Origin of the sequence: Paenibacillus agaridevorans (assembly GCF_003112455.1) — a bacterium.
In the GTDB taxonomy this organism is placed as follows: Bacteria; Bacillota; Bacilli; order Paenibacillales; family Paenibacillaceae; genus Pristimantibacillus; species Pristimantibacillus agaridevorans.
The window spans coordinates 34,335-88,490 of sequence record NZ_BDQX01000356.1 but is presented as its reverse complement, the minus strand read 5'-3'; the positions used below and the strand labels follow the sequence as shown (position 1 = coordinate 88,490).

General features: G+C 53.0%; 44 protein-coding genes and 1 pseudogene. 12 read left to right on the top strand and 33 right to left on the bottom strand.

What is annotated here, in order from left to right; translation table 11 throughout:
• The 5 genes from PAT3040_RS37495 to PAT3040_RS27700 all read right to left on the bottom strand — a co-directional run.
• On the bottom strand, positions 1-554 hold a 554-nt coding region (locus PAT3040_RS37495), incomplete at its 3' end, for a hypothetical protein (protein WP_219930328.1).
• Positions 555-728: 174 nt separating this feature from the next.
• Positions 729-1,775 carry a glycoside hydrolase family 130 protein gene (locus tag PAT3040_RS27715; protein WP_108995230.1) on the bottom strand — a complete coding sequence of 349 codons (1,047 nt, stop codon included), beginning with the start codon at positions 1,773-1,775 and terminating at the stop codon, positions 729-731.
• A 26-nt stretch (positions 1,776-1,801) separates the two neighbouring features.
• The gene (locus tag PAT3040_RS27710) at positions 1,802-3,334 is read right to left on the bottom strand and encodes an extracellular solute-binding protein (RefSeq protein ID WP_108995229.1); all 1,533 of its coding nucleotides are present in this window, start codon (positions 3,332-3,334) and stop codon (positions 1,802-1,804) included.
• A gap of 78 nt (positions 3,335-3,412) precedes the next feature.
• Positions 3,413-4,297, bottom strand: a complete 885-nt coding sequence (locus tag PAT3040_RS27705) for a carbohydrate ABC transporter permease (protein ID WP_108995228.1) — start codon at positions 4,295-4,297, stop codon at positions 3,413-3,415.
• Between the two features lie 12 nt (positions 4,298-4,309).
• Positions 4,310-5,248, bottom strand: a complete 939-nt coding sequence (locus tag PAT3040_RS27700; RefSeq protein WP_108995227.1) for an ABC transporter permease — start codon at positions 5,246-5,248, stop codon at positions 4,310-4,312.
• Positions 5,249-5,504: 256 nt separating this feature from the next.
• Here PAT3040_RS27700 and PAT3040_RS27695 point away from each other — a divergent pair, with 256 nt between their 5' ends.
• Positions 5,505-7,814, top strand: a complete 2,310-nt coding sequence (locus PAT3040_RS27695; RefSeq protein WP_108995226.1) for a helix-turn-helix transcriptional regulator — start codon at positions 5,505-5,507, stop codon at positions 7,812-7,814.
• Between the two features lie 594 nt (positions 7,815-8,408).
• On the opposite strand, the gene PAT3040_RS27685 is transcribed toward PAT3040_RS27695, so the two are convergent.
• Both PAT3040_RS27685 and PAT3040_RS27680 read right to left on the bottom strand, forming a co-directional pair.
• Entirely contained in the window at positions 8,409-9,275 is an 867-nt protein-coding gene (locus tag PAT3040_RS27685; RefSeq protein ID WP_181376877.1) for a metallophosphoesterase, read from the bottom strand.
• Positions 9,276-9,291: 16 nt separating this feature from the next.
• Entirely contained in the window at positions 9,292-10,827 is a 1,536-nt protein-coding gene (locus PAT3040_RS27680; protein WP_108995223.1) for a DUF4153 domain-containing protein, read from the bottom strand.
• 118 nt (positions 10,828-10,945) lie between these two features.
• Between PAT3040_RS27680 and PAT3040_RS27675 the strand changes: the two genes are divergently transcribed.
• From PAT3040_RS27675 to PAT3040_RS27665, 3 genes and pseudogenes are all read left to right on the top strand, one after another.
• Positions 10,946-12,784 (top strand): ABC transporter substrate-binding protein, encoded by a 1,839-nt coding sequence (locus tag PAT3040_RS27675; protein ID WP_108995222.1) that lies wholly within the window; start codon positions 10,946-10,948, stop codon positions 12,782-12,784.
• Between the two features lie 130 nt (positions 12,785-12,914).
• On the top strand, positions 12,915-13,319 hold the full coding sequence (locus PAT3040_RS27670; RefSeq protein WP_087569725.1) for a DUF2500 domain-containing protein: 405 nt from the start codon (positions 12,915-12,917) through the stop codon (positions 13,317-13,319).
• Between the two features lie 823 nt (positions 13,320-14,142).
• Positions 14,143-14,397, top strand: a pseudogene (locus tag PAT3040_RS27665) (HAD hydrolase-like protein); the annotation flags it as partial.
• 15 nt (positions 14,398-14,412) lie between these two features.
• On the opposite strand, the gene PAT3040_RS27660 reads toward PAT3040_RS27665, so the two are convergent.
• Complete coding sequence (locus tag PAT3040_RS27660) at positions 14,413-15,048, bottom strand: Ltp family lipoprotein (protein ID WP_219930327.1); 636 nt, start codon at positions 15,046-15,048, stop codon at positions 14,413-14,415.
• Positions 15,049-15,375: 327 nt separating this feature from the next.
• Here PAT3040_RS27660 and PAT3040_RS27655 point away from each other — a divergent pair, with 327 nt between their 5' ends.
• Positions 15,376-16,086 (top strand): M24 family metallopeptidase, encoded by a 711-nt coding sequence (locus PAT3040_RS27655; protein WP_181376876.1) that lies wholly within the window; start codon positions 15,376-15,378, stop codon positions 16,084-16,086.
• 119 nt (positions 16,087-16,205) lie between these two features.
• Here the strand turns inward: PAT3040_RS27655 and PAT3040_RS39070 are convergent, their stop codons facing one another.
• Positions 16,206-17,003: a GNAT family N-acetyltransferase gene (locus PAT3040_RS39070; RefSeq protein ID WP_258235191.1), complete on the bottom strand. Its 798-nt coding sequence runs from the start codon at positions 17,001-17,003 to the stop codon at positions 16,206-16,208.
• Positions 16,996-17,817 carry a histidinol-phosphatase HisJ gene (hisJ, locus tag PAT3040_RS27645; protein WP_108995221.1) on the bottom strand — a complete coding sequence of 274 codons (822 nt, stop codon included), beginning with the start codon at positions 17,815-17,817 and terminating at the stop codon, positions 16,996-16,998. Before hisJ ends, PAT3040_RS39070 begins: the two co-directional genes overlap by 8 nt.
• A 222-nt stretch (positions 17,818-18,039) precedes the next feature.
• On the opposite strand from hisJ, the gene PAT3040_RS27640 reads away from it, so the two are divergent.
• Positions 18,040-19,029 carry a M23 family metallopeptidase gene (locus PAT3040_RS27640; RefSeq protein ID WP_108995220.1) on the top strand — a complete coding sequence of 330 codons (990 nt, stop codon included), beginning with the start codon at positions 18,040-18,042 and terminating at the stop codon, positions 19,027-19,029.
• A gap of 2 nt (positions 19,030-19,031) precedes the next feature.
• Positions 19,032-19,427, top strand: coding sequence for a bactofilin family protein (locus PAT3040_RS27635; RefSeq protein ID WP_108995219.1), 396 nt, complete (start codon positions 19,032-19,034; stop codon positions 19,425-19,427).
• Between the two features lie 144 nt (positions 19,428-19,571).
• Here the strand turns inward: PAT3040_RS27635 and PAT3040_RS27630 are convergent, their stop codons facing one another.
• Positions 19,572-20,138, bottom strand: coding sequence for a hypothetical protein (locus PAT3040_RS27630; RefSeq protein ID WP_108995218.1), 567 nt, complete (start codon positions 20,136-20,138; stop codon positions 19,572-19,574).
• Entirely contained in the window at positions 20,135-20,617 is a 483-nt protein-coding gene (locus tag PAT3040_RS27625) for an RNA polymerase sigma factor (RefSeq protein WP_108995217.1), read from the bottom strand. Before PAT3040_RS27625 ends, PAT3040_RS27630 begins: the two co-directional genes overlap by 4 nt.
• A 226-nt stretch (positions 20,618-20,843) precedes the next feature.
• Here PAT3040_RS27625 and PAT3040_RS27620 point away from each other — a divergent pair, with 226 nt between their 5' ends.
• On the top strand, positions 20,844-21,308 hold the full coding sequence (locus tag PAT3040_RS27620; RefSeq protein WP_108995216.1) for a hypothetical protein: 465 nt from the start codon (positions 20,844-20,846) through the stop codon (positions 21,306-21,308).
• A gap of 190 nt (positions 21,309-21,498) precedes the next feature.
• Here PAT3040_RS27620 and PAT3040_RS27615 read toward each other — a convergent pair whose 3' ends face one another.
• The 6 genes from PAT3040_RS27615 to PAT3040_RS27590 all read right to left on the bottom strand — a co-directional run bounded on the left by PAT3040_RS27615 (position 21,499) and on the right by PAT3040_RS27590 (position 27,702).
• Positions 21,499-22,548, bottom strand: coding sequence for a glycoside hydrolase family 76 protein (locus tag PAT3040_RS27615; protein ID WP_108995215.1), 1,050 nt, complete (start codon positions 22,546-22,548; stop codon positions 21,499-21,501).
• A 77-nt stretch (positions 22,549-22,625) separates the two neighbouring features.
• Positions 22,626-22,850, bottom strand: a complete 225-nt coding sequence (locus tag PAT3040_RS27610; protein ID WP_181376875.1) for a hypothetical protein — start codon at positions 22,848-22,850, stop codon at positions 22,626-22,628.
• An 8-nt stretch (positions 22,851-22,858) separates the two neighbouring features.
• Positions 22,859-24,397: a glycoside hydrolase family 76 protein gene (locus PAT3040_RS27605; protein ID WP_108995214.1), complete on the bottom strand. Its 1,539-nt coding sequence runs from the start codon at positions 24,395-24,397 to the stop codon at positions 22,859-22,861.
• Between the two features lie 80 nt (positions 24,398-24,477).
• Entirely contained in the window at positions 24,478-25,332 is an 855-nt protein-coding gene (locus tag PAT3040_RS27600) for a carbohydrate ABC transporter permease (protein ID WP_087569788.1), read from the bottom strand.
• Between the two features lie 86 nt (positions 25,333-25,418).
• Complete coding sequence (locus tag PAT3040_RS27595; protein ID WP_087569735.1) at positions 25,419-26,306, bottom strand: carbohydrate ABC transporter permease; 888 nt, start codon at positions 26,304-26,306, stop codon at positions 25,419-25,421.
• A 91-nt stretch (positions 26,307-26,397) separates the two neighbouring features.
• A complete protein-coding gene (locus PAT3040_RS27590) occupies positions 26,398-27,702 on the bottom strand; it encodes an ABC transporter substrate-binding protein (protein ID WP_108995213.1) in 1,305 nt (434 codons plus the stop codon).
• Between the two features lie 322 nt (positions 27,703-28,024).
• Between PAT3040_RS27590 and PAT3040_RS27585 the strand changes: the two genes are divergently transcribed.
• Positions 28,025-29,596 (top strand): DUF5050 domain-containing protein, encoded by a 1,572-nt coding sequence (locus tag PAT3040_RS27585; RefSeq protein ID WP_108995212.1) that lies wholly within the window; start codon positions 28,025-28,027, stop codon positions 29,594-29,596.
• A 116-nt stretch (positions 29,597-29,712) separates the two neighbouring features.
• Here the strand turns inward: PAT3040_RS27585 and PAT3040_RS27580 are convergent, their stop codons facing one another.
• Entirely contained in the window at positions 29,713-30,885 is a 1,173-nt protein-coding gene (locus PAT3040_RS27580) for a GntR family transcriptional regulator (protein ID WP_108995211.1), read from the bottom strand.
• A gap of 217 nt (positions 30,886-31,102) precedes the next feature.
• On the opposite strand from PAT3040_RS27580, the gene PAT3040_RS27575 reads away from it, so the two are divergent.
• Both PAT3040_RS27575 and PAT3040_RS27570 read left to right on the top strand, forming a co-directional pair.
• Positions 31,103-31,477: a BlaI/MecI/CopY family transcriptional regulator gene (locus PAT3040_RS27575; RefSeq protein ID WP_087569739.1), complete on the top strand. Its 375-nt coding sequence runs from the start codon at positions 31,103-31,105 to the stop codon at positions 31,475-31,477.
• A gap of 3 nt (positions 31,478-31,480) precedes the next feature.
• Positions 31,481-33,040 carry a M23/M56 family metallopeptidase gene (locus PAT3040_RS27570; RefSeq protein ID WP_146200576.1) on the top strand — a complete coding sequence of 520 codons (1,560 nt, stop codon included), beginning with the start codon at positions 31,481-31,483 and terminating at the stop codon, positions 33,038-33,040.
• Positions 33,041-33,198: 158 nt separating this feature from the next.
• Here PAT3040_RS27570 and PAT3040_RS27565 read toward each other — a convergent pair whose 3' ends face one another.
• The 6 genes from PAT3040_RS27565 to PAT3040_RS27540 form a co-directional block, all read right to left on the bottom strand.
• A complete protein-coding gene (locus PAT3040_RS27565) occupies positions 33,199-34,632 on the bottom strand; it encodes an MBOAT family O-acyltransferase (RefSeq protein WP_108995209.1) in 1,434 nt (477 codons plus the stop codon).
• A 3-nt stretch (positions 34,633-34,635) separates the two neighbouring features.
• The gene (locus tag PAT3040_RS27560; RefSeq protein ID WP_108995208.1) at positions 34,636-35,739 is read right to left on the bottom strand and encodes a PIN domain-containing protein; all 1,104 of its coding nucleotides are present in this window, start codon (positions 35,737-35,739) and stop codon (positions 34,636-34,638) included.
• Positions 35,740-35,799: 60 nt separating this feature from the next.
• Positions 35,800-37,683, bottom strand: a complete 1,884-nt coding sequence (locus PAT3040_RS27555) for an LTA synthase family protein (protein WP_258235190.1) — start codon at positions 37,681-37,683, stop codon at positions 35,800-35,802.
• Positions 37,684-37,887: 204 nt separating this feature from the next.
• The gene (locus PAT3040_RS27550) at positions 37,888-39,771 is read right to left on the bottom strand and encodes an LTA synthase family protein (protein ID WP_108995207.1); all 1,884 of its coding nucleotides are present in this window, start codon (positions 39,769-39,771) and stop codon (positions 37,888-37,890) included.
• A 219-nt stretch (positions 39,772-39,990) separates the two neighbouring features.
• A complete protein-coding gene (gene chrA, locus PAT3040_RS27545; protein ID WP_108995206.1) occupies positions 39,991-41,265 on the bottom strand; it encodes a chromate efflux transporter in 1,275 nt (424 codons plus the stop codon).
• A gap of 430 nt (positions 41,266-41,695) precedes the next feature.
• The gene (locus tag PAT3040_RS27540; RefSeq protein ID WP_373863979.1) at positions 41,696-42,577 is read right to left on the bottom strand and encodes a hypothetical protein; all 882 of its coding nucleotides are present in this window, start codon (positions 42,575-42,577) and stop codon (positions 41,696-41,698) included.
• Between the two features lie 226 nt (positions 42,578-42,803).
• On the opposite strand from PAT3040_RS27540, the gene PAT3040_RS27535 reads away from it, so the two are divergent.
• The gene (locus tag PAT3040_RS27535) at positions 42,804-43,451 is read left to right on the top strand and encodes an SIMPL domain-containing protein (protein WP_108995204.1); all 648 of its coding nucleotides are present in this window, start codon (positions 42,804-42,806) and stop codon (positions 43,449-43,451) included.
• 48 nt (positions 43,452-43,499) lie between these two features.
• Here PAT3040_RS27535 and PAT3040_RS27530 read toward each other — a convergent pair whose 3' ends face one another.
• The 8 genes from PAT3040_RS27530 to PAT3040_RS27495 all read right to left on the bottom strand — a co-directional run bounded on the left by PAT3040_RS27530 (position 43,500) and on the right by PAT3040_RS27495 (position 53,869).
• On the bottom strand, positions 43,500-44,465 hold the full coding sequence (locus PAT3040_RS27530; protein WP_108995203.1) for a DUF1861 family protein: 966 nt from the start codon (positions 44,463-44,465) through the stop codon (positions 43,500-43,502).
• A gap of 28 nt (positions 44,466-44,493) precedes the next feature.
• Complete coding sequence (locus PAT3040_RS27525; protein ID WP_108995202.1) at positions 44,494-46,125, bottom strand: hypothetical protein; 1,632 nt, start codon at positions 46,123-46,125, stop codon at positions 44,494-44,496.
• Between the two features lie 77 nt (positions 46,126-46,202).
• Complete coding sequence (locus PAT3040_RS27520) at positions 46,203-47,921, bottom strand: extracellular solute-binding protein (RefSeq protein WP_108995201.1); 1,719 nt, start codon at positions 47,919-47,921, stop codon at positions 46,203-46,205.
• Between the two features lie 59 nt (positions 47,922-47,980).
• Positions 47,981-48,862 carry a carbohydrate ABC transporter permease gene (locus tag PAT3040_RS27515; protein ID WP_108995200.1) on the bottom strand — a complete coding sequence of 294 codons (882 nt, stop codon included), beginning with the start codon at positions 48,860-48,862 and terminating at the stop codon, positions 47,981-47,983.
• A 13-nt stretch (positions 48,863-48,875) separates the two neighbouring features.
• On the bottom strand, positions 48,876-49,805 hold the full coding sequence (locus tag PAT3040_RS27510) for an ABC transporter permease (RefSeq protein ID WP_108995199.1): 930 nt from the start codon (positions 49,803-49,805) through the stop codon (positions 48,876-48,878).
• Positions 49,802-50,860 carry a glycoside hydrolase family 130 protein gene (locus tag PAT3040_RS27505; protein WP_108995198.1) on the bottom strand — a complete coding sequence of 353 codons (1,059 nt, stop codon included), beginning with the start codon at positions 50,858-50,860 and terminating at the stop codon, positions 49,802-49,804. The genes PAT3040_RS27510 and PAT3040_RS27505 overlap by 4 nt, the downstream gene beginning before the upstream one ends.
• Positions 50,861-51,084: 224 nt before the next feature.
• On the bottom strand, positions 51,085-52,125 hold the full coding sequence (locus tag PAT3040_RS27500; RefSeq protein WP_108995197.1) for a response regulator: 1,041 nt from the start codon (positions 52,123-52,125) through the stop codon (positions 51,085-51,087).
• Positions 52,100-53,869 carry a sensor histidine kinase gene (locus tag PAT3040_RS27495; RefSeq protein WP_181376874.1) on the bottom strand — a complete coding sequence of 590 codons (1,770 nt, stop codon included), beginning with the start codon at positions 53,867-53,869 and terminating at the stop codon, positions 52,100-52,102. The genes PAT3040_RS27500 and PAT3040_RS27495 overlap by 26 nt, the downstream gene beginning before the upstream one ends.
• Between the last annotated feature and the right edge of the window lie 287 nt (positions 53,870-54,156).

The following is a 54,156-nucleotide window of genomic DNA, read 5'->3' as shown; positions in this document are numbered from 1 at the left end:
CCCGCCGTCCGGATGACGTCGGCCAGAAACTCGATGACCTTCTCCTTGCCGGCTTTTTTGATGGCATCTCCCGCCCAGAGATTGAAGCTCATGACCGAGAGCTCCATGTCCGGATCGGGCCCCGGGACGACTTCGTCCACTATGGTGAAAGCGAAGCGGTCGGCATGCTCCGTATACCCGTCATTCAGCAAAAAGGCGATGTAATACTGGCCCGTCGCCAAATCCGACAGTTTGGGGTACTCCTTGCGTCCCTCGCTGTCATCCGTCAGCGTGACCGTGCCGGAGGGCATGTCGGCGACATATTCCCACTTCCACGCGTTTGTCCCTTTTTTCGGCGTTTCGCCAACGCGATAAATGCCGATCCAATCCTTGCTGCCTTGGGCACCTGTATAGTGAATGGTGAGCGGCTGCCCCCGCTCTACAACCGTCTGATCCATGCTCAACGTGCCGCGTTCCGCAGCTTGAATCGAACCCAGAGGCATACCGCCCCACGTTCCTGCTAACAGAATCAATGCCAACAACGATTTCAACAGTCTACTCCAGCGTTTACTCATGCGCATTCCCTCCTTGAACAGCAAGACATACCCGCCTTGCCTTCCTTTGCCTCTGACGTGCCATATGAATCCGCTCCTTTGTCCATCCGTCCTCGAAAACCGCTGGTAGCGCTTACTTTTCTCCCGAACGGGAGAAGGCAGCTAGAACTGCCTTCAACCTTGCGCAAGAAATCATCACGAAAACGTATTGAATATCGTCTCCAGCGGGATGTCCGCTACGGCCATCACTTCGTCCGCCGCGCCGTAATACATGCGTACCGTCCCATCCAGCAGCAAGGCCCCGCAGGAGAAGACGACCTTGCCGAAAAATCCGTTCACCTCGTACGCCGCTTCCGGCTCCAATACCGGAATGCGGGATCTAGCGATGACCTTCCCGGGATCCTCCAGGTCAAGCAACGCGGCGCCCATACAATAACGATGGTTGGCGTCCGCTCCGTGGTACAGGGCGAGCCAGCCGTGCTCGGTTCGAATCGGGACCGCGCCGCCGCCCATGCGGGCCGAATCCCAGCCTTGCGCGCTTAACCCCATCAGGAAACGATGGTTCCCCCAATGATCGAGATCGGGCGACTCGGCAATCCACATCTCGGGAGCGCCGAACGCTTTCGGTACCGGACGATGCAAGGCGTAGTATTTGCCGTTTATTTTTTCCGGGAATAACATGACATCCTTATTTTCGGGAGCCAGCATCATCCCGCGGCGTTTGAACGCTCGAAAGTCCCGAGTCTCCACCAAGCCGACGCCGACGCCATGCGCTGACGCGGCGCTATACGTGATGTAGTAGACGTCCCCGATTTGCGTCACGCGCGGATCTTCGATCCCCCAAGCCTCCAGAGCATGCTCCGGAAACAAAGCGGGCTGCGGTTCAACTTCGAATCGAATGCCGTCCTTGCTGCGCGCCACCCGGAGATGGGACAAGGAAGTCAGCATGATCGTGCGTCCGTATTGCGAGATGAAGCGCGAGTCGGAGAAATCATAGCGCGAATCGGCCTTGTCGTAACGTTCTATAAGTACGGAGGTGCCGGCATCGTTCAACCGTGGGACGAGCACCTCGTCTGCATTGTCCGTTACCGGCGCCTCCGCTACGCGCAGCAGCAGGATCGTTTCGTCCCCCAGCTGCGCGACGCCCGCATTAAACGCGCCTAACACTTTAAAGTCGGGGCGGGAAGGCGCTACGTCCTCCACCCGTATGACGGGATTTTGCGCGCTGCGTATTATGTTCATAACCAAAACCTCTTTCATGGGTGCCGTTATTTACCTGCTACAACCGCGTCGATTTGCGCCTGAATTTCATCGATCACTTTTTGTCCGCCGAGGCTGGCCATCTTCTCTCCCAGCGTCTTCTTGCCTTCTTCGGCAGCCAACAAACCTTGGTTCAGCGGCAGGAATATTGAATCGTGAAGCGGCGTAATTTTGGCGTATTCCGTCTTCACCTTTTCCGCATTGAAGTTAAAGCCGGCCGTTGGACTTAGCGTGAAGTTGGCAGGGTTGGTCGAGAAGTCGAACCATTTCTTGTCATCTGCCGACATCGTGTCCGGCGTGCGGTTAAGCGTCGGACGCCAGGTCAGCACGTAGCCTGGGAATGTGTAGCTCGACAGCACCTTGTAGCTTGTTTCTCCGACAGGCTCCCAGTCCTTGCCTTGAATCCCGTATTCCATCAAATCGTGATTTTCCTTAATCGACAGCCAGTTGGCTACGTCCATGGCCAGCTCGGGATTTTTGGAGGAAGCCGGAATGCAAAGGAAATTCCATTGCTGGAAAGCGGTATACGGCTTGGCCTGATCGCCGTTCGGAATGAACACTTCCAGCTTATCGCTGCCGTCTTGCAGCATTTCCGAATACTTCAGTCCTTCCACCCCATCGGCTGCGTAATAGGTAGCTGCATACTTGCCTTGCTTGAACAGCGTTTCCGCATTTTGCTCCTGGGCAATATTTTTGGAGAGGATCCCGTCCTGGTAATACCGGGTGACGCGCTCGTAAGCGTCGGCGATCATCGGGCTTTCCCATTGACCGACGACTTTCTTGTCCTTGGTGGAATAGGCGAACATGTTGACGCCGATTTCAAGCACCTCATCAAGTGCCAGATTGGCGGAATCGCTCAGTATGAATGGCAGTTTGTCGGCTTTGATGCCGTTGATGACAAAGGGCTTGACGTCTTGTTCCTTTTCTTTGACCGTATACAAGAAGGTTTCCAGATCGTCGAGCGTTTTCAGCTCCGGAAGACCGTATTTCTCGCGCAAATCTTTGCGGATCAGCAGGCCGTACAGCTGCCCCTGAGTCGTGCCGAGCGGAACGCCCATAATTTTGCCGTCGAATTTGTTGTACTCCCACATCTCTTCGGGAATGGATGCTTGCAGCTCCGGACGCTTGGCCACCATCTCATCCAGCTGCACCAAAGAATTGCTGGCGATCATCTGGTTCATGGACAACCACGGGGCATCCAAATACATGTCGAAATCTTCCCCGGCGGACATCTTCACGGATACGGCATTGCCGTAGTCGGTCCATGGCAGGAAATTGACATTCAGGGCCGCCCCGACGTTGTCCGCCTTCAATTTGTCATTGACCGCCTGCAGCACCTCGTCGAAACCCGCCGGTTTATCCCCCGGGAAATACGCCTTCAAGGTCACCGTTTCTTTCGGCGCTGGCGCCGCGCTCCCCGTATTCGCCGGAGCCTTCCCTTCATTGCCGCCAGTCTCCGCATTGCTTGCGCAACCCGCCATCACAAGCGACGAAACCAATACCGCCGTCGTCGCCGCGCCGAACATTTTCTTTACTCTCATCTCGTTACCCTCCCCTGTATACTTGAAAAGCCTATTTATGATTAACCGGTTAATCCGGTTAATGCCGGAATATCGCGCCTACCCTTTGACGGCGCCTACGGTCAAACCTTTGACGAAATACTTCTGCAGCATCGGATACAACAGCACGATCGGGCCGATCGTCAGTACGGTCGTCGCCATCCGCACGCCATAAGTCGGCGGCGTCACGGCAATGGCCACGCCGGAAGGAATGAGATTTTTGGCGGCCTCCATATTGGATACCATCCGGCGCAGGATCAATTGCAGCGGGAACAATTTCTCATTGTCCACGAACATCAACCCCATAAACCAATCATTCCAGTAATTCAGCGCATAGAACAGCCCGACGGAGGCCAGAATCGGCTTCGAGATGGGAATCATGATTTGAAAGAAAATCCTCATTTCATTCGCGCCGTCTATTCTTGCGGCTTCCTCCAGCTCCTCGGGAATCGTTCGGAAGAAACTGACCAGCAGGAAGACGAGGAACGGCTGGCATAACATCGTCAGGATGAGCACCCAGACGGTATTTTGCAAGTCCAGCCATTGGCTGACGACAATATAGAACGGAATGATGCCTCCGGAAAAAAGCATGGGCAAATAACAAAACAGGAGAAAAGGCGTCTTCAGGACATTCCGTTTGTTGGCAAGCGAATAACCAAGCATGGCGGAAATGCACAATGCGCTTAATGCGCCCACGACCGTGATAAAAATCGTAACCGCGTAGCCGTTAAACAGGACGTCGGACTGCAAAACCGCCTTATACGCGGCGAGCGATAATTTCTGCGGGAACAGGGTATAGCCGTTCGCGATCAATTCTCCTTCGTCGGTAAAAGAGCCGATGATCATCAGCAGAAAAGGAAACAAACAAAAGATGGTGAACAACAAAATAAACGTATAAGCAAACACCGTTAGCGACCGATCCGCGGCGCTCTGTTTCTGTCTCATCGTTTTACTCCCCTAGAATAAAGCAGATTCTTTGGACACTCTTCGGGTGATCCAGTTGGCGGCAATGACGAAAATCAGCCCCATGACCGATTGGAACAAACCAACGGCCGAAGACATGCCGAAGTCTCGCAGCTGTCTCATGGACCGGAAGACAAACGTATCAATGACGTCGGTCGTCGGATACAGCATGGAATTGTCCCCGATGATGGCATAAATCATGGCGAAATCCCCGTTGAAAATTTTGCCCACGGCCAGCAAGGTCATGATCATGATCGTCGGAACGAGCAGCGGCAGCGTGATGCGCAGCACGATCTGCGGCTTGGATGCTCCGTCGATTCGGGCGGCCTCGTACAAATCCTCGGATATGCCGGTAATGGCGGCCAAGAAAATGATGGAGAGATATCCCGCTCCCTGCCACACGCGAATGACCGTCAAAATGTACGGCCAAACCTTCGACTCGAACATCCAGTTAATCGGCTCGAAGCCCATGCTTTGCAGCCATGTGTTCACCATCGGTTCTTCTCCGCCGAATAAGGATTGGACGATCATGCCTACCACAATCCAGGACATAAAATAAGGAAGAAAAATAAGAGACTGCGAGATTCGTTTGAAATACTTGTTGCGGATTTCGTTAAACATCAGCGCGATCAATACCGCCGCCACCGTAGTGAACACAATGAACAGCATGTTCAACGTCAGCGTGTTGCGCAGAATGACCCAGAAGTCATCCGAAGTAAAGAAGTACTCGAAGTTTCTAAAACCAACCCATTCGCTACCCGTAATGCCTTTGGCGTAATTGTAATCCTTGAAGGCGATCATGACCCCGTATATGGGAAAATAACTGAATACGAGAAAGAACAGCAGCCCCGGCACGGCCATCCCGTAAAGAAAAGGATTTTGGGCGATGTGCTTCAGTTTGGACGGCTTCCTTGCGCTAAGCGGATACGACATCGTTTTACTCCCCTCCTTTCATTGGATACGGGCAATGGCATCGTTGTCCCGTTATCTATACCGTTACCTTACTCGGCGTTCGACGCCGCGGCAATTCCGGCAAGCACCAATTTATCCTGAAAACGCGGATTTACGACCTTCCCAAAAATAACACAATTACCGAAATTACCGATTTCGCGGGCGGGAAGACTCGTTATGCTATAATGAGTCTGCAAATTTATAGACTCGACAGTTACAATAACGGGGGTTTTAGAGCATGAAGCTTTCACTTCCGCTTCTCGCTTCGCTGAAGCGGCATCCTACTTATATGAAGCTTATTTTTTATTTTGTCAGCGCCAACGTTCTCGTTCTGGCCGTATCCTTTGCCTTGCTTAATTGGCAGTCCTCCAAGACGCTTCTCGAAGAGATCGGCGATCATTCCGAATCCCTGCTGGCGAATGGCGCGCGGAATACGGCGCGGCTGATGGAGTGGTCGCTCGAGTTCAGCTTTTCTTCCAGCAATGATAGCATTCTCAAGGTATATGCCCTTTCGGATCGTTACAGCGATTTGGAAACGTACGAGGTATGGAGCCGTCTTACGGACATCAAGAACGCTAACCCTTCTATCCATTCCGTCTATCTGATCAACGATTACACGAATACCATAGTGGATTCCAGGCTTGGACTCAACGACGCCGAGTCTTTTTACGATCAGGATATTATCGAGCGTTTGCGAGATCCGAATACGGCGGACCACAGCGTGCTCATTCCAAGAACCTTGTCCTCTCCTCTTGCAGGGCAAGAGGCCAAAGAAGTCATGACCATCGTCCGATTTTACGAAAAAGGAAGCTCCATCTCGGCATTTGTTCTGAACGTGGACACGCATGACTTGATGACCTTGCTTCAAAACAATTCGAATTACGCGAACAGGTCGATCACGGTTCTGAATGATAGGGACGAGACGGTGTATAGCAGCATTCCTTTGAATCGGGAACAAGTGGCGGAGCTCAGGAGCCACGGAAGTAAAGGGGCCAGCGGCTGGAAGCTGTTTCAGCCCCGCAAGCAGGAAGAGCAGCTGATGGTTTACGCGAGCTCCTCCATTAAAGGCATTCAGGACTGGAGCTTTATCGAGACGATACCGAAGTCGGCCATCTTGGGGAAAATCGCGGTTCTTCGCAACACAAGCCTTATCTTGTTTCTCGTTCTGTTCCTGGCATCGTTGACCGTTATCGTTCTGATTTCCAAACGGGTGTATTCCCCTATTCAAGAACTGATTAGCAGAGTTATGCGGCAGCACCAGGCCGAGAAGCCGGGCGAAGGATATAGCGCGAATGAGCTTGACTACTTATCCAATGTATTCACGGCTCAACACCAACGGATTCATGTCCTGACCGAGCAATCCCGGCATCATAAAACTTTGGGCAGGGAGCGGTTTTTGCGTGATTTTCTAGGGGATATCTACCATTCGCTAGAGGAAATACGCTCGCAATTCCAAGAATGGGGAATTGATCTGCCGGAAGACCAGCTGTCGGTGGCCATCTACCGGATCGACCGCTTCTCGGAATTTTCGGATACCTATCCGGAGAAGGACCGGCGTCTGCTTCGGTTTGCCATGTCCAATATTATTCAAGAGTCGCTGCAATCGTCCAGGCACAAGCCGCAAACGGTGGACATGGGGAACGATCACGTGGCGGTTGTCTTATCGGCTCCATTGTCCGATGAATTCGCGGGGAAGCTGCAAGTCTCCCAGCAGTTGATCCGGCAATATTTGTCCATCGGCACGACGGTCGCCTGGGGCAGGATGCTGCCTAGCTTGACCGACATGCATGAGATCTATATGGAAACGTATGAACTGACGCAGGAACGATTCCAATTCGGCCATGGTACGATCATAGTGAAAGAATGGCTAGCCGACGCTCCGGGAGAATTGTATCACCTGCCCGTGGACAAAGAGCGGCAAATGGCCCAGGCCCTTTCCAAGGGAAACGCGGATACCGTTTTGGAGACCATACGCTCCGCGGTAGCCAGGATGCGGGAATTGCCCTACTTTGAAAGTAAAATGTCGTTGATTATCTTGTTCATGGACATCCGCCGGCTTATGCAGGAACACGCTGGTCAGCCGCTCTCCAGCTCATGGGGGCTGACTTCGATTGAAACCCAAATCACGCAGCTGGAAACGATGGAGAACGTGGCGTCTTGGATTGAATCGCTCACAAGCAGGACCCTGGAGGACATCGCGGCTGCCCGCGGCCTTTCCAAAAACGTCGCCCTGATCGAGCAGGCCCACCGGTTTATTGACGAGCGATTAACCGACCCGAACTTGTCCGCCACCATGTTGGCCGATCATCTGGGTTTATCCGTAAACTATTTTCGCGGTTTATATAAAATGGAAACGAACCAATCGATTACGGATACAATATCGGAGAAACGCCTCGATTGCATTTGCCGGGAATTGATTGCCTCTGACGCAGCAATCGAGCAGATCATCCATAACTTCGGCTTTTCGTCGCTTAACACGTTCTATTCGATCTTCAAAAAGGTGTACGGAATGACGCCGGCTCAATACCGGAGAATGAATAGGCAATGAACTAACCTGTCTATCGACGCCATCGTTTCGACGAAACGTATAGAGAAAGGACTAACAAACTCCATACGTCAAAAAAGACCCGAATTCTCGAGTCCCGTAACAACCGATATGTATGCGCCCTCAGTTTAATGGGCTATTGCAAGGCAAAATTAGCCTGCGGAGATCCAATTCTGTTAAATCATTTTTCGAAATCCATCGATCCATCAGCGGAGTCCGCTCCGAGATGCACGGGGAAGGTGCGATCACGGCCAATCAGGCAATTACCGCTTTCGCTTCTTGCATCCCCGTGCTTTACGGTGGCGCCGGCGCCTGACGGAGCTGCTTTCAGCGCTTGCCAGCTCCTCTTCCTCCACCGTGCTCTCGCCGGGGCCCGTAATTGTTTTGGAACTCGAGCTCGGGGAATTCTCCCATATATGTCCGAAAATAATCGTGCCTTCGTTTCTGACTATGACAACTTTCCCGTGGTAGCAGGGCATGGTCTCTCATCCTTCGATTTCGTCATGATCCATACCCTATTGTACGCGATCGGGCCGAGCAGCGCATTGGCTCATCCATTAGGAACAATCGCCTTTTTGTAAGCTTGCAAGACATGTTCTACGATGTTCCTCCACCACGAACCAGATCCACCGAAATCATCTCGGGCCGGTTAAATAACCGTTGAGGGATGACGCTGTTGCCAAGGCCCCTGCTGATAATGAGCGATGAGCCGTTTTTGTCGTGTTTTCCCTCCGACAGCTTCGGCCAGAAGCCCTGCTCGGGGGAATAGACGCCCCCCACGAACGGAATACGGAATTGACCGCCATGCGCATGTCCGGCGAAGGTCAAATCCAGTCCTTGCTCGGCATATACGTCGAACAGCTCAGGCCGGTGAGAGAGAAGAATCGTATACGATTCCGGATGTTCGATGTCTTCCATCGCTTCCGCCAGATGCATATTCAGCTTGTCCGCGCTCCCGTCGCCTTCCCGGTTAAACAGCGGATCATCGACGCCGACCAGTCGCAAAAAGCCGTCTCCAAGCGGGATAATATCATGTTCATTGCGCAGCACGCGCACGCCCAGCTTGATCAGACGCTCCTCGAGCTTCGGATACTCGGCCGCCGAATATTCGTGATTGCCTACCACCATGTAGACCGGCGCAATACGTACGATTCCTTCCATCATTGCGTAACTCGCTTCCCCGTCATAATGATGCGCGTCAACGAGATCTCCGGTGACCACGATCAGATCCGGCTTCAGCTTCTCCACTTTTTTGAGAAGAGGACGCTGGTCCCTTCCGAACATTTTGCTCTGCAGATCGGAGAGCTGGACGATTCGATAACTGTCGAACCCTTGCGGCAGCTTCTCCGATGCGATTCGGTGCGTCGATATTTCGATCGCGTTGTTCTCAAAATGCAAGAAGAGATAAATCGCCAAAATGAAAGCCGGAATGTAGAGCAACAGCCATCGTTTTCTCCTGCTCAAGCTTTCACCTCCCGTCCTATCCATGACTTTCTAATTTCTCAGCCCTTCTATGCGACAGGTTCCAGGACTGCCATCCCTTCCTGTCCTTCGCTTCCAGCCTTAATTCCGCTAGAATATCTCGAACTTCCTTAAGTTCCGGATGCCGCTCCTGCAATTTCAGGAGAGCCGGCGCCGCATCCGCCGACAAGGTGGACATATACGCCCAGTCCATGCGCCCGTTCCGCTCATAGCGCTCCGCGTTGTTCTCCGCAATCCGCGCGTCAAGATTAGCATAATTCATAATGACGTATGCTACAACCGCAAGCGCAATATTGACTTTGGCCAGCGAATATCTGCCATACCAGATTCGGACGATAGCGGCCATCATCATAATCCCGAGCAGAATCATGAAGCCATGCACGAGCAGCCGCTGCTGTGTAAAACCATATGCCTCCTCGTATAAAGATAACCTGCTGTACGCGGATATTAACATGACGAGCGTACAACTCATGAGCACGGTCAGCAGCACTTGCCTGAATCGGTCTAGCAGCCCGCTCTCCTTCTTGACGAAATGCAGCCCTAACAACAAGATCCCCATGTTGATCATGGCAATGGCGACGAGCTCCGCGAAACCTCGACGAGCGTATTCCGCATATGCCGTCCCTGCAGGCAGCAATCCCTCGGCCGCGCCGAACAGATAAGAGAATTGGATCGCTACGAAAAAAACATAAACGAAGTTCACGCAGACCAGAACGGTGGCAGCGATCGTCGAATCGACATGGGCTCCCGTACCTGATTTTTCCGCCGTGCTGCCATGGGGCTCCCTGGGAAACGCTGCCTCGAGCCCTTCATCGTCGCTTTTCGTCTTTCGGAACAACAGTCCCCAAACAAAACAGAACAGATAGAAGGAGATGCATCCGCCGATGAATATTCTCACTAACCAGTCACCGACCGATTCGACTTCGAAAAGATTGGGAACGTTCTCGATCCAGGATCGGAAGATGCCGTCTGCAGAAGCAAGAAGCGCCACGACGACAATCAACAGCGGAGCCGCGATCACAAGGCCCAGTAAGATCTTGCCGAGCTTCCCGCTTAAGCGGCCGCTCCCCTTCTCGATGCGAAACCAACCGGCAAGGATGCCGAAAGGCACCCCTATATGGGTTAACGGAATGAGCAGCCACTGCTTCAACAAGTCGCCGTAAAATCCGAAACGATGCCATGGCTGCGAGCCGCCTCGCGTTAACAGCATGCTTTGAGCAACCATTAGCAGCATTAGCCCCAAAAAATTCAGCGAACGGAACAGTTCATTTGCAAACAAGGCATAGCTGACCGCAAGCGCCGCGATCGGTCCGAACAGCAGCCACCCCGTCTTCGACTGCCCCTTCCATCTATCAAAACCGCCGAGCCTGCCTTTCACCGAATAGAAGAACAAGCCGTAACACAAGGCGACGAATATGGGTACCGACAAACCGAACGTTTGCCTCACGAATAAGTATTGTCCTATGAAACCGAGCAGCAGGGCGATCATCCACATCCGGCTATATCTTTTCAGCCAAGGCGCTGGATCTCTCATCACGCGTGCCTCCCTTTTCTTTGCTTTTTCCTAATTTTATTGTAACCTATAAAATAAGAACAAAAAGTGCAATTTGCGAAGTCGTAATTTCATGTTTTAGAGGAAGGGGCTGGCGGATATGAAGATCCGGAGGCATTATATCGCGCTCCGACGCGCCTATTCGTCGATTGCCGACGGAGAGGCCGCGCTGACGACCACCTTTGAGCTGGCGGAGCGGCTGGCATGCACGACGCGCAATATGGTCATGATCTTGAAGAGGATGGAAAGCGACGGCTGGATCAGATGGGAGTCGCGCCGCGGCAGAGGCAATCGGTCGGAGCTTGTGTTCCTCGTGCCTCTTGAACATATGTTGCTGGAAGAAGCCAAAGAGCATGTAGGGCGCGGCGATCTGCAGGCCGGACTGGACACGCTTCAGGGGGCGGACGGGCTCGCTGCAAGAGAAACGTTCCAGGATTGGCTGACGAGCCAGTTCGGATTTCGGTCCCAAGTGGACGGCAAACGCAGGACCGATACGCTGCGCTTTCCGCTTCCCGGCAAGATTGCCAGCCTCGATCCTGCCAATATTCATTATTTTGGAGAATCGCATCTCGTCCACCAGCTTTTCGACGGCCTCGTGCGAATGGACAGCCGCGGCAACGAAGTGCTTCCGCATCTGGCGCATGCATGGGAGTCGGACAACAGCCGGACCGAATGGACATTTTATCTGAGGAAAGGCGTCATGTTCCATCATGGACGGGAGATGACTGCCGCCGATGCAGCCTACTCCATCGAACGTTTGCGCCGGCAAGCTCCGGACGGCTTGTACAGCTGGGTTTACCGCGGGATACAGTCCATCGAGACGCCTGACGACACGACTATCCGTTTCCAGCTGATGAAACGGTGCGAGCTGTTTCTTCCGTTCCTCGCCACGAACCGCGCTTCCGTCGTGCCGCAGGATGTGTGCGAAGCGGAGGGCGAGCGGTTCGGAGTTGGCAGCCTTGGAGGATCGACCGTAGGCACCGGTCCTTTTCGCCTTCTTTCCAGCGACCAGAGAATTTTGACGTTGGAGGCGAATCCGGTTTATTTTCAGGGACGGCCCTTTCTGGACCGGGTTGAATTGTGGACGATGCCGATTCCGGACGGCCAGCCTCATCAGGACAGCAGCGAGCTGCGGCAATATCAAGTGATGCACAACGTAAGGATGTTGGAGAACGAGGGTTCCAAGTGGCAGCAAGTCCGGCAGTCCGGCACGACCTGCAAGTTCCTGTCCATGAACGAATTAAAGGACGGCGCTTTGGCTAACCCAAGGCTCAGAAGGCTGCTGAATCGCGCGATCAACCGCGGCGAGCTGCTTCGACTGCTGTCTGGCGACGTTATCGAGGAAGCCACCAGCTTCTGGCTGCGAGCCAGCGGCGGGGACAAGGAAGGCAGACAGGCTCCATTCGTTCCAGAAGCGCTTTTGGAGGGAGAGCTTGAGGAGCTCATCGCCGGTTTGAACAGCTATTACGAACGCTCTGGCAACAACGCGTTAACGCTGTTGACCATTCCGCAATATGCGGCGGATGCTTCTCTGGTCGCGGAACTGTTGGCAGCGCAAGGCATCCGTCTCGACATCAGGCTTCTGCCGGCGGAGCAGTTCAAGGGCGGCGAACGGATGGAAGCCGACTTGCTGCTGTTCGCGATTATGCTTGACGAATACCGGGAGCTCCGGCTCGTCGACCTGTATACGAGCATGCTGCAGCACATGCCGGATCGCGACGCCTCGGTCATGAACGATAGATTGCGGGCCGTTATGGCGGAGGCCGATCCCGCTGCGCGTGCCAAGCTGTTCATCCGAATCGAGCAGGAGCTCACCGGCCGCGACAGCTTATGCTTCCTTTATCGCAAACATCTAAAGACAGCGTTCCACCCCTCCGTTCAAGGCATAACGCTTGAATCGTTAAGCTGGGTGCGGTTCAAGGATTTATGGTTTCGATAAGGAATCTTTTTAACACGCACACGCACTTAAAGGGAGATTGCGATGAAGTCTGTTGGATTCTGCAACATTTTCCCGGGAAATGACGTAAAATGAAAATCGATAAAATTTCAAGATAACAGGAGGTATTACTATGGGAGATCCTTTCGGCGCTCCGGCCGGCTTTGACTTCATGATTACAGTTGTTCCAATAATAATCGTCATCGGCTTCGCGGTCGTTATCGGCGGTATCATCTTCTCAGGGGTCAAACACGCGAAAAACGCAAGTTCGCCCCAAGAAAGCACCTTCGCCAAAATCGTAGCCAAACGGATGGACGTGCGACATCATACGAACCACCATAATCACGGCAACGATGGCATCGGTCATATGTCGTCCTCTTCGCGCACTTATTACTACATCACGCTGGAGTTCGAGAATGGCACGCGCCGCGAATTCCTCGACGTCAAAAATATTTACGGCCTGGTTGCCGAAGGCGACTCCGGCTACGCAGCGACGAAGGGTGAATGGATCGTGGCCTTCGAGCGCAGTATCGGGTAGCGGAGTGTGGCTGGCAGCTTGAAATGCCGCCGAGCGGCGAGATTTAGAGCGATGACGCCGACTTAAATCTTGAAAAGCAGTTGGTCGGCGAGCTTTAGATCGATGCCGCCGACTTAAAGCTTGAAAAGCAGCCGGACGGCGAGATTTAGATCGACGCCGCCGACTTAAAGCTTGAAAAGCAGCCGGGCGGCGAGATTTAGATCGATGCCGCCGACTTAAATCCTGAAAAGCAGCCGGACGGCGGGATTTAGAGCGATGACGCCGACTTAATGCTTTAAAAGTTGTCGGTCGGCGAGCTCTAGATCGATGACGCCGACTTAAAGCTTGAAAAGCAGTTGGTCGGCGAGTTTTAGATCGACGCCGCCGACCTAAAGCTTGAAAAGCAGTTGGTCGGCGAGTTTTAGATCGACGCCGCCGACTTAAATCTTGAAAAGCAGCCAGTCGGCGAGATTTAGATCGACGCCGCCGACTTAGTCTCCACCCGCAGCGGCCGCTCCCACCATGCTGAGTATCAAAATTACCCTGACGGGCGATTTTGATTGCTCCGTTGTGCAAGGTTGTCCTTCTAACGGACAGGAGCGCCGCTATTCTTCGATTAGCTGATGTTTCTAAAATCTAACGGACACACGCGCCTCTATTTGCACCATCAGAGCAGCTTTTTGCTATATTTCGGCCATATAACGGCGCTCCTGTCCGTTAGAATTTGATCCTTGCGTAAAACGGGCTAATAGTGTCTCGTGAGTCTGTTAGATTCTCGGCCGGGTCCGTATGTCCAAAGAAAATAAAGTTGTAGACTGAGAAAATAAAGTATTAGACTGCCTCCAGTATTCAACAAATTGAATCTTTGAACAAGTCAGACTTAGTAAGAAGTATTATTGTAAAATATGGGATTACTAATGCAGCAGTAGTAGGGGACCGCCTATCAGATATAAATGCAGCAAAAGACAACGGTTTGGTTGCCATAGGATGTAATTTTGATTTCGCACAAAGCGATGAACTTACTCAGGCTGATATCGTTATAAACGACTTGATTGAACTGAAGACACTATTACCAGTAAACAAAAAGGACGACCATTAGTCGCCCTCAAATATGTTATTCATATGCAATACTTACCCCATGTTTAGCCTGTGCATTCGTGAATCCCTCAAACTCTAATTGTTCTATTAAACCCTGCTCTGAGAATGACGAGTATTCAAGATAATCTTTTGCCTTTAGAGCGGCTTGCTCATTCCAATCTGCGTTTACCCGATCAACTGCATATTCGGCATCAGTATTATCGTAACCTTCAAACACTAACTGCTCTATCAAACCTTTCCTTGAAAATGCCGTGTACTCTAGGTAATTCTTTGCTGTACGTACTGCATTGCGTTGGCTTGCTGTTTCTTTGACTGTTGGCTCAGGTGTTGGTTTGACTGTTGGTTCAGGTGTCGCAACAGCTACTTCTACTTTATCTTCAACAACTGCTTCTTTCTTATCTGTCTCACTTGTAGGTTCAGATTTTGTTTCCGACTCCGTTTCGACAACTGATTTGTCAACATCGGCAGTCATATTCGTATCGTCAGAATCTACGCTAAAAGCTACAACCAAGACAATGAATGCAATAAGACCAAATAACATACTTTTCTTGAGGGTGAAGCTTGGAGAAATCTTTCGCCTAAGTGGTGGGATAATCGCCATCACTATGAAGAAAAGTACTGCAAAGAATGAAAATAGACCGATAACTGCCATGACATAATACACTCCCTTTTCATTTGTATGTAGGACTATTGTATTACACTATACCATAGCAGTTACCAATAAATATACTATTTTCTAGTAAATTGGACGTGCATTCATTGTCGATAAGTGTTTCAAAGCTCCACGCGCAGATCGATGGACTCACCGAAAGGACTCCTTCGCTTGGAAGCTCAAGTACTCGTTACCTGAAGGACTGAAATCTGAATAGAGCTGTACTCCTCAATCTGCAACAATTCAATAGCGCGGCCAACCATTATGCTCATTTATTTAAATTAGGGAAAAATAAAAAAGACTCTTTACGTTAAAGGTGGGTTATTTGTGGAGCAATTGTCAAATTATCTACACGTTCAATCCATCGCTAAATCCACAATAAGCGAGTTAAAGAATGTAATTAAAGAAGGCATTTCAGAACGTGAAATTGTTTGTATAACCGAAGACATTATGAGAGCCAATGGCGTAAATAGTTTTTGGTATCATGGTATAGGGGCATTTGTTCACGTTGGAAAGAGAACAACCATTTCCGAATCAGGCAAGGGTTATAAGCCTTCAGAAACATTAGTCGGCAGGAATGATATTGTAACAGTAGACCTTAGTCCGGAGTTTAATACCTATTGGGGCGACTATGCCCGAACGTTTATTATCATTGATGGGAAGGCTGTCGGTGTAGATGCATTAGAATGTAGAAATAATGAATTTGAGCTTATGGATGGGGTTAAAGTTGAAGAGAACCTGCATAACATATTTATGAACTATATCAAACCTGACATGACTTTTGAAGATGTCTACCTGCATATGAATGAGGTAATAAACCAACTCGGTTATATTAACCTTGATTTTGCCGGAAATTTGGGCCATACAATTGAGTTTAATAAGGACAACAGGAGATATTTTGTGTCTGGAAATAAGACTAAGCTGAGTGAAGTAACCCTCTTTACATTTGAACCACATATTAAGCATAGGAGCTTAGAATACGGATTTAAGAGAGAGGATATTTATTATTTTCGCGATGGCAAATTGTTTGTATTATAAAGATAAAGACTGAACAACTATAGTGGTAACTCGGTGCGCGATCCTCATTCGAGATTGTTGCATCATTTCCTAATCGACAAAAAACAGCCTATAGAGGCGGGAACCATTCTTCCCGCTTCTCATAGGCTGATTATTTTCTCCATGCAGTAGCTGGACTCGCATTCCGCATATTCTCCGAACCTATCGATCTCGTAGAAACCTTGCTTTCGGTAGAAACCGATGGACTCGAATTGAGGCTCGCCCGTTTCCAGCCGAAGTCTCGAATGCCCCCGCTCAACGGCACGCTTCTCCAGAAACCGATACACCTTCCCCGCGATCCCCGCCCTGCGAACATCCGGCACTACGTAGAAGCGCTTCAACTCTGCAGTGTCGCCGTCCAGGCTCCGAATTCCGCCGCAGCCCACGGGTCGGCCCTCCAGGTACGCCACAGCGAAAACCATGCTCGATGTAGAAGGCTCCGAGAAGTTCACGCCGAATATTTCGCCTGGCGGATACAAGCCCGCCAGGTAATCGTCTAGCTGTGCGATCAACATGGACAAACACTCGTCATTCGTGGACACTTCCCTCACGACAACACGCGCACTGTTCTGTGCACCTTCCTTACAGGCGGCACCAGGCGCATCTGGATGGACGAATTCCTTTACTGCCGCGCCAGGCGCATCTGAATGGCCGGATTCATTCATTTCGACAGGCGAATCCGGCTGACTGGATTCCTTCGTTGCGATAGGCACATCCGGCTCGCCGGATTCCCTTACGGCGGCACCAGGCACATCTGCCTCGCCGGATTCCCTCACGGCCGTACCATGCACATCTGCCCGTCTAAATACATGCCCGGTCGCAGGCGCATCTGCCTGTCCATCTTCATTCCCGGTCGTAGACGCAGCTTGCTGCTCCGCGTCCCTCCCCAGCTCATCCACGCGTCATTGTCTCCTCGAACCATTCGTAGCCAAATCCGACTTGCTCCGGCTTATGCGAGTCGGAGCCGTACACGCAAGCAATGCCGCGTTTCGCGCACTCCGCAAGGAACCATGCCGGCACATAAGGTTTCCCGCAAGTAGCCACGCGCATCCCCGCCATGTTGACGTCAACGCCTACGCCGGACGACTCCAGCAATGGCAGCAGGCCCTCCAACCGGCGGCGAATCAATTCTTCGCTAATCTCCGGCAGCTCCGTCCGGAACTTCTCGATCAGGTTGATATGTCCGATCCGCTTGCGCATCGGCAGCTTGGCGGCTGCACGAATCGCCGCTTCTGCATGATTGTAATATTCGTTCGCTACCTCATCCATCGTGCCATAATGGGCGAGCAGATGCCGACGGAAGTCCGCCGCAGTGAAATCGATACAGCGCATGCCGCCGACGCCGGGCAAATAATGCACGGAGTAGACAACATCCTCGAGCTCGTTCCCCCATTTCTCCAGCAGCTCCTCCGTGAACGAAGACGCCCCCGGCAAATAATCGATTTCCAGACCGATAGTCACTTCGATTTTCCCTTCGTACTTCGCTTTCATTTCTTTAACGTAAGCCAGATAGTCCGGCATCTCGTCCATCGACATCGCAAGCTCGTCCATCAGCTTAGGATCGTCGATCCAGCCTGCCGGAAGCGGCGGATGTTCGCTAATGGTGTAACGCTGGAATCCCAGCTCGATCGCCCTGTCCAAATACAATTCCTGCTTCGCATCGCTTCCGTGATAACAGAACCGTGTATGCGTATGTCCATCCCATTTCAACATAACCCATGCACTCCTTCCATCCTGCTTGCCCGTTTTTTCAGTTATCTTTGCACTCCATTACACTCGTACCATAGCGTACCATGAGTCCGCGCTAAGGTACAATCCGACTTTCCATCAAGATGCGGCAACGTTTTTTCCTCCCATGCAGGAATTAAGGCCTATTCTGTCGAATAAACAGGGTTGTGCAAGAGTAGGATTGAAGTAGGAGGTCCAGGAGCCTAAATGAAACGGTTATCCAAGCTATTTACTTTCGTCATTATTCCCGAAGCGAACCAATCCGTAAAACGTTTTACCGTAAGCGGATACATATTAGTAATCGTACCGTCGGCCATCGCCTTGCTGGCAATATGCGCGGCTATATTCATCTCCTTGTTCAGCGGCAGCGCTGCGAAGCTCGCACATCTGCAGGCTCGGCTTGATCTATCGCAGTCTGGTTACGAAAAGTCGCTGCAGTTCAAGAACGACCGTATTGCGGCTCTGGAAGCCGATCTAACGACTCTGTCGGCACAAGCCGATCAGATCGAAAACAAGATAAGCGAAATTGCGGAGTTAGAGAGCCAATTGAAAGAAATCGTCGGCATCCAATCGACGGACGTACATATCTCCTCAGCAAATAACATACCCCTGAGCGAAGGAGGACAAGGCGGCGAAGAATTTAGCCTGATGCAATCGGCTGAAGCATCTTCCCTTGCGAATCGCACCGGGCAGGAGTTCGACCTGCTCGCAAGCCTCATGGACGAGCTAAAACCCAGCTTGGAAGCAACCAAGTCCGCTATACTGAAGCACCAGCAATTGCTGGACATTACCCCGACGATCTGGCCTTCGGACAATCGAAAAATCACCTCAACCTTCGGCGTTAGACGAGATCCTATATCCGGCCGTTCCGCCGTTCATAACGGATTGGACATCGGCGGCAATCGCGGCGATCCCATCTACGCTGCGGCAGACGGCGTTGTCACCTTGTCGGAGAGAACCTATCCGCAGGGCAACAATATTTTGATCGATCATGGGAGAGGCATCGAGACTCGTTATCTCCATCTTAACGCCAGACATGTAGAGGTAGGCGACAAGGTGCACAAAGGCCAGTTGATCGGCGAGCTCGGCAACACGGGGCGCAGCACGGGCCCCCACTTGCATTATGAGGTTATCGTAAACGGCACGCATGTCGACCCTACTCCCTATATCCAAGAGGACAGAGAGGAACGTGAGTAAACATGTTCAAAAGCAAATCCGGATCGGGCAAAATTAACCCGGATATGACAGATACGCTCATCGGGGAAGGTACGATCTTCGAGGGCAAGCTTCGTTCCGAAGCAAGCATTCGCATCGAAGGCAGCATTATCGGGGATATTTCCTCTAACGGAGATGTCATTATCGGGGAGAATGGCGTAGCCAACTCCAATTTAAGCGCCCGCGACCTCGTGCTTGCAGGACAGCTAAACGGCGATGCCGAGATACGCGGCAAGCTGACCATCAGCTCCACGGGCGTGCTTAACGGCAATATTACGGCAGCCTCGCTCATCATCGAGTCGGGCGGCGTCTTTAACGGCAGCAGCAAGATGACAAGCACAAAGCCCGAGGCCGTCCAGCCGGTCAAAGCAACATCCTGATCGGTTAGGTCCAGACGCAAGAAGAAAGGTATAAAGAAAGTATGAGCAAATTCTTATACTTCCCTATAAGTCAAGAAAACCTCTTCCTTGGTTGAAGGGCCTGCGAGCAGATGTCCTTCACCCTAGGAAGAGGTTTTTTATAGCTTAGAAATTGTTGTAGATCCGCTGCGCGGTGACTTTGCCGCTTGCCACGTCATCCGAAGTGAAGCCGGATACCGCGTTGCCAACTTTGAACTCTTTGCTGACGAGCTGTTCGGAAGCTTCGGGCGCATTAGGGCCCGGGATGCCGTATTCCGTCTCATCCGTTACCGATACCCACAGATCGCCCACGCGGAAGCTCTTGCCGTCCGCTGCTACTTCTTCGATTACCCCGTCGATGTTAACGACGGCTTTGCCGGAGCTAGGAGGAGCCGGCTGCTGCGAATCCACTACGCCGTTATTCGTGCCCGGCGCAGGCACGTTGCCGCCGTCGTTGCCGCCCCAAGCTACAATGCCTGCCGCCAGCACCGCGCAAGCCGCCACGCCTACCGACCATGCTGCCCATTTGTTCTTTTTCGTCGTGTTCACTGTATTCATTCTAATCTCTCCTTTGAGTGTTCCATCGGCTTCCATCTTGTGTTGTTCTCTTTCCAGCATCGCTATGGTACGTTCCCGAAAGTCCTCGCTCATCTTCAGCTTGGATAATGCCTCCTTGTACCCTGGTTTTTTCATGCCTGTCCTCCTCCTATTACGCTTCTCAGCATCTTGCGTCCGCGCGCGAGCCATGTTCCGACGGTAGCGGGTTTGGAATGCAGCATATCCGCGATCTCTTCCAGCGAATATCCTTCGTAATAATGAAGGTGGATCGGGACCCGGTACTTTACGTCCAAGGACATCACTTCCTGCAAAACCGTATGTTCGTCCCGCGTAAGCTCGCCCAGATTGTCCGGCATTGCCGCGCGTCTCCGGAACCATCCCGACTTCAACCTGTTCTTGCACTTATTGATCGTCGTCCGGATCAGCCAAGCCTTCTCGTGTTCGCCGCTCGCGAAGACCGGAGCCGACTGCAAATAGGCCAGAAACACATCTTGCGCGACTTCTTCCGCATCCGACATGTTCTTTAGATAGGAGAAAGCTACCTTGACCAGATTGTCCGAATAGTTGATGACGGCGTTGCGAGCCGCTTCCCCTCGCTCAGATAAATCCTGCACCTGTTGTCCCTCCTTCACTACTAACACAATCCAACATGTCTTTATTTTTCACAGTGTCCAATAAAGTTTATTAGTATCTATGGACAATGGGCGAAAAGGGATGAAGTTCGATCTTAAACAAAACTTTATATTCCTTTTACATTGCCAGCACATTTCAGGGGTAGACTAGGAGCAATAGATGGCATTAAGCACATTCATTCAACGCTCATACCCGGGAGGTATCCTTATGAATCTCGTAATTCGCAATGCCTCGGTCTTACTGATTGCAACCGCCACTTTGCTGGGAGGGCTGTTTAACCCTCCATACGTGGAACCAGCAGCGGAATCGGCGGTCATTCCCAGCGTCGAGATCCTTCGCGCCGGAGACGGCGCTGTTCCGATCGAGCATGCGCAGCTCAGGGCACTTGATTTCTCCCAAAAAACATCTGTCGAGAGAAACGGCCAGGTTTATGTGCCGATCCGCGAATACGTGGAGAAACATAGCGGACAGCTCTTTTATAATCGAGAGACTGCATCTGCCGATATTACGATAGGCGCGCTCTCCTTCTCGCTGCTGTTTGAGGAAGGCAGCATCATGTATAACGGGCATGTTTTGAAAGGCGGATATTTCGTCCAAGACGGCCTTGCCTATATAAATGCAGAACAGCTTGCCGTTATGATGAACGGCCAACTCGCTTTTTCTCCAGCTTAACTGCAGAACCTTTCCAGCCACTCTACGCCATAATCCCACCTGCTCCGCCATATCCGATAATTTGCGTCAGCATCACCAGCGCTAAACAAGTACACAAAAAAACCACAGCATTACGCCCGAGATGAGCGTACCTGTGGCTTGAATATACTTTCTGATTAACGCGGCGGTTATATACATTTATCTATTTCCGCTAGGCCGTCTGCGACACTCCGCCAGCTTCCAAGGCCGCAACCCGTTCCAGCAGCATGATTCCGCTAAGCTGGGTGCTCAGCGTGACCCGCTCCGACGGCAGGGAAGACCAATCCGTGTGGAAGACGTTGCGTTCCATATCGCGCGCCCGGCTCCACAGGCTGTTCGCATTGGAGAGGAGCAGCTCCTCGGCTTCCGACCTCCCCGGCGCTTCCAAAGCGAGCTCCGCCAAATAACGGACCAGTATGCCTTTAAACAAACCGCCGTCGCCGTCGCCTTCGTCCGGAAACAGGCCCGTAGCGGTATTGGTCAGTATTCTTTTCGTCTCGCCCGCCGTTCGGATGGCATCAAGAATATACGCCTCGTCTTTCGTCAGTTTGTACAACTCCACTCCCGCTCCGACAAAGACGCCCTGACAATAGGTGAACTTCCAATCCTTGTCGATGGAGCCGTCACCCGTCCGGTTCATGCCGTCCCAGACGAAGCCGCTGTCCGGATCGACGAGCTTCTCCTTCTGCCAAGCGTAGATGCGAAGCGCCCACTGAAGATCCTCTTCCTTCTGAAAAAGTCGATACAATCTGGCCGCAAGGATGACGGCAGGGGCGTTAGCAGGTGTATTTTTGTAATCGAGCTGACTCTTCTGCCATGCGATGCCCCCTCCCATATGATTGTTCCAGCCTGTCTGGATATCCTCCCATAATAGAAGCGCCGCTTCCTTAAATCGTTCTACGCCCGTCGCTTCGAATGCGCGCAGCCAAGAAATCGCCATCCACTCCATGTCGTCGTACAGCTCGTTCGGGAAGGCCCCGCCGTTGCGCTTCAGCAAGCCGTCGTACAAGGACTCCAGCCTTTGCACATAAGCAGCATTCCTTGTCCGAATATAGCCATCCGCCAGCGCATCGACGGCATGGGCCATCCACCAATAGTGAAAAATCGTATTGCATTCTCCGTTCGGACAAGGCGTCTCAATATTGTACAAACCGATATGTTCATTCCAGAATTGTTCTTCCAGCGCTGCCTGGGCCAGATCGGCCCGTGTGCTCCATACCATGCTGTCTCCACTCCCTTACTCTCGCTCTAGTCGCTATGCCATTCTGACTTAGTCATTCTTCTATCAATTGTTAATCGTTATGGAAGCTTGCCTTCCCGCTCCAGAAGAGCAAGCTGCTCCAGCAACATCATGCCGCTAAGCTGCGTGCCGAGCTGGACGACTTCGTCCGGCGTCTGCGCCCATGAATTGCTGAACAACGCCGCGTCCGTTCCCTTGCCGTATTCCCAAAGGCCGCCGCCGATACAAGGATGATCGCCACGGCAAACGCGGTCGCCAATCTGATGTTTCTCCGCTTCATGCACCCTCCATGCTACAGTCCGTAGATTTTGTCCAGATTCAAATAATTGTTATTCCCCTTCGAGCTGTCGTAGCCGATCACGATCGTATTATGGCCTGCGTTCAGGTTGACGCTGAGCGTAACCGTATTCCAGCTTCCCCAGCCTCCCGTATTGCCGAACGACAAGTTGTTTGCCACAACGGTTCCGTTAACGGCAACATATCGTCCCGCATTACCCGCTCCGGCGGCGTATCTGATCGTCACCGTTCGCGTGCTCGCCGAGTTCTGATTGACATGGAACGTAACGAAAGAGCCGTTGCTGTTCCATCCCGCCAGATAGCCGCGCGCGCTATAACCCGCATGCGTGCTTTCGGAAATGATCGCGCCCGTCTTGCGCGCGTTCTCCGCTTCGTAAGTTCCGTTGCCTGCGATGTTGCCGGTGTAATTGTCCGGCGGCGTGAACTGCAGAATCGAAGCTCCTGCGGCAGCAGCGAGACTCTGCACGTAACCCGATCCCATCGGCGCCGTCCAGTCGCTGCCGATGATATTGTCCGACGTCCTCCGATGATTAAATGCCTGCGTGGCGTTCTGCTGCAGGAAGTTTAAGTAGGAGGCGTTGCCCGTCGCGATGCGGAGCTTGTTCAGGTTCCGCGCGAAAATCATTTTAAACCCGGCTGCGTCGTTCTCCCCTTCGTACAACAAGGAATAGGACAACGTCATATTGTTGATGACGTAATTCGCCGCGTTGTTCGCGTCCGTCAGATAACTTGCCGTTCCCGTCGCCTGGTGCAGGGCCAAAGCCGCGCCGAGGAACGTACCGTAGTTGTAGGTGAAATCCCAGTCCACGACCGTCCCGCTGCCGCTTCCCTCCACATGGTCGTTCACTTTGCTGCCGGAGATCAGCCGGCTCTTGATCCATGAATAGATGTTTTGAGCCTTCGTCAGATACGTCGTGTCGCCGGTCGCGTTTAATAGCTTGATTGCCGTCATGACCATCGGCGCGTTGGTGGCGATGTTCTTTTGCGGAGACGTGCCGTCGCGCTTCCACCAGATTCCGCCTCCGTACGTGCTGTCGTAGTCGCTGTAAATTTCGTTGAACAAGAACCACGCCCGGTTCCTGTATTCGTCGGTCCCTGTCAGCTCGTAAGCACGCATGCAAGCCAGCGCCCACCAGCCCAGATCGTCGTTGAAATGGTTGACGAGCATATCTGGCACCTTCGCATTAAATCCGTCGTACACATCGTCGATCATGGTCCGGTACGCGCTGCTTCCTGTCCGCTCATAAGCGTCCATAACCGTTTCCCATAGCTGGGCTTCCCACCAGAAGTCGGTATACAACCCGCCGTTTGGACCGTGAGCATGCTCGGGATGGATCAGATGGTCGCTGTTCGTGTAGAAATACTTTGCGACTGGATCGTAGAACGTGCTGACGAATCCGTTCATAGCCGTGTCGGCGTTGGCCGCCGTAAAAGCCTCGGCCTTCTTGGCTCCCGTTGCGAAGACGGGCAAGGCAAGCGCGGCAGCCAGCAAGACCGCCATCCATCTTTTTCCCGATATCCATTGCTTATTCATCACATGCACTCCTTCGCCATATTAGAATGGTTTAGCACATTATGCCGTCCGCGATGATTGAAGTTGCCTGCGCTTGCCCGTCACCCCTTGACGCCAGTAAAAGCGATGCCCTGCACAAAATATTTCTGAAGCAGCAAAAACAGCACCAGAATAGGCAAAATCGCGATCAGCGCGCCGGCCATCATGGGGCCGTAATCCGTCTGATAGTTGTAAGAGAACGCCTGCAATCCCATCTGAATGGTCGCCTTGTCGGGATCGTTTAAGATGATCATCGGCCACAGAAAGCTGTTCCAGCCCGCCTGGAACGTAAAGATGCCAAGCGTCGCGAGCGCGGGTTTCGTCAACGGCAGATAGATGTTCCAGAAGATGCGGAACTCCTTGCAGCCTTCGATCCGGGCCATCTCCATCATGTCCGAGGGCAGCGTCAGGAAAAACTGGCGCATAAAGAACACCGCGAACGACCCCGAAGCGCCGGGCAAAATAATGCCCCAAAACGAGTTCAGAAATCCGTTGCCGCCGCCGCCGAGCAAGTCGTTGCCGCCCACCAGCGGGAAGTGCTTGAGCACATAGAAGCTCGGAATCATCGTAACGATGCCGGGAATCATCATAGCGGCCAGCAGGACGCGGAACATCGCCTTGTTGCCCCGGAAATTCAACTTCGCGAAGGCGTAGCCGCTAAGCGAACCAAAGAACAAATTCGCCAGCACGCCCGACACGGCGAGCACTAGCGAGTTCCAGAAGTAAAGTCCGAACGGCACGGTCGTGAACGCCTTGCGGTAATGCTCCAGCGTCACTTCCGACGGCAGCCATTGGATCGGAATCGAAAAAATTTCGTTGCTGGGTTTCAGCGACGTCATCAAGCTCCAGAAGAAAGGCAGGAACATGACGACCGCTATGGCAATGCTGACTGCGTAGAACAACATCTTGCCGATCATGACCCGAGCCGGGTAGGACAAGGCCGGGGACGAGGTCAGAGCATTTGCCGGTCGGTTCGCAGGTAACGTCTTCATCCCATCCCCTCCTATACAATCGGCTCTTCGGATTTGTTAATGCGCATATTGATGAATGAGAAAATAAGAATAGCAATGGCCAGAATGAACGCTTGCGCGGACGCATACCCCATCTGCAGCTGATTGAAACCTTGCTGGTAGATCAGGTACACCGGCGTCTTCGTCACGTTGCCGGGTCCGCCTTGCGTCAGGACAAACGCCTGGTCGAACAGCTGGAGCGCGCCGATGATCGACATCGTGCTGACAAGAAACGTCGTCGGACGAAGCTGCGGCCATGTGATATAACGGAAGCGGTCGAAGGCGGTCGCCCCGTCCAGCTTCGCGGATTCGTACAAATATTCGGGAATCCCTTGCAGTCCGGCAATGTAAATAATCATATTGGAGCCTACGGATTGCCACAGCGTAACGAGAATGATCGACAGCATGGCCGTCTCCGTCTGCGCCAGCCACGCCGGCCCGATGATGCCGAAGTAACCCAGAATGCCGTTAACGAGACCGAACTCCGGGTGCAGCAGCCAAATCCATACGGTGGCTGCGGCGACGGCGGACGTCAGCGTCGGCAGATAGTTCATCGTGCGGAAAAGTTTGATGCCCATTCGTTTGAAGTTCATAAGCATGCCGAGCATGAGCGAGATCACGATGTTAAGCGGTACGAAAATAATGGAGTAATAAAACACGTTCTTGAACGTCTGCCAGAACAAGGCGTCTCCCGCCAGCCTCTTGTAATTGTCCACGCCGACGAAGTCCATCCGGCTGACGACGTCGTAATTGGTGAAGCTGAGAAACATCGCCATAACGACGGGCACGATCGTAAACGCCGCAAATAGCAGCATCGTCGGAGTAATAAAGAGGAACGCCATCTTTTCTTGATGGCGGCCTAATTTGCTGATGGATGCCATGTCGCTCTCCCCCTTGCGGTTGCCGGGAACACGGGCGGGAGAGGTTAGCCTCTCCCGTTCGCTCCCGATCCTGTTTGGTGCTTGGCGCGAATCACTTCACGTCCGCATTATCCGCGAGCAATTTGTCTCCTTGCGTCTGGGACTTGTTCAGCGTATCCTCCAGCCCTTGCTCTCCTTGCTGGAACAGCTGGAGATTCGGGATAAGTCCGTCGTTCTCCATGACGGAGTAACCCGGATGCGCCGGACGGATCTTGGCGAATTCCAGCGTCTCCATAAACGGCTGCCAAAATGGATCGTCCTTGAAGAACGGATCTTCGAGCGCTTCCTTCAGACCCGGCATGTTGAGACTTGTTTTGGCCCAGAGCAGCGCGTTGTCCTTATTTGCAGTCCACCATTTGACGAACTCCCAAGCTTCTTCCTTATGCTTCGCTCCCTCCGGAATGACGAGACCGAAGCCGCCCATGACGCTGCCCTTGTCGCCGTTCGGACCTGCCGGAGGCGGCACGATGCCGAAGTCGAGATCCTTGCCGTACTTTTTGTACGTGCTTAACATCCAGGGACCCGTGTATTGCATGGCCAGCTTGCCGGTGACAAACGCGTCCGTGCCTTCGCCAAGTCCTTGCTCGAATCCGACCTTATACACTTTGTCCTCGTTCAGAAGCTTATCCCAGAATTGCAGCACCGACCTGCCCTGTTCGCTGTTGAAGCCCGTCTTCAGTCCGTCCTCCGACAGCATCGAGCCGCCCGCTTGCTGCAGGTACATATTAAATAGACCATTGTCGCCGAGGGAGAAACCCGCTACTTCCAGCTTGCTGCCGTTCCATTTGGTCGTCTTGACTGCCGCTTCCTCCAGCTCCGCCCAAGTCGTAGGTGGTTTTACACCCGCTTCGTCCAGAATCTTTTTATTATAAAAGAGTGCTCTTGCATCAACCGTAAGCGGCAGTCCGTACAGCTTGTCGTTGTAGGATAATTCCTTGATGGACTCCCCGTAGAACGCATCCTTCGAGAGACCGTCCTTCTCCAAATATTCGTCAATGGGATGCAGCACGTTTTTCGGCGCGTACAGCGACGTGCGCCATCTGTCCCAGAACAGAATGTCCGGCGACCCGCCGGAAGTTGCCGCCGTCAGGAATTTCGTTATCATATCCTGCTGCAGCACGTATTTGACGCGGATGCGGTCCTGCGATTTGTTGAACGCGTCCACCATCGTCTCGAACTGTTTCTGCCCTTCTCCGCCCCAGTCTCCCCAGAACGTCAGCTCAACGGGTTTGCCTCCGCCTCCTCCGTCGCCGCCGGATCCGCCTTTATCGCCGCCTCCATCGTTGTTGCCGCTGCAGCCGATAACGGATGAGAATAATACCGCCGATAAAGCAGTAACCGATAACCATCTTTTCATGTCAAATGCCTCCCTTTTCTTTTTCGATTCTGACCTCATCATTCCGCCTCATTGGTTATCTCAATAAACCGCTTACATTTTTGATTATATGATTGATCATATAGTATGTCAATATAAATTGATTATTAGTTATCATGCTGATATACCTTATTATAATATCGATATAATATTATATGACAATTTTCGACCCATCAACTTCCGGAATGTCTTCACGCAACTTTTCCCTTAATAATCCGTCTATACAATATAAAATTTGGAAACCAAGGCGATTACTTGGTACAGATGATTCGTGCTCCAGTAAAAAGAAAGGGATGACATAATAATGAGAAGAAATCGGTCAAGATATGCGCTAGCTTTTTTATTTTGTTTGATCCTTATGATGCCTGCGGTACAAATCAGCGCTTCGGAAGCTAGCGTAAAGGTTACCCTGCCAACTTTTAAGGTGAACCTGAATGGTCATGTGGTAGAAAATCAGTACAGGGAATATCCTCTGCTTGTCTATCGCGGTATAACCTACTTTCCGATGACTTGGAACGATACCAGAATGCTGGGTCTGGAAACAACTTGGTCACAAACAGCTGGCTTACATATAAAGCAAAGCCAGGTGACCTCCGCTTATGCGTCTTATAAGTCCGGGAGTCGCAATGCTTCTTCGTACTCCGCAAAGATTTCCGCATCGGCCATTACGGTCAATGGCAAAGCAATTAACAACTCGAAAGAACAATATCCCTTATTAAACTTTCGAAACATTACCTACTTCCCGCTAACCTGGCGTTTTGCGTATGAGGAGTTCGGATGGGATTATAAGTGGAATGCCGTCAGCGGACTCAGCATTACTTCCCATAACCCGCAATTGCAATCGACTGGCCTTCCAGCATTTGCTGCCGATAATGATGTTGCCTTATTTAAGGGATATTATTATTTTACGCAAACAACGGGCAGTACCAATCAGGTCTACCGGGCTCCCATACAGCAACCATCTGCTAAAGAAGAGATCTATTCCTATAGTTTCGGAGGTCCGGATTCCGAATGGCATCCGACTAATGTCAGCTTCATGATCCGGGACAATGCGCTATGGTTTACTTATCATCTTGGGGGAGGGGTTATGGGGAGCGACCAGTTTGTAAAAGTCGGCGACAACGGTAAAGCGGAATTGTTGCATGAGGGATATTTGGACTTCCGCGCTACGTCTCACGGCACCCTGATCGTCCAATTAGGAGCTTGGGGATTTGAAGGCGGCAATTTGTATTTATCGTCGGCAGGGGAAAAGAAAAAAGTCGGAGATCCCGGTCTGATGTATGCTGTTACGCTTAGCGGTACTCAGTGGTCATTGGGCGGCGGCAATGCCTCCTACATGGCTGTCAACGGAGACCATGTGTACGTGCTGGCTTCCCGCGACGAATCCGACGCCAATAAGATCTATGAAATTAATCTAAAGACCAACAAAACCAAAAAGATCGTTGACGCAAACGTGGGCTGGTTCCAGGTTATCGATCAAAAGCTATATTACGTTAAAGACAAGGATAAATCGTTATATTCTTCCGATATAGACGGGAAAAACGAAGTTAAATTGTCCGAACACGCCGTCACATGGTTTGAAAGCATCGATGGTAACCTTTTTTATACAACAAAAAAGAGTTCAACCCAATACGATTTGTACAAGGTCAATTCAAACGGGGACGACACGCTTGCATGGGGAGCGTCGATTGCCGGCGTTCAGGTTGTAAATAATCAGCTCGTTTGCCTGCTTGGCGGCAATAATGGCGTTGCGCTGCTAGACGGTTCAGGCCGTCTGCTGCTAAAAGTTTCTGAACCTATTGGGCGTGTCTTCACTTCCGATAATGGGCTTCTATTTCAAAAATCAAACGATTCTTCGTTAGCCATTATTCGTTAAACGAATCAAGGCGCAACCTCTTTCGAGGCTATTCAAGGATGAGCGATAACAAGGCAGCCATTCGGCTGCCTTGTTTGTTTCTTGCGAAGCAGGATAGCCGACTGATCGATTCGCAGCTAAGTCGTCCGGATCTTAGCCTTACCGGTCGACTCTCCGATGACAAGCTCCGCATCAAGCAGGACACGGCTCGGAAGCGGCTCTCCATCCAGAAGTCTCGTCACGTGCTCGAAGGCCAGTCGTCCAATCTCCTCTTGGTTCTGGCGCAGATGCGTTAATGGTTGCAGCCCGCTCCGATAAGGACTGTCAAAGCAGATGAGCGACAAGTCCTCCGGAATGGCCAGCCCAAGCTCCTGGGCCGCCTTCTCCGCAAGCAGAGCAACGTTATATTCCGTCGCGAACAGCGCCGTAATATGCGGATGTTTGGTCAAATGGGCCTTGATCTTATCGATATCCTTGCGTCGATTGACTTCGATATGAGCGCTCGGCAGCGTGGACATAATATCCTGAATCCAGGTGTCGCGGTCCGCGACGATGCCTCTCTCCGTATGCGCCTTGACGAAACCCTCGATGCGATCCTCGATCGCCGTCGTATCCCGGGGCGGCGGAGTGAGAAACGCAATGTGGCGGTGGCCAAGATCGAACAGATGGTTCGTTCCTTTGGCAGCGCCCGTCATGTTGTCCGTGCAGATGGAGGCCGCCGGCAATCCTTTCAGATGGCGATCGACCAGCACGAACGGAAATTGGCCGATGACCAGCTTTAGTATCTCCGCATTGAAGTATTCGCCTTGCGCCGGCAATATGATCATGCCGTCCACGCCAAGCTCCAGCATGCCCTTGATCTCCTCTTCTTCATTCGCCGCTATGCCGAACGACCTGCGAAGAATGAGATACGAACCCTGCTCGCGCGATGCCTGCTCCATGCCGTAGACGAGCCCCGATCCATAAGCATCGCCGAAATCCGTCATCACGAGTCCGATGAGCCGCTTGCCCGTGTTACGTCCCGATCTGGCTTGTCCCATCTGTGCAATCGAGGCATGTCCAGCCGCCGTTTGGACAGTTCCTTGCTCCGCCACGAAAGAACCTCTGCCCGGCTGACGAACGATATAACCATCCAACGCGAGCATCTCCAGCGCTTTCTTGCTTGTAATGCGGCTGACGCCAAACTCATCGCCAAGCTCCTTCTCCGAAGGAACACGATCTCCTACCGCATATTGCCCTTCCTTGATCCGTTCCCGCAGAGCTTCGAATATTTGTTCATACATGGGCTTGGACGCCGACTCGTTAGCCATCCGGTATTCCCCCTCTTTCAATAGCCATATCCATTTATATAATAATATATCATGATATATTTAAGTTGTGAACTACCCCGTCTCTCAAATAATGAAAAGAAGGACAACTTGACAATCATTGATTACATCTGTAATCTAAATTCGTAGACTACATAGGTAATCCATGGAACACGTTTGCCAATTAAGATTACAATTGTAATCATCGGGAGGGAATACGATGCGGGAACTGCCGCACATTTCGGACGCGGAATGGGATGTAATGAAAATCGTATGGCAAGCTGCGCCGTTGACGGCGGCCGAAATCATTGAACGACTGAGCGGAAGCAAGCCATGGAAACCGAAAACGACGAAAACGCTGATCGGCAGACTGGTGCAGAAACAGGCACTCGGCTGCAACAAGGACAATCGCGAATACCTCTATTTTCCATTAGTCAGCGAAGACGAGTGCGTGCAGGCGGAAAGCCATTCGTTTTTGCAGCGTATTTTCGGCGGATCGCTGAAGCCGATGATGGCGCATTTTCTGGAAACCGAAAAGCTCTCCTCCGAGGACATTCGCGAGTTGAAGGAGCTGCTCCAGAAGAAGGTGAAATAAGAGGTGGAATTGCTAACAAACCTGTTCGAGCGAACGCTTATTGTTTCATTGGAGGCGGCCCTAATGGTCTTGCTGCTGGCCCTGGTGACGGCGGCGTTTCGGAGCAAACTTGTCCCCATGTGGAAATATGCGCTATGGACGCTGCTGATCGTGAAGCTTCTGATGCCCTGGCTGCCAGGAAATATAGAGAGCGAGCTGCGCTGGACAATTCCCCTTGCCGGTATGGAAGAGCGAATCTTTTCTATTGAGAATTTGGAAGCTTCGATCATTGGTTCATACGCGAGCGACATTTCGCCGATCACGCATACGGATCAAGCAGATTCGAATCTTGCCCAATCTCATCCTCCAGCATCACAGGAGCGTCTGGCTATGAAGATTCCCGGATTCCAAATCGCGGTATTCGTATGGCTTGCCGGAACGGCGGCAGTCCTGTTGTACATCGCGGCTGGTTATCTGCGAATGTCGGTTGCCCTCCGGCGCGAAACCAACATTCAAATACCCGCCGATTTGGTTGCGCTATTCGTTCGAATCCGAGCGGACAACGGCATCCTCGCTAAAATCCGACTGCGCGTGACGAAGCAAGTATCCGCGCCGGCATTGTTCGGCGTATTTTCGCCCACGGTGCTAATTCCAGAGCAAATGGTCAAGCATCTAAACGCCGCCGATTGGGAGTGCGTATTTCTTCACGAGCTGTCCCATTACAAGCGGCGGGACATCCTGGTCAACGTTGCGGCAACAATATTGGCCTCGTTCCATTGGTTCAACCCCGCTGTTTGGTACGGGCTGCGCAACATGCGACTACACCAGGAGACGGCCTGCGATGCAAGCGTGCTTAACGTCCTGACCCAAAAAGACACGTATGCCGCTTGCATCTTAAAAATATTGGAGCTTGGCAAGTTTCATAGAACCGTTTCGGCCGGCGCCGGAATTACCGGCTATAAAAATCAAATTGCAAGGAGAATCATTATGATCCGAAACTTTCAATCGCCGAAAAAACGAGCTTGGTTTTTCGGACTGCTCATTCTTGTCTTAGCAGCCGCATTGTCGCTGCCATCCGCTTTCGCATCAGGAAACGATAAAGAAGCCGCAGAAACGCCCAATGAGCACATTCCCGTGCAAGCCGCCATTGAAACATCGCCCGCAAACGACGCATTTCCATCGCAAGCTGCCAATGACGACATTCGATTCGTATTCCCGACGACCGGCAAAATCGCTTCGCGTTACGGGGAGCGTATTCATCCAATCACCCAAGAGAAGTCGCTGCATGAAGGAATCGACATCGCAAATGTTGAAGGCACGGAAATACGTGCTGCCGCCGACGGCAAAGTCATTAAAGCGGAATATGACCCCGAACACGGCTTCTGTGTGATCATTGAGCATAACGAGATCTGGCAGTCCGAATACCGCCATCTGCAGCAATTATCCATAACAGTCGGCGACGAGACCAAATCCGGCGATCTTATCGGACTAATGGGCAGCACGGGCCAGTCGACCGGTTCCCATCTCCATTTCTCGATCATAAAGGATACGAACTACGTAGATCCGACCGATTATCTGAAGTAAACGCCTGAACGACTATAGTTCAATCAGACAACCTGCGCCGATCGATGAAATGAAATAAAGAGGAGACCCGTGATCCCTGTTATGGATCATGGGTCTCTTTGCCTTGGACGTATCCAGAAAAGATGATGGCTGGAGGTCTGTGATTGTTCCGCTATTTCTTAAAAAGCGAAATAGATGAATGAGCTTGCTTCGCCGTTCATGAGCAGCATGAGCAGCACGATGGCAATGGCCGCGTACACCGCGCCGCGTATAAGCGAAGGAACCGCCGCCTCCCAGCCGAGCGACCAGCGCTTGAAGTACTTCACGGCCAGGAACTCCACGATATGAAGCAGATACAGACCCGCGGAGATCGCGAGCAGCAGCATGGTCTCTTTCGTAAACGACACGCCGCCGAGCAGCGTCATCTGCTTGATCATGTGGACCGCGTCCCCCCAGCTATTAGCGCGGAAGAACACCCAGCCGATTACCGTCAAATGGAAGAACACGGCGATGGCGAATACTTTGTACAGCCAGTTGCCCTGCAGCTTCGTCCAGCCCATCTTTTTGAGTCCTTTGCCATACATACGATGGGCTGCGGACAAGACGCCGTGGTAGAATCCCCAGATGATGAACGTCCACGCGGCTCCATGCCATAAGCCTGAGATCGTCATGGCCGCGATCAGGTTGACGTAGATGCGCCAATTTTTCACACGCGAACCGCCCAACGGGATAAAAATATAGTCCCTGATCCATTGCGACAGCGTAATATGCCACCGTCTCCAGAACTCGGCGGGGTTAGAACTCAGGTATGGCGTCTTGAAATTCAGGTCCAGCCTGAGACCGAGCAGCAAGCCGATGCCGACCGCCATCTCGCTATAAGCCGAGAAGTCGAAGTAGATTTGGAAAGCGAAGAGATAGGAAGCTACCCATGACTCCACGCCGTTTAACGTCGCCGCGACGCCGAAATATTCGTTAACGTATGGAGCGATCTTCTCGACGATAAATACTTTTTTAACGAGGCCCAGCAGAATAAACGCAAGACCAAGCTTCACGCGCGGCGTGCGGAATTTGATCGCCACGATATTGCGAAGCTGCGGCAGGAAGTCGCCGCCCCGCAGAATGGGGCCCGCGGCCGAATGCGCGAACAACGAGATGAATACCCAGAACTCGAAAAGCGAGCGGCTTGGCTTCAGCTTGCCCTTATGCACATCCACCAGGTAGGCGATGAGCTGGAAGGAGTAGAACGAGATGCCGATCGGCAAGGCAATTTCCCGATCGACGAACGGGGTCCCTTGCAGCGATATCGTGAATCCCAGCAGTTGCTCGACGCTGCCCAGCAAGAACATGGAATATTTAAAAAAGACCAGATTGGCCAATACAACGATGAGTCCGGCTGTCAGCGCAAGCTTGCTTCGGCTGCCGCCAAGAAACTTTGAAATGCCGTATACGGAAGCCACGACGCAGAAGAACAACACGAAGTAGCCAACTCCGGCATACGCGTAAAATGCGGCATTTGCAACGGCAAGCACGAGCATTCGCCAGCGAGGGAAGAAGTAATACAGCGCGAATACCGCTAATAAAAACAACAGAAAAGTCGGTGAGTTAAACAACATGCGCTATTCCCCCTTCCCCGTCCAGGTGTCCCATACGAAACGGGCAAGAAGCTCATTGCCTTCTTTCGTCAAATGAACATGATCGGTAAACAAGTTTGGATCGATCTTGTCTTGCATGATCAAGTAAGGCGAGCCGAGCCCTTGCAAATAGGTCTCGATCGCTTCCGTATTCGCCACGTAACCCGGATTCGTCACTTCCTTTTTGGAAAGCTCGCCATTGCCGCCCGACACGAAGGTGAGCAGACGTTTGCCTTGTTGAAGCTCCGCGATCTTGTTCATGAAATAAACGCCCCAATTGCTCTCGCTCATGTCGAACGGTTGCGGATCAAAGAAGCTCAGATAAGAAGGATCGGCGAGCCACTTCTCGGAAAATTGTTTTTCGTTCCAGGCGCGCGGATCGCCGAGCAGGTCGGTTCCCGCCTTCCGCTGCTCCCAATAAGCGGGAATCACTTCCTTGTACTTCACGACCGGGATACGGTGAAGGAGCGTCTCCAGCGCCTGCTCCTCCGCATGCTTCCAGCCTTCCTTGTATTCGAAGCCGTTTGCCTGCAGATGCGGCAGCACGTCCGCGAAAGCCTTGGGATCCTGCGTGCGCAAGTAATCGCCAAGCCAGAACACTTGCCGCGGCCCCGGCTTAGGCTCCACGAATGCCGAGTAGGACAGGCCGATCATGACATTGTCCGTCTTGATGCCGCGATCCTCCATCATAAGCAGCAGCGTGTACGCATCGCCAGCCATGATAGAAGGAGCCGACAGATTGAACACGGCCTGCAGCTTGTCCTCGCCTTCGGCGGATGTCGCCAGGTCGGACAAATAACGGCCCAGGGAATGCTCGGAGCTTTCGTTCGTCCCCCAAGCGACGGAGTTGCCGATAAGGATGGCGTAGTCCGTCAGGCCGTCCCGCTTGATCGTTTTCGCCATCTCTTCGATGACGACTTCAATCATGCCTCGATCTTCCAGGAACATATTATAGTTCATGCGATGTTTGTAGACGGTATCCAGCTTTACATAGGCTGTGACAACGAATTGGGCTGCGACAAAAAAAGCCAAAGCGAATGCGAGTCCCAGCAGGCCGTATCTTTTCCGTCGGATTTGGCTTAGTTTCATACGTCGTCCTTTCGTTTGCGGCAGTGCCGTTAACTGTCGTATCATTCTATTATTTACAGACTATGGCGCGCGTTTCGGAAGCAGCTTAACATAACCATCCGACAATCGCATTAATTCCAGCACGTAATCATAATCGCTTCGATACTGGCTAAAATCTTTTACCTTTTCAAATGTTTTCAGATCGAAAGCTTCTCCATCATCAAAGCCTTCTCCCGGCACAAACATAATTTCGTCATTAAAGAATGTCCCCGTCGGCATATAATACCGCATGCCAACGACATTGCTTGTCGCATTGATCAGGTCCTTGCCAAAGAAAGTAAAGTTTTCGGCCTTCAAATCAATGCCCATCAGGTTAGCCAGCGTCGGCATCATGTCGACATGACCGCCCACTTGCTCTATCGTTTTGCCTTCCACACCGGGAACCCGAATGATAAATGGCACGTTGAAGCGGCTGATCCGGTCGTCATATTTGACGCCAAGCACTTCTTCGACCCAAGCGGGATCGTTATCCTTGACCTGGAGGCCGTAGTGGTCGCCATACAGCATAATGACCGTATTGTCCCACATGCCGTTCTCCTTCAGCCCTTCGATCAGCTCGCCTATCGCCTTGTCCGTATAGTTAATCGCCGTGATATAGTGGCCCAGCTGGGTGCCATGCAGACGCTGCGGGACTTGGATGTTAAGAAATTTTCCAGGGATCCAGAACGGATGATGGCTGGAGGTCGTAACGAACTGTGCGTAAAAAGGCTGATTTTTCCCGTGCAGCTCCGTCAGCTTCTCCAGCCCGACACGATACATCTCCCCGTCGGAGGCGCCGAGAGCGTTGAACTCATCATTAATGAAGTAAGGCCTGTCATAATACGTCGTAAACCCAAGGGCGGGATACATATTGTTCCGGTCCCAAAATGTCACATCGTTGACATGGAACGTATTCGACACATAGTTGCGCTCCCCCAAAAGACGCGGCATGCTGGGAACCTCGCGGTCTCCGAAGCCCTTGGACATGGCGACGGAGCCGGTCGCGTATATCCCTGTATTGGCGATGAACTCGGAGTCCGAGGTATTGCCCTGCCCATTTTGCTGGAATACATTAGGGAAATAAAAGGCTCCTTCGCCAATCAGGTCGTTCAAGACCGGCGTCACTTCCTGACCGTCCACTTCAAGACCTATCATCAAATCCTGGAACGACTCCAGTTGAATGACGATCACGTTCATATCTTTGGCCACGCCAAAATAGCTGCTGGTGCCCGCCGGCACTTTGCCTCCCCCGGCATGGCCCTTCTCCAATTGAGACAGTGCCTCTTGCGTCACTGCCACAGATCCGTCCTTGATCGCGCTGTTGAGCCTGCTCTCGTTAATGGCCGTGGCCACTTGATAATTGAGCACGCCCAGCCGCTTCGATTGCACAAGCTCGTTCGGAATGTCCAGATCCATGCGAATATAAAGGAAGGACGCCGCAATGGCGATCACCATCCCGATTGCCATATAAAGCGGCTTGGCCGCCGGACGGCTCTTTTCCCGTTTCCCCCTGCTGCGCAAAGTTGCCAGCCATAATCCAATAAGTACCGCCAAATCGACAAACAGGACATAAAATTTTACATGGATCGCCGATTCCACGCTATCCTTTACTTGTCCAACCTGATCCAGACCATGCAGCGCCGTGTAGGTCGGAATGCTCCCGAAAAAGGAGAAATAGACGCAGCAGGCGAATAGCAGGAGCGACAATACTCCGTTGAATACGCCAAAGACAACAGGCTTCCATCTGCTTGTCGTCATTAACTCCACCAAGCAAATCAGCGTCAGTACTGCCGCGGCATCCGTAAGCAATCCTGATACGGCAAACTCGCCGAACGTAAATTGCCGGAACAATACCATCTTTAACATGATCAGAACGAAGCTTGCCCAGAACGGCGACTTCCGGTAGACATTCAATACTGTATTCACTTGCCCACTCTCCCTTAACTGAACCGGACTGCACACGACCGCACGGGTACAAAACAAAAACCGTCTATTAACGACGGCTTTCCCTATCAAATAGTTGCATAAAAAATAATATTAAGTTCATATTAACGCAAATGGACGCAGAAATAAATAGGGCTTATCCGAGCGCAATTCAGCTCTGCCGACGGCCGGGAGGACTGGCTTCCGTCAGTCTTCCCCATTAACCTGTTCCGCACGGTCCGGCAACTGGCTCACGTAGCTGTCCGATAGATGAAGCAGCTCCAGCGCGCGGTTGAACTCGTCTTCCGTCGAAGCTGACGCTTCGGTGCTATCGCCCCCGGACAACGTATAATGTTTGCCGTCCTCGAACCCGCTCCCCGGCAGGAACAGCTCCTCGTTGTTGACGAACGAGCCTGTCGGCAAATAATAACGCTGAGGCAGCAGATTATAGTGTTTCTGGTTCAGCAAGTCCTGCCCGAAATGGATCTGCTCCTTCATGGATAGGCCCAGCAGGTTGGCCAGCGTCGGCAAAATATCAACCTGTCCGCCAAGCTGCTGGAACTCGGCCGGCGTCGTGACGCCCTCTCCCGCGATAATGAACGGCACGTTGATCATTTCGCGTTCGACGTAGGTTCCGCCGAAAATTTCCTCCAGCAGCACGCGGTCCTCCTCGTCAAGCGAGAAAACCGGAAGTCCGCGATGATCCCCGTAGAACAGGAGCAGACTGTCCTCCAGCAGCCCCCGCTCCCGCAAATCCTCGAGGAATATGCCCAAGCAGTAATCCGCATAGTTTTGGGATTGAATATAATCTCCGACGTATGTCCCCTCGTAACGCTCCGGCAAAACCATCTTCTGCTTCTCTTCGGGCAGCGAGAACGGGTTATGCGCGGACATCGAGATCACATGCGCGTAGAACGGATCCGGGCCTGCATCCATGCGCTGCAGCTCTTTTGCGGTCTTGTCGTACAGCACCTCGTCCGAAGGACCGAACCATAGCTCGTCGTTCCCTTCGCCGAAAAACGCCTTGTCGTAATAGCGATTAAAGCCGAGCCCTTGGTACAAATCCTCGCGATTCCAGAAATCTACGTCGTTTGTATGGAACGTAGCGGTGTCGTAGCCGTGCGACTCCAGCAGTCTTGCCATGCTGGGAAGCTCCTTCTTGGCATAAATCTGCGTGGCGGGTCCGTCAGGGGGGACGTAGAACGAAGTGTTTACGACGAACTCCGCATCAGACGTATTGCCTTGTCCGACCTGCTGATAGAACCTGGGGAAATAGTAGTTGCCATGGGCAAGAGCGTTCATGACGGGCGTAATTTCTTGCCCGTCGATCTTTAGATCGATCAGGAAGTTCTGGAACGATTCCATCTGCACGAGAATCACGTTTTTTCCCTTCGCGCTGCCGAACAGGACAGGCGATTCCGATTCCGTTATGCCTTTTAAATCATAGATCGATGATTGAGTGATCAGCTCTTTCTCGACAGGCGTTTCCTCATCGTTATCCAGAAGACTGAAGGCTTCGTAATTGAGGATGCCCATCTGCTCCGCCTGCACGGTTTCGTTAATACTTTCCGTGTGTGGAAGAATATTAAACAAACAAGCGAACAGCGAGATGGTAAATACGGCGGCCACCGTCTTGCGGCTCGTCCTCGCGGACAACGCGCGTTTCCAGCCTACGGCAATGCGTCGGCGCAGCAAGACGTAGGCAAGGATGAGAATATCCATATAAATAAGCAGATATTTCGGATGGATGACGGAAAAGATGCTTTTTTTTACCGCTCCGACCTGATCGGCCTGCTCTAGAACATGATAAGTGGGAATGATTCCGAAGTGTCTGTAGTACACGATAAGAGTAAAAAACAGGACCGTTATCAAAAGATTGACGATCAGGTACATAAGCAATTTGCGTTTGGTCGAAAACCATTCGATGATGCAGAATATAATGAGAATAATAGGCAGCTCTTTCAGCCACACCGTCTTGAACGAGCTGTTCTCGAACAGAACGGTCCAAGTGAGGTAGCTTTTGACAAGCATAATAATCGAGAATACCAATATCGACTTGGTACTCCATCTTGGGGGCAAATATTGTGCCATCGTACGTTCTTCCTTTCCATGCGTCTATCAGCCAGCCTGCGGCAAAATCGACAAGTCCTCAAGTTGCTCCTCTATCAAAAACGGGAGCTATTCCATGATAAGACGTCGGCGCGAGAAGTGCAATGCCTGCCATGCAAACAAGCCATTCGGCAGCACCCTTCGGGAGGATGCAACCGGACGGCTTTTCGGCATGACGTCGATAATCTGTCATCAGGACGGTTACGGATACAAACTGTTTAGCAAAACGCCCCCCAGCGCTCCGATGATTACGACGGCCCAAGGCGGCAGCTTCCAATAAGTTAAGAGAATAAACAGCACTGCCGCAAGCGCGAAGTCGGCGGAGGAGGTTACCGCGCTGGTCCAGACGGGATCGTACAAAGCCGCCAGCAAAATGCCGACGACGGCGGCGTTCGCCCCCGCCAGCGCCCGCTTAACGTTTGGCCGCTGGCGAAGACTATGCCAAAACGGCATTACGCCTGCCATCAGGAGGTAGGCGGGTAGGAAAATGGCCGCGGTAGCCGCTATCGCACCCATAGCACCATCCGATACAGCGCCAAGGTAAGCTGCGAACGTAAACAGCGGACCCGGGACCGCCTGCGCCGCGCTGTAGCCCGTGAGGAACTGCTCCTGCGTCACCAACCCCACCGGCACGACCTCCCGCTCCAACAGCGGCAACACGACATGACCGCCTCCGAATACGAGCGAGCCCGAGCGGTAATAACCCTCCATCAGCGCCAGCCAATGATTTGCGGTTAGCTCCTTGGCGACAGGCATTAGCACAAGAAGCAAAAAGAATATAAGCAAACAAATGGCGCCCGTTCTACGCGAAAGTCCTGGATGGTTGCCCGCGCCAGCGACAACTGTCGCAGCCGAGCCGCTATCGGCGCCTTTAAGCGGCAACGAGCCAAAACTTGTTGCTCCCTTGCCTGACTGGGCGCTTTCAGCCCCGTGCTCCTGCTCCCGGAACAGCCACAATCCCAGCACGGCGGACAACACGATGACGACTGCCTGGCCGTACACGGCCTCCCATAACAAGGCAGCGATGGCCGCCGCCAGCGCAAGCGTCATGCGCGCGCGTCCCGCCGCCAGCTTTTGCCCCATTCCCCATACCGCATGCGCCACAACGGCGACCGCTACGAGCTTGAGGCCATGCAGTGGGCCGGCATCGGCAATGCCCATTCCCTCTAACAGCAGAGCAAACAGAGCGAGAGCAGCTGCGGATGGCAGCGTGAAGCCAAGGAACGAAATCAAGCCGCCCAGCAAGCCGCCGCGCATAATACCGATGCCAATGCCGACCTGGCTGCTGGCAGGTCCCGGCAGGAACTGGGCCAGCGCGACCATGTCCGCGTAACTTCCATCGTCCAGCCACTTTCGCCGATTGACGTACTCTTCTCGAAAATAACCCAAATGAGCAACCGGTCCGCCAAACGACGTTAATCCAAGCTTCAAAGAAGCGGCGAACAGCTCCAGCAGTCTCTTTCCTCTACCCGACATCCTCTGTGCCTCCCATACAGCAAAGCCTGCGCCGGCCTTGCCTCTTGGAAACCATTATAGCGTTAGAGGACAACACGCTAAAGTGGAGGTTTTGTAAATCAAGTATAAACGGCTAACGCCGTCCTTTGGACAAGCACGTTTACCGATGAAGTATAAGCCTAATTATAAAAGTGAAACTTTATAAATAAATTTGAGAAAAACCTTCAGGGAAGTTCGCCCTCACGGTCCTCTCTGTTCTATTGCCAATTCTGGTCTAAAGCATCTCCCATGTCTGTTCGGTGCTCATTGCACATGCTGCTGCGGTGAGCATGCCTCGATAGAAGCCCCTGAAGGGGAACAACCACACGTTATCTTTCTTTCGTAGACCCCGAACATATCCCTTCATATGCGAAAGAAAACGCCTGACGGTGCATATCTACTTTTGGGTTCATCAAAGAACATGCGTTTCAGAATGTTTGGCTCCTTTCTTCTTGCGGTCTCCAAAGCCGGGATTTCCAAGCAAAGCCCTTGCCCCAGCTGCGGTGACGAGAATAAAGCAGGCGGCCGCGGTCAACGGCAGCGCCGACCATTCCAGCAGCCCGCGGCCAAGCAGCGTCTGCCAGCCCATCGCCATTAAGCCCAGGAAAAACGCAATGCCGGATATATGAACCAACATGCGGCGACTGGCGTGCGCGTACATCGTTCCGGCGGCCAGCCACGCAATGAACGGCAATGCCTGAATCGCATGAAAGCCCAAACCGTGCAGCCAGATCAGATTGCCTTCCGCGCCCACGAATCTGCTGCTGTTTACGGAGATCGCAACGCCTCCCGCAAAGGACACCATAATGGAAAGCATCGCATACCGTGTCCCCAGGACAAGCTCGGGATTTTTTTCCAAAGTCCTCTTTTTGAAAAAATAGCTCGCGAACAGGACGTAAAACACGACCAGCAGAAGCGCGACCAGGGTGAAACCTCCAGCCACAATTACGTCGAAAAGCGAGCCGTTTACGGGAAATCTGGGATTAACGCCTCGTATATGCTGCACCGTCTCCGCAAAATAAGAATAAAGAGCCAGCGAAATATACGAAACTCGAAAAAAAGCCGCCATCTTATGCCCCATCCCCGACACGGGCATAATCGCGGCAGTCGACAAAAGGAACAGGCCAAGCGCCGAATTAAACGAAACAGCTTTCCAAAGATTCCCGTCCGTTCCTGTTTCCGCCCCTGCAACCAGCGCCCAGCATGCGCATCCTATCGCCAATACAAAACCTAACAATCCTGTCGCGATCATTCCTCTTTCTTGCTTGAACCAACGCATGAGCTTATGTTCCATCACGTCCAACGACCTCTCTCCTGGTTTTCCTCAAATTTACAGGAAATGAGATTCTGTCGTAACGGGCTTGAGGTTGGTTCAAAGCTATCCCTCAGGAGGGTTGATAAATCCGTCCAAAGTTGGAGGCACGATCCACGATCCGAAACTTCCTGCAGGACCGTTTCGTCTAATGACATAAGATATTGTCATATCCTTTAAAAAGAGTGCAACCGGGAGGGATGATGGAATGAACGATCAACATAACGGAGCATGTCCATTAACAATCGAAGTGACGGGAGAAGGGGCCGCGACGGCGAAGCCCGACGAGACGAGTGTAACGCTGGGGGTCATCAGTGAAGGAGATAAGCTGGCGGAGCTGCAGAAGGAGAATGCGGCTGCCATTTCGTCCATTATCGGAGCGCTGACGGCGCTCGGCATTCCCAGGCAGGCGATAGCGACGGCGGCATTCACCATTGAACCGCAATACGATTATGTCGATGGAAAACAGCAGTTCCGCGGCTACAAAGTTACGCATCTGCTTGAGATTACGCTCCCCGGCACGGAGAATGCGGGAACCGTCATCGATGCGGCGGTCTCGCATGGCGCGAACACCGTCACCAATGTGTCGTTCAGGTCGAAGGGCTCCGCCGCCGCCAGGCAAGAAGCGCTGACTATGGCCGTCCGTGACGCGGGCGCCAAGGCTCGGGTTATCGCGGACACGATTGGCGTCTCTCTCTCCGCCGTGCCTTGCAAGATCGAGGAAACGCCGGGACGCGGCTTCGAGCCTGTTCTGTTTAAAGCCGCGTCCTTCCCCGCAGGGGATGCAGCGACGGAGATCGAACCTGGCGTGTTGACCTTCAAGTCTTCCGTGCGCGTCTGGTACGCGTATGCTTAGAAGCTTGACCTTTACATCAACACAGAAATGACATTTAATGTCGGTCGGTTATAGTCCCTCGTACTCCAGCAGCGGATCGGGAATGGTAATCACATATGCCTCGGCGTCGCTGGCGCCGACATACAATTCCGCCCATCCGTTGCCGTTGCGAATCAGGCCGCCGCTAAAAATGACATCCTGCAAATCCCTGCGTTTGGCCGGTCCGTCCGGAAAATCGGAACGTTCGGCAACCAGTTTGAGCGGCGTGCGTTCCAGCGTATCGGGATTAAGCGCAAACGTCATCGCGTAATAATGCCGGTGACCGGCTTCGTCAAACCAGGCGATATGGCCGAGCACGCCGATCAGCCCGTTCGCCAGCAGATGCGCTTCGTTGGCTCCGCCCCATTCCTCGTCGATAAACATGCCTTCAAGCAACGGCGCTTCGGCAATATCCGCTTGCGTAACGGCTTCGAGCGAAGCCGCCTTGAAAAAGCCGATTTTCCCTCTGCCGCCTTTCTCCCCTTGCGGACGGGTAAATACGCCGATCGCGCCGTCCGCAAGCTGAACCATCCGGATATCCTTCATATGGCTCGGCCCGACCAGAAACGGCTGCAGCTCGGCAACGCTCGCACCGCGAGAAAATACCGTTTCCCACGACTTGATTTTGCCCGGATTTTGTTCATCCTCGATGACACGGACGCCGCCAAAAACCAGTTCCTCTCCAATACGTGTATAAAAAGGGTCCTGCAATGCCAGCTCAGGCAAAACTTCATCGACCTGCCAGCTGCCGTCCTTCTGCCCCCCGCCTTCCTTCCGACGGAAAAACTTGACGCAGGAAAACTCCGTATCGCGCGCTTCGACGCGGCCGGCCAGCACCGGAGCGCCATAGTCCGCGAAAGCGGCGGTAATATTGTAAACGTCTCTGCCATCCACGCCTTCGAACCGAAGCTTCGCGCCAGTCACCGGCTCTCTGTGGCCGCGATAGGACTCCAGCAGTTGACCGCATGTTTGCGGGTGATGATGAAACTGAAGCATAAACAATCAAACCTCCATCATAGCAGGGCTACGCCCCCGTATTGTAGTCAATGACAATTCCGTTGCAATACCGCTTGCCGTCCGACTCCGCGACATCCGCCCCTTCGGGGAGCAGGACGGCCAGCACCGCCGAACGAGCGGGTATGATCAGCTTGCCGTTCCGCAGCGTTGCCGGGCTATGCGCATAAGCGTCGTAGACGGCGCCGAAGTCGCTTCCGCTTCCATCGATCGTAACCGCCTGCTCCTCGTTGTGCGGATTATAATACAAAGAAGTCGGATGCGCCGCCTCGCGGAAAAAGTCGGTCCTCAGGCAATCCAGTCGCAGTATGCCTTCCACATCGGTCTGCTCGATCATGCCGCCAAAAATGCCGACGTGGGAGGAGCCGTAAAGCCCCAGATCGATCGCCCCCCAGCTGTAGCGGATCGGATCGCCGGTCGCATACGGGCTTTGGTGATCCCACCATTTGCGCAACCCTTCGTACGCGATGACATCATCCGCATCCGGCTTATAGAACGCGCATGACTGGGCTTTGCCGGAATGCGCTCCAGGGTAGAACAGCCTGGCCGCATTTGCGGCATTCAGCATCCATTTGCCGATGTCCGGCGCAAATCTGCTGTCGTAGCGAACGAGCGGCACAAGCGGCCAAGCGAGCGCAAAGGTGTTGGCGGTAAAGGCGTAGCCGCTCCGCTCGCCGTCGAACGGCTTCCATGGCCCCGCCCCTTCGGCATCCCAACGCTGCCCCCAATCGGTGATGCTCCCGGCCAGCCCGTAACAATCGTAGCCGCCCCAATTGTCGGCAATGACCCCCCAGCCGGGCCGGCATTCGCTGTCGCCGTCGAACACCCAGTTGACCAATTTGTCTACCGAATGGGCATCGCCCAGCTCGGCGTTCATCCGCGCAGCCACGCAAGCGCCGAAGGGCAGCAGCACCTCATAAAACGGATTGGCGCTGCGCCGCTCCAGGAAGGCGAGGCAACGCCGCGCTCCGTCCAGGTAACCGCTGTCGTTCCAACGCTTGTACGCCATATAAAGCAGCCAGGCAACGCCGGCGGCGGCATCCGGACCGCGCCAGCGGCCGTTGTCCACCGGCTTGCCGGTATCGAAATCGAAGGACAGATGGTCAAAGTCGGGCACGCCGTCTTCTCCCGTCAGCTTGTTGCAAGCGTCCAGCCATTGATCCGCCGTGCTGCGCATCATCATGTCCAGATTGCCCGTGTCGGGATACAGATCGGTTAACGCATACATTAACGCATGAGGATAAATCTCGTACCAGAAGGTCGATCCCGCGCGGCCGTTTCTCCGATTCAGGAACAGAGGAGCCGCCTGCTCCCCGCCATAATAACATTCCAGCATCTCCACCCAGTTGACGCCATTTTGATTCGACTTGTCGATGCCGCACAACGTGGCGCCAAGCACGGCAGTCGCCGTGTTAATCGCTTCGTGCCCGTTCTCGCCGCGCCGGCCGCCCAAATAAGAAGGCAAGCCGAAAGCCGGCTTGCCCGTTCCGCCTGGCGTGTCGTCGCGCCACACAAGCGGAAAAAAATCGCCGGTTGCTTCGGCATCGAACACAAGCCGATCATAGGCTGTCGCTACCTGCTTCCAGTTCCGCATCGCATAGGGCTGCGGCATATCCGGCATTTGCTTCACTTTGCGTATCATCCATATGCCTCCTTCAAGGGGAGCGGTTCCGCCGCCCCCCACGATCTCATGCCGCTTCTCGCTATTCTCACTTCCGCCTATTTCTGCGCCGCCTGCTGATCCAGGAACTCTTGCGTCTGACGGATCAGCTCTTCCTTGATTTTGGCAATATCGGCTTGCAGCCTGCCGTTCGCTTCCCATTTCTGCTGCAGCTTCGTCAAGCCCTCCGCGGGACCCGGCACCATGCCAAGCTTGTAGGCCAGCTCATCGGATGAAATAGTGCCAAAATCGGGATTGGCCAGCTCGTTTTTGACCGGTTCCTGATTGAAGGCAAAGCCGGCCAGCGCGGAGCGGACATACGTTTTTTCGTCGGCAAGGTAGCGGAACGCGTCAACCAGATTGTCCGGCACATTTTCCGACAGGCGAATATAATTAGGGTTCCAAGTCAGCATGTAACCGGGGAACACATAGTTTTGGCTCAGATCGACGCCATCCGGATATTTGAATTTGTCGTCTCCGATCGCTTCCCAATGCGTGCCTTCGATGCCCAGCTCGAACAAATCGTGATTGTCCTGGCTTTCGAACAGCCAGTTAATAAACGACATGGCCCGGTCGGCGTTGATCGACGTTTTCGGAATCGCCAGGAAGTTCCATACGCGGAAGTCCGAAATATATCCGGGATTCGGTTGCACTTTGTCGCGAGCCGCTTGGGCCGTCAGGAATACGCCCAGTTCGGCCGAAGGCACGCCTGCCGCAAGCTGCGCTTTAATATTGTCGAGATTGGACAATCCCTCCATCATCGCCGCCGCTCTTCCCGCCGAGAACGTTCCGCTGGCGTCTTTGCGCACGATCGGCTCCTTCTCGATGTAGCCCTTTTCATGCCATTCGCGAACCGTCTCCAATATGCTGTAGTCCGCCTGATTGAACGGTTCGGGGAACGATGCGATCGCTTCCTGCTTTTCGCCTTTAATGCTGGCCGTCACAACCTTGTTATCCTGAATCAGGACGGTGCCGTCCACATTCGGTCCAAGCGTGATGGGCCATAGCCCCTTCTCGTATTTCACCGGCGCCGACTTGTTGACCTCGATCGTCGCTACTGCGCCATAATTTCCGTCGTTTTTGATCACGAACGGAATCATCCCTTTATCGTTTTCCGTCACCTTGTCGAAAAAGGCCAGCAAATCCTCATAGGTCGACAACTCGCCTATGCCGTAGTTCTCAGCCAGATCCTTGCGATAGTAGATCGCGCCAAGATCGCCCAAATATTGACCCAGAGGCACGCCGTACACATGCAGATTGCCATCCGCTCCGACAAACCGGTTATTGTCGAGGAAACCTTCGCCAAACGCTTTTTTCAGGCCCGGGTATTGATCGTTGTTAAAATATTCGTCCAGATTCGTATAGTTGTCCTGCGCAATAAACGTGTTCATGTTCATCCATGGCGCGTCGAACGCGATATCGACCTGCTCGCCGGCAGACAGCTTAAGCTTCAGCTTGTTGACATAATCGGCCTGCGGCGTAAACGTAAAGTTGAGCTTCAGGTTCAATGTATCCTTCGTTCTGCGTTCGAATTCGGCAACGACCTGGTCGAATTGCTTGGGCTTGTCGCCCCATAACATGATGTTCAGAGTGGCCGGATCTGGCGCCTTCGAACCTTGTTCTTCTCCTGCGGCCGGAGTCTGCGTCGCCTCGACCTTACCGTTATTGCCGCCGTTATTGCCGTTGTTATTGTCTTTGCCGCTGCACGCCGCGAGCATGGTCGAGACCATGCACAATGCCAACAAAAGCATCGATCCTTGCTTTCCCCATCGTTTCATGTGTGAACCCTCCCGTTTTATATCGTAATGCTGTATGCCAACCGGCGCAAACGCCGGACTTAGCCTTTGATGGCGCCTACCTTCAATCCGCCCACAAAATAACGCTGCAAGAACGGATACAGGAAAATGATTGGCCCGACTGTCACAATGGCCGTTGCCAGCCGCACCGTATAAGCCGGAGCGATCTGAGCGGTCGATTGCGCGCCTGCTACCGCAATATTTTGCGCCATATCGACGTTGCGAATAATTTGCATAATGATATATTGCAGCGAAAATAATTTGGTATCATCGATGTACAGCATCGCCGGCATCCAGCTGGACCAGTAGCCAAGCGCGTAGAACAAGCCGATCGTCGCCAGTGCCGGCAGCGATAGCGGCAGTACAATCGACCGCAGGATGACAACCTCTCCCGCGCCTTCCAGCTTCGCCGATTCGAACAGCTCCTTCGGAATGTCGTTAAAGAAGTTGCGCATCAGGAACATATTCCACGGCGACAACAGCGCCGGCAATATATAGACCCAGATGGAATTGCCCAGATGGAGATACTTGGTGATCAGAATATAACTCGATACCATGCCGCCGCTAAACAACATCGTAAAGTAGAAAAACAGCGAGATATGCGGCGCAAAGCGCAGTCTGCGCCCGGACAAGGCGTACGCCGCCATGCTGGTGACGAGCAAGCTGAGCGCCGTTCCGGCCACCGTAATAAATATCGTAATGAGATAGGCGTCGGGGATGGTGGAAGACGAGAAAATCGCCTTGTAAGCCGCCAGCGAATATTGTTCCGGAAATAGCCGGTAACCGTCGCGCAGCAACGTCACTTCCGCCGTAGCCGAGCTTGACAGCACCAGCCAGAACGGGTACAGGCACGCTGCGGCAAAACATGCGGTAAACAGATAGAACAATACGGACATGATGCGGTCTTGCCTGGAATTTTTCATGCTGCCTTCCCTCCTAAAATAATGCGGAATCCTTGTCAAGCCGCGACGCGACCTTGTTCGCCACGATAACCAGCACGAAGCCGACTACCGACTGATAGAGCGCAATGGCCTGCGTCATCCCCATCGAGCCGGAGGTGCGCAGCGCGCGGAACACATACGTATCGATCGTATCCGTCGTTCGGAACAGGAAGGTGTTGTCGCCCACCAGCGAATAGATCATGTCCAGATTGCCGCCGAAAATATTGCCCATGCTGAGCAGGAACAGCAGCACGACGGTGCTCCGCAGCAACGGCAGCGTAATGCGGAAGATGCAGGAGAGACGCGAAGCGCCGTCGATTCTGGCCGCCTCGTACAACTCCTTGTCGATGCCCACAATGGCTGCCATATAAACAATCGCTCCGAAGCCGGCCGTCTTCCACAAATTCATCAGCACCAGAATCGGCGGCCAAACTTCCGGATCGGTATAGAAAGCGATCGTCTCCCAGCCAAGCTTGACTAGCAGACTGTTGATGACGCCCGTATCCGCAGTAAAAAAAGCTACGGAAAACAAACCGATGATCGGCCACGAAATAAAATTGGGCAAAATCATGAGCGACTGCATCGTTCGCACCAGCCAGTTGCGACCAAGCTCCGTCAGCATGATGGCGAGCGTCAGCGACATCAGCGTTCCGGTCACAATAAACGAAATGTTGTACAGCACCGTATTTAAAGTAATTTGTATCCATGCCTGGCCCCGGAAAAAAAAGCTGAAATTGTCAAGCCCGATCCACTCGCTGCCGAATATGCCCTTGAGCGGATTAAAATCCATAAACGCGATCGATACGCCGATCATCGGCAAATAAGCGAAAATGATGCTGAACAGTACAGCCGGCACGGCCAATGCATATAGATAGCGGTTGTAAATCAGATCGCGCAATCCGGCCGATTTTATTTTCCTGCTCATGCCTCTTCCCCCTCAAGCGACGCCAGCACTTCCCGCACGCTGAGCTCGGCATAACCGACGGAACGATCGGCGGCGCCGTAATACAGCCTGATCGTATCCCCCTCCACAAGCGCTCCGCATGGAAACACGACATTGGCGAAAAAACCGTCCCTTTCGAAAGCCGCCTCCGGCTCCATAATCGGACGGGATGAGCGGGCAAGCACTTGCCATGGCCGCTCCGCATCGAGCAGCACGGCCCCTACCGCATAGCGGTTGTCCTCGTCCGCGCCGTGATACAGCTCCAGCCAGCCGCGCTCCGTCCTGAACGGTACCGCGCTTGCCCCGATGCGGCCGCCGTCCCAGCCGCCTTCCCTGACGCCGAGTATGCGCCGATGATTGCCCCAGCGCAGCAGATCGTCGGAATCGGCGATCCAGATGTCCGGCTTCGCATAGTGGGAGCTTGACGGGCGATGCAGCGCGTAATAACGGCCGCCGATACGCTCGGGAAACAAAGTGACATCCTTGTTGTCGGGATGGAACAGGATGCCTCTGCGTTCAAACGACACGAAGTCTCGCGTATGCAACAGCGGCACGACAATGCCGGATGGCGAAATGGCGCTGTACGTAATGTAATAACCGTCCTCCAGCTCGGTAATGCGAGGGTCCTCGATACCGAACGTTTCGTATTCCGTCTCCGGCAGCACAGTAGGCTTCTCGTCGATCCGGAAGTTGTAGCCGTCCAAACTGCGCGCAACGCGCAAGTGGGAGATCGAAGTCAAATAGTTCTGGTACGGCGTCCGAATGACGCGCGGGTCGGAGAAATCCGCATCCTCCGTTCGTTCGATGCGCAAGATGTCCAGCGCTCCCGTCTCGTGGCGCCAGATTGGCGTCAAATACGCCTCCGGGTCGTTCGGCACAGGACGTTCGGCCACGCGCAGCAGCAGGATAACCTCGTCTCCCAGCTTCGACACCCCGGCGTTAAAAACGCCGATGACCTCCATATCGGGTCGCGATGGCTTTACATGCTCGGGCGCTATAATCGGATTGATCTCGGCGCGATGTACGTTTACTTTCATCGTTGCTAACCCTCCTTCCGGCTCATTCCGGTTCCGTCTCTATGTCTATATTGTAGCGCCGCGCCGCCGCCAGGCGTTACATGCCCTTTTGCCGCATTGGGCGGATAAATTTATTGCGTACAACCTCAGCAACAAAAAAACCGGACATTCCGCACATAAAAAAACGTGCCGATTGTCCGATTTCCTCGTTGCCTATTGCCCGCATGCCGTGCGCCCGCCGCCGCTCACCGCTTGCTTCGGCTTTGAAGCCTATATTCGCTCGGCGAGCAGCCCAGCTTTGTGCGGAATATTTTGCCGAAATACTTCTCGTCGCTGAACCCCGATTTATCCGCCACCTCATAGATCGGCAGATTGGTTGCCTCCAACAGCAACTGCGCATGCCGCAAATTCATCTCCTGCACATAATAGACAAAAGATACGCCGACAATTTCCTTGAAGCATTTGCTGAAATAGCTGACGCTCATCCCGACCTGCTTGCAAATATCGGACTGGCTCCATCTGCCGTCTTCCACGCCGCGCAACAGATCGAGCGCCTGCATAATCGAGGCGATGACCTGCTCCGAATACATCGTCAGGCATAACCGGTGCATGGCCGCGTCGCGAAACAGCTCCACCCACTCTAGAAGCTCCGGTATGGAGTGCAATGTCCCCAGCTGCGTGCCAACACGGTCGATCTCCGGGGCCAGCAGCGGGCAAAATCGTTGCCATTCGCCTTTCGTGCAATACGTCAATAATTCCTTCCATGATGCGGCGTCGAATACGCGGAGCGTATCCGCCGACAACGTCTCGTACAATTCCTCGCGCGCCACCCAATGAAGCGAGCTCCAACGCTCAGCCAGCCGCTTGCGAATGCTCGGGTCCAGTTCGGCCTGCTCCGCCTCGGCATGCCGTTCGACATGGCGGGAGATTCGCCCCAGCAGGTCGTAAACGGAATCGTCATCAAGCTGCGTTTTGACGATATAGTCGACGGCTCCAAGCCGCAGCGCCTGCTGCAAATAATCAAAATCCTGATGGCAGGTAATAACAACGGAACGGACGGACGGATGGTCCGTCTGCATTTTTCGAATAAAAGCAAGCCCGTCCATGCCCGGCATCGAAATATCGGTCAGCACCAGATCGATTCCCCCGGCGTCCAGCGCCTTCAGCGCTTCCTCGGCAGTGGACGCCTCCCCGGCCCATTCCATGCCGAAATCGGACAACGGCATAATACTGCGTATGCCTCTGCGCACCAACGGTTCGTCATCCACGAGCAATACCTTGATCATGTTCTTCCTCCCCTTTCACGCTGTCCGGAATCATAATCGTGACGGTCGTCCCCTCGCCGATCCGGCTGTCGATGCTCATCGAAGCCGCGTCGCCGTAATGCACATCCAGCATTTTCTGCACGTAGTTCAGTCCGATGCCAATGCCGGTCGACTTGCCTCCTTCCCCCTTGAGCAAAGCGGTCACAGTGTCCGGGCTCATGCCCTGCCCGCTGTCGGCGACCGTAATCAGAATATAGCGCCCGGTCATTCGTTTCAGCTTGACCGTAATGCGGCCTTGCTCGCTGCTTATGCCATGGTACAACGCATTTTCCACGATCGGCTGCAGCACGAATCTTGGAATCGGCACCTCGGCAATATCCGAATCCACGGTGGAATCGACCTTGAAACGATGATCGTAACGAATATTTTGCAGCTCGATATAGTCGTTTAACGCGGCAAGCTCCTCGCGGATTTTCACGATCATGCTTCTTTTGCCCAAATTGTATTGCAGCACCCGCGTAAACACCTTTACCAGATCGTAAATTTCGCGTTGCCCCTTCTCCAGCGCCAGCCATTGAATCGTATTCAAGGTGTTGTGCAGGAAATGAGGATTAATCTGGGAAATGAGCTTTTCCACCTCCAGCTCGCCCTTCCGTTTTTCCTTCAGCTCCACCTCTGTAATCAATTCGACGATTCGGCGGCTCATATCCCTGAAGCTGGAATAGATCACTTCAAACTCCGTCAAGCGGGTGTGCAGCTTTTGCAAGTGGTTGCCGTCATGACTAAAGCGGTTCATCGCCTTGTTCATCGTCTGAAGCGGACGGTACACCATCCTCCAAATATACGAAACCGCGCCGACGGTCAGCACCAGCGACAGACAGGACATAATGACGTACAGGATGCGCCATTGCTGAACCTCCTTCTCATACACGCTCCGCTTGACCAGGGATACCAGCTCCCATCCGTTTTTGCCGGTCATGGAAAATGACTTGTAGGCGCGCAAAGCGACGCGCTCATCGTCCAGTTTCGCCCCTTCGCGCAGCTCAAGCGGCAGATTGCTGTAGCGGATCGCGCCGTCGTTGCCGACCAGCAAATGGTAGACATCGTCGGTTTGGGCACCATCTCCCGCGGGCGGGACAAGCTGTCCCCATTCCGTCTCCAGATAGACGTAATAAGTTTGACCGCTGCCGTAGGAAATCGGCCGCAGCAATGACAGCACCGTTTTGTCGGAATTATGAAGCACCGTCGGGTGAGGGCTGTTATAGGTCAACTGGTTGGCCTGAAACAGCGGCACAAACGGCATATCATCCATCGATGCGATCATGAAACGATGCTTTAATGGAGCCGACTCGAACTGAATCGTTTTATAATGTTCCTCGAAATAAACAAACAACGAATGGATCGAGGGGTTGGAATAAATGATATTCGTAAGAGAACGATCGATCGAACGGAAACGCTTGGTCTTCTCGAGCGGATCTTCGCTTTGCATGTACAGCGCAATGTCGTCGCCCAATCCTCCGTCGGCAGCCAGCAGCTGCGAGACGCTCGCCAGATTGTCGAACGCCTTCTCCAGCGCGTCCCGCTCGCTGCGCAGCACCGTCTCGTAGCTGGCATTGATTTTCTCCATCTGAACCTGGTAAAACCAGAAATAAGAAGTGATCCCGATCAGCACAATAGGCGTAATCGTCACGAAAATAAGCAAAATGCTCAATCTGCCCTTCAGCGTATCCGGCCACAGCCATTGCAGCAAACGTCTGACATTCATTCTATCTCTTCCTTTCGCTGCTCTCTCGCCTCCTTTTATTTTAAAGCGACGGAAGAAATAACGATACGTTATTTTTTGATTCGAATGGAGGGTTTTTATGCGGTAAAAAAAAGTCTCCGCATCCGGTGATATTCGGAGCGGAGACTTTTGCATCACTGCTTCATGCTAATGCGCCTATCGTACATTTGCGCTATAGAAGTACATCTCGTTGTCGCCGTTCGCCGCATCCCAGCCTTGGGCAAACAGCCATCTGCCGCGATATTGGATCAGCCCGCCCCACGCAAGCG

Bases quoted from the DNA above. Each gene is read 5' to 3' on its own strand.
- PAT3040_RS27605 (WP_108995214.1), bottom strand. From the start codon at position 24,397: ATGAATAAGCAATGGATATCGGGAAAAAGATGGATGGCGGTCTTGCTG.
- PAT3040_RS27590 (WP_108995213.1), bottom strand. From the start codon at position 27,702: ATGAAAAGATGGTTATCGGTTACTGCTTTATCGGCGGTATTATTCTCA.
- PAT3040_RS27620 (WP_108995216.1), top strand. From the start codon at position 20,844: ATGAATCTCGTAATTCGCAATGCCTCGGTCTTACTGATTGCAACCGCC.
- PAT3040_RS27700 (WP_108995227.1), bottom strand. From the start codon at position 5,248: ATGTCGTATCCGCTTAGCGCAAGGAAGCCGTCCAAACTGAAGCACATC.
- PAT3040_RS27515 (WP_108995200.1), bottom strand. From the start codon at position 48,862: ATGAAAAATTCCAGGCAAGACCGCATCATGTCCGTATTGTTCTATCTG.
- PAT3040_RS27565 (WP_108995209.1), bottom strand. From the start codon at position 34,632: ATGTTGTTTAACTCACCGACTTTTCTGTTGTTTTTATTAGCGGTATTC.
- PAT3040_RS27705 (WP_108995228.1), bottom strand. From the start codon at position 4,297: ATGAGACAGAAACAGAGCGCCGCGGATCGGTCGCTAACGGTGTTTGCT.
- PAT3040_RS27540 (WP_373863979.1), bottom strand. From the start codon at position 42,577: ATGGAACATAAGCTCATGCGTTGGTTCAAGCAAGAAAGAGGAATGATC.
- PAT3040_RS27525 (WP_108995202.1), bottom strand. From the start codon at position 46,125: ATGATACGCAAAGTGAAGCAAATGCCGGATATGCCGCAGCCCTATGCG.
- PAT3040_RS27670 (WP_087569725.1), top strand. From the start codon at position 12,915: ATGGGAGATCCTTTCGGCGCTCCGGCCGGCTTTGACTTCATGATTACA.
- PAT3040_RS27535 (WP_108995204.1), top strand. From the start codon at position 42,804: ATGAACGATCAACATAACGGAGCATGTCCATTAACAATCGAAGTGACG.
- hisJ (WP_108995221.1), bottom strand. From the start codon at position 17,817: ATGTTGAAATGGGATGGACATACGCATACACGGTTCTGTTATCACGGA.
- PAT3040_RS27585 (WP_108995212.1), top strand. From the start codon at position 28,025: ATGAGAAGAAATCGGTCAAGATATGCGCTAGCTTTTTTATTTTGTTTG.
- PAT3040_RS27675 (WP_108995222.1), top strand. From the start codon at position 10,946: ATGAAGATCCGGAGGCATTATATCGCGCTCCGACGCGCCTATTCGTCG.
- PAT3040_RS27575 (WP_087569739.1), top strand. From the start codon at position 31,103: ATGCGGGAACTGCCGCACATTTCGGACGCGGAATGGGATGTAATGAAA.
- PAT3040_RS27560 (WP_108995208.1), bottom strand. From the start codon at position 35,739: ATGAAACTAAGCCAAATCCGACGGAAAAGATACGGCCTGCTGGGACTC.
- PAT3040_RS27630 (WP_108995218.1), bottom strand. From the start codon at position 20,138: ATGAAAAAACCAGGGTACAAGGAGGCATTATCCAAGCTGAAGATGAGC.
- PAT3040_RS27640 (WP_108995220.1), top strand. From the start codon at position 18,040: ATGAAACGGTTATCCAAGCTATTTACTTTCGTCATTATTCCCGAAGCG.
- PAT3040_RS27530 (WP_108995203.1), bottom strand. From the start codon at position 44,465: ATGCTTCAGTTTCATCATCACCCGCAAACATGCGGTCAACTGCTGGAG.
- PAT3040_RS27550 (WP_108995207.1), bottom strand. From the start codon at position 39,771: ATGGCACAATATTTGCCCCCAAGATGGAGTACCAAGTCGATATTGGTA.
- PAT3040_RS27660 (WP_219930327.1), bottom strand. From the start codon at position 15,048: ATGGCAGTTATCGGTCTATTTTCATTCTTTGCAGTACTTTTCTTCATA.
- PAT3040_RS27615 (WP_108995215.1), bottom strand. From the start codon at position 22,548: ATGGTATGGAGCACACGGGCCGATCTGGCCCAGGCAGCGCTGGAAGAA.
- PAT3040_RS27595 (WP_087569735.1), bottom strand. From the start codon at position 26,306: ATGGCATCCATCAGCAAATTAGGCCGCCATCAAGAAAAGATGGCGTTC.
- PAT3040_RS27680 (WP_108995223.1), bottom strand. From the start codon at position 10,827: ATGAGAGATCCAGCGCCTTGGCTGAAAAGATATAGCCGGATGTGGATG.
- PAT3040_RS27600 (WP_087569788.1), bottom strand. From the start codon at position 25,332: ATGATCGGCAAGATGTTGTTCTACGCAGTCAGCATTGCCATAGCGGTC.
- PAT3040_RS27500 (WP_108995197.1), bottom strand. From the start codon at position 52,125: ATGATCAAGGTATTGCTCGTGGATGACGAACCGTTGGTGCGCAGAGGC.
- PAT3040_RS27495 (WP_181376874.1), bottom strand. From the start codon at position 53,869: ATGAATGTCAGACGTTTGCTGCAATGGCTGTGGCCGGATACGCTGAAG.
- PAT3040_RS27715 (WP_108995230.1), bottom strand. From the start codon at position 1,775: ATGAACATAATACGCAGCGCGCAAAATCCCGTCATACGGGTGGAGGAC.
- chrA (WP_108995206.1), bottom strand. From the start codon at position 41,265: ATGTCGGGTAGAGGAAAGAGACTGCTGGAGCTGTTCGCCGCTTCTTTG.
- PAT3040_RS27520 (WP_108995201.1), bottom strand. From the start codon at position 47,921: ATGAAACGATGGGGAAAGCAAGGATCGATGCTTTTGTTGGCATTGTGC.
- PAT3040_RS27710 (WP_108995229.1), bottom strand. From the start codon at position 3,334: ATGAGAGTAAAGAAAATGTTCGGCGCGGCGACGACGGCGGTATTGGTT.
- PAT3040_RS27580 (WP_108995211.1), bottom strand. From the start codon at position 30,885: ATGGCTAACGAGTCGGCGTCCAAGCCCATGTATGAACAAATATTCGAA.
- PAT3040_RS27695 (WP_108995226.1), top strand. From the start codon at position 5,505: ATGAAGCTTTCACTTCCGCTTCTCGCTTCGCTGAAGCGGCATCCTACT.
- PAT3040_RS27510 (WP_108995199.1), bottom strand. From the start codon at position 49,805: ATGAGCAGGAAAATAAAATCGGCCGGATTGCGCGATCTGATTTACAAC.
- PAT3040_RS27635 (WP_108995219.1), top strand. From the start codon at position 19,032: ATGTTCAAAAGCAAATCCGGATCGGGCAAAATTAACCCGGATATGACA.
- PAT3040_RS27505 (WP_108995198.1), bottom strand. From the start codon at position 50,860: ATGAAAGTAAACGTACATCGCGCCGAGATCAATCCGATTATAGCGCCC.